This window comes from Acinetobacter sp. 22301 (assembly GCF_052045285.1).
GTDB lineage: Bacteria > Pseudomonadota > Gammaproteobacteria > Pseudomonadales > Moraxellaceae > Acinetobacter > Acinetobacter pittii.
In genome coordinates, this window is record NZ_JBQEOR010000017.1 from 1 (window position 1) to 51,381 (window position 51,381).

Annotated in this window: 47 protein-coding genes and 1 pseudogene; 19 read left to right on the plus strand and 29 right to left on the minus strand. The window is 38.2% G+C overall.

The features are described 5' to 3' along the window. Window positions 1-601: 601 nt before the first annotated feature. The gene (tyrS, locus tag ACTJJH_RS17385; protein ID WP_017481201.1) at window positions 602-1,834 is read right to left on the minus strand and encodes a tyrosine--tRNA ligase; all 1,233 of its coding nucleotides are present in this window, start codon (window positions 1,832-1,834) and stop codon (window positions 602-604) included. 61 nt (window positions 1,835-1,895) lie between these two features. On the opposite strand from tyrS, the gene ACTJJH_RS17390 reads away from it, so the two are divergent. Beyond that, entirely contained in the window at window positions 1,896-3,023 is a 1,128-nt protein-coding gene (locus tag ACTJJH_RS17390) for an anhydro-N-acetylmuramic acid kinase (protein WP_440601513.1), read from the plus strand. A 128-nt stretch (window positions 3,024-3,151) separates the two neighbouring features. Then, window positions 3,152-3,994 (plus strand): alpha/beta fold hydrolase, encoded by an 843-nt coding sequence (locus ACTJJH_RS17395; RefSeq protein WP_440601514.1) that lies wholly within the window; start codon window positions 3,152-3,154, stop codon window positions 3,992-3,994. A 60-nt stretch (window positions 3,995-4,054) separates the two neighbouring features. On the opposite strand, the gene erpA is transcribed toward ACTJJH_RS17395, so the two are convergent. From erpA to ACTJJH_RS17415, 4 genes are all read right to left on the minus strand, one after another. Continuing rightward, entirely contained in the window at window positions 4,055-4,390 is a 336-nt protein-coding gene (erpA, locus tag ACTJJH_RS17400; protein ID WP_002115421.1) for an iron-sulfur cluster insertion protein ErpA, read from the minus strand. 124 nt (window positions 4,391-4,514) lie between these two features. Further along, entirely contained in the window at window positions 4,515-5,519 is a 1,005-nt protein-coding gene (locus ACTJJH_RS17405) for a putative solute-binding protein (RefSeq protein WP_372543880.1), read from the minus strand. Window positions 5,520-5,871: 352 nt separating this feature from the next. Then, complete coding sequence (locus tag ACTJJH_RS17410; protein ID WP_002115480.1) at window positions 5,872-6,879, minus strand: putative solute-binding protein; 1,008 nt, start codon at window positions 6,877-6,879, stop codon at window positions 5,872-5,874. Window positions 6,880-7,134: 255 nt separating this feature from the next. Further along, entirely contained in the window at window positions 7,135-8,139 is a 1,005-nt protein-coding gene (locus ACTJJH_RS17415; protein WP_440601515.1) for a putative solute-binding protein, read from the minus strand. 253 nt (window positions 8,140-8,392) lie between these two features. Here ACTJJH_RS17415 and ACTJJH_RS17420 point away from each other — a divergent pair, with 253 nt between their 5' ends. Beyond that, window positions 8,393-10,321, plus strand: a complete 1,929-nt coding sequence (locus ACTJJH_RS17420; RefSeq protein WP_440601516.1) for an ATP-binding cassette domain-containing protein — start codon at window positions 8,393-8,395, stop codon at window positions 10,319-10,321. A gap of 50 nt (window positions 10,322-10,371) precedes the next feature. On the opposite strand, the gene ACTJJH_RS17425 is transcribed toward ACTJJH_RS17420, so the two are convergent. The 6 genes from ACTJJH_RS17425 to dnaA form a co-directional block, all read right to left on the minus strand. After that, a complete protein-coding gene (locus ACTJJH_RS17425) occupies window positions 10,372-11,298 on the minus strand; it encodes a hypothetical protein (protein ID WP_440601517.1) in 927 nt (308 codons plus the stop codon). 136 nt (window positions 11,299-11,434) lie between these two features. Further along, entirely contained in the window at window positions 11,435-11,827 is a 393-nt protein-coding gene (cybC, locus tag ACTJJH_RS17430; protein WP_023187717.1) for a cytochrome b562, read from the minus strand. A 35-nt stretch (window positions 11,828-11,862) separates the two neighbouring features. Then, entirely contained in the window at window positions 11,863-14,331 is a 2,469-nt protein-coding gene (gene gyrB, locus ACTJJH_RS17435) for a DNA topoisomerase (ATP-hydrolyzing) subunit B (protein WP_440601518.1), read from the minus strand. 52 nt (window positions 14,332-14,383) lie between these two features. After that, window positions 14,384-15,466, minus strand: coding sequence for a DNA replication/repair protein RecF (gene recF / locus ACTJJH_RS17440; RefSeq protein WP_440601519.1), 1,083 nt, complete (start codon window positions 15,464-15,466; stop codon window positions 14,384-14,386). A 14-nt stretch (window positions 15,467-15,480) separates the two neighbouring features. Then, window positions 15,481-16,629, minus strand: a complete 1,149-nt coding sequence (gene dnaN, locus ACTJJH_RS17445; RefSeq protein WP_002115478.1) for a DNA polymerase III subunit beta — start codon at window positions 16,627-16,629, stop codon at window positions 15,481-15,483. 97 nt (window positions 16,630-16,726) lie between these two features. After that, window positions 16,727-18,136 (minus strand): chromosomal replication initiator protein DnaA, encoded by a 1,410-nt coding sequence (dnaA, locus tag ACTJJH_RS17450; protein WP_002115442.1) that lies wholly within the window; start codon window positions 18,134-18,136, stop codon window positions 16,727-16,729. A 681-nt stretch (window positions 18,137-18,817) separates the two neighbouring features. Here dnaA and rpmH point away from each other — a divergent pair. From rpmH to mnmE, 5 genes are all read left to right on the plus strand, one after another. Then, the gene (gene rpmH, locus ACTJJH_RS17455; protein WP_000831329.1) at window positions 18,818-18,952 is read left to right on the plus strand and encodes a 50S ribosomal protein L34; all 135 of its coding nucleotides are present in this window, start codon (window positions 18,818-18,820) and stop codon (window positions 18,950-18,952) included. Window positions 18,953-18,981: 29 nt separating this feature from the next. Continuing rightward, the gene (rnpA, locus tag ACTJJH_RS17460; protein WP_005063921.1) at window positions 18,982-19,374 is read left to right on the plus strand and encodes a ribonuclease P protein component; all 393 of its coding nucleotides are present in this window, start codon (window positions 18,982-18,984) and stop codon (window positions 19,372-19,374) included. A 10-nt stretch (window positions 19,375-19,384) separates the two neighbouring features. Continuing rightward, window positions 19,385-19,705: a membrane protein insertion efficiency factor YidD gene (gene yidD, locus ACTJJH_RS17465; RefSeq protein ID WP_003656027.1), complete on the plus strand. Its 321-nt coding sequence runs from the start codon at window positions 19,385-19,387 to the stop codon at window positions 19,703-19,705. 5 nt (window positions 19,706-19,710) lie between these two features. Continuing rightward, complete coding sequence (yidC, locus tag ACTJJH_RS17470; RefSeq protein WP_002115440.1) at window positions 19,711-21,471, plus strand: membrane protein insertase YidC; 1,761 nt, start codon at window positions 19,711-19,713, stop codon at window positions 21,469-21,471. A 90-nt stretch (window positions 21,472-21,561) separates the two neighbouring features. Further along, entirely contained in the window at window positions 21,562-22,917 is a 1,356-nt protein-coding gene (mnmE, locus tag ACTJJH_RS17475; RefSeq protein WP_009392881.1) for a tRNA uridine-5-carboxymethylaminomethyl(34) synthesis GTPase MnmE, read from the plus strand. Window positions 22,918-22,965: 48 nt separating this feature from the next. Here the strand turns inward: mnmE and ACTJJH_RS17480 are convergent, their stop codons facing one another. Then, window positions 22,966-23,229 (minus strand): metal/formaldehyde-sensitive transcriptional repressor, encoded by a 264-nt coding sequence (locus tag ACTJJH_RS17480; RefSeq protein ID WP_009392876.1) that lies wholly within the window; start codon window positions 23,227-23,229, stop codon window positions 22,966-22,968. Between the two features lie 42 nt (window positions 23,230-23,271). On the opposite strand from ACTJJH_RS17480, the gene dmeF reads away from it, so the two are divergent. Then, on the plus strand, window positions 23,272-24,240 hold the full coding sequence (dmeF, locus tag ACTJJH_RS17485) for a CDF family Co(II)/Ni(II) efflux transporter DmeF (RefSeq protein WP_440601520.1): 969 nt from the start codon (window positions 23,272-23,274) through the stop codon (window positions 24,238-24,240). A gap of 95 nt (window positions 24,241-24,335) precedes the next feature. Next, the gene (locus tag ACTJJH_RS17490; protein WP_069122194.1) at window positions 24,336-25,034 is read left to right on the plus strand and encodes a DsbC family protein; all 699 of its coding nucleotides are present in this window, start codon (window positions 24,336-24,338) and stop codon (window positions 25,032-25,034) included. Between the two features lie 52 nt (window positions 25,035-25,086). Here the strand turns inward: ACTJJH_RS17490 and ACTJJH_RS17495 are convergent, their stop codons facing one another. The 8 genes from ACTJJH_RS17495 to ACTJJH_RS17530 all read right to left on the minus strand — a co-directional run bounded on the left by ACTJJH_RS17495 (window position 25,087) and on the right by ACTJJH_RS17530 (window position 32,590). Further along, window positions 25,087-25,338 carry a GlsB/YeaQ/YmgE family stress response membrane protein gene (locus ACTJJH_RS17495; RefSeq protein WP_002115476.1) on the minus strand — a complete coding sequence of 84 codons (252 nt, stop codon included), beginning with the start codon at window positions 25,336-25,338 and terminating at the stop codon, window positions 25,087-25,089. A 172-nt stretch (window positions 25,339-25,510) separates the two neighbouring features. Next, window positions 25,511-26,038, minus strand: coding sequence for a hypoxanthine phosphoribosyltransferase (hpt, locus tag ACTJJH_RS17500; RefSeq protein ID WP_002115408.1), 528 nt, complete (start codon window positions 26,036-26,038; stop codon window positions 25,511-25,513). A 214-nt stretch (window positions 26,039-26,252) separates the two neighbouring features. Beyond that, window positions 26,253-27,578: a guanine deaminase gene (gene guaD / locus ACTJJH_RS17505; RefSeq protein ID WP_440601521.1), complete on the minus strand. Its 1,326-nt coding sequence runs from the start codon at window positions 27,576-27,578 to the stop codon at window positions 26,253-26,255. A 56-nt stretch (window positions 27,579-27,634) separates the two neighbouring features. Further along, a complete protein-coding gene (locus tag ACTJJH_RS17510; RefSeq protein WP_440601522.1) occupies window positions 27,635-28,690 on the minus strand; it encodes a Rieske 2Fe-2S domain-containing protein in 1,056 nt (351 codons plus the stop codon). A 292-nt stretch (window positions 28,691-28,982) separates the two neighbouring features. Further along, window positions 28,983-30,143, minus strand: a complete 1,161-nt coding sequence (locus tag ACTJJH_RS17515; protein WP_440601523.1) for a glutathionylspermidine synthase family protein — start codon at window positions 30,141-30,143, stop codon at window positions 28,983-28,985. 21 nt (window positions 30,144-30,164) lie between these two features. Then, window positions 30,165-30,530 carry a hypothetical protein gene (locus ACTJJH_RS17520; RefSeq protein ID WP_086393759.1) on the minus strand — a complete coding sequence of 122 codons (366 nt, stop codon included), beginning with the start codon at window positions 30,528-30,530 and terminating at the stop codon, window positions 30,165-30,167. Between the two features lie 188 nt (window positions 30,531-30,718). Then, window positions 30,719-31,675 carry a TerC family protein gene (locus tag ACTJJH_RS17525; RefSeq protein WP_000447689.1) on the minus strand — a complete coding sequence of 319 codons (957 nt, stop codon included), beginning with the start codon at window positions 31,673-31,675 and terminating at the stop codon, window positions 30,719-30,721. 318 nt (window positions 31,676-31,993) lie between these two features. Next, window positions 31,994-32,590: an undecaprenyl-diphosphatase gene (locus tag ACTJJH_RS17530; protein ID WP_017386225.1), complete on the minus strand. Its 597-nt coding sequence runs from the start codon at window positions 32,588-32,590 to the stop codon at window positions 31,994-31,996. 135 nt (window positions 32,591-32,725) lie between these two features. Here ACTJJH_RS17530 and ACTJJH_RS17535 point away from each other — a divergent pair, with 135 nt between their 5' ends. Beyond that, on the plus strand, window positions 32,726-33,976 hold the full coding sequence (locus ACTJJH_RS17535) for a low temperature requirement protein A (RefSeq protein WP_057070386.1): 1,251 nt from the start codon (window positions 32,726-32,728) through the stop codon (window positions 33,974-33,976). Between the two features lie 67 nt (window positions 33,977-34,043). Here ACTJJH_RS17535 and mpl read toward each other — a convergent pair whose 3' ends face one another. After that, window positions 34,044-35,417: a UDP-N-acetylmuramate:L-alanyl-gamma-D-glutamyl-meso-diaminopimelate ligase gene (gene mpl / locus ACTJJH_RS17540; protein WP_057070387.1), complete on the minus strand. Its 1,374-nt coding sequence runs from the start codon at window positions 35,415-35,417 to the stop codon at window positions 34,044-34,046. 240 nt (window positions 35,418-35,657) lie between these two features. Between mpl and ACTJJH_RS17545 the strand changes: the two genes are divergently transcribed. After that, window positions 35,658-36,020 carry a DMT family protein gene (locus ACTJJH_RS17545; protein ID WP_075384089.1) on the plus strand — a complete coding sequence of 121 codons (363 nt, stop codon included), beginning with the start codon at window positions 35,658-35,660 and terminating at the stop codon, window positions 36,018-36,020. A 70-nt stretch (window positions 36,021-36,090) separates the two neighbouring features. Here ACTJJH_RS17545 and ACTJJH_RS17550 read toward each other — a convergent pair whose 3' ends face one another. Then, entirely contained in the window at window positions 36,091-36,549 is a 459-nt protein-coding gene (locus ACTJJH_RS17550) for a hypothetical protein (RefSeq protein ID WP_057106702.1), read from the minus strand. Between the two features lie 228 nt (window positions 36,550-36,777). Here ACTJJH_RS17550 and purE point away from each other — a divergent pair, with 228 nt between their 5' ends. From purE to ACTJJH_RS17565, 3 genes are all read left to right on the plus strand, one after another. Next, a complete protein-coding gene (gene purE, locus ACTJJH_RS17555) occupies window positions 36,778-37,293 on the plus strand; it encodes a 5-(carboxyamino)imidazole ribonucleotide mutase (RefSeq protein WP_002115451.1) in 516 nt (171 codons plus the stop codon). 9 nt (window positions 37,294-37,302) lie between these two features. Then, window positions 37,303-38,424, plus strand: a complete 1,122-nt coding sequence (locus tag ACTJJH_RS17560) for a 5-(carboxyamino)imidazole ribonucleotide synthase (RefSeq protein WP_086260968.1) — start codon at window positions 37,303-37,305, stop codon at window positions 38,422-38,424. A 701-nt stretch (window positions 38,425-39,125) separates the two neighbouring features. Then, window positions 39,126-40,418, plus strand: coding sequence for a lytic murein transglycosylase (locus ACTJJH_RS17565; protein WP_039767285.1), 1,293 nt, complete (start codon window positions 39,126-39,128; stop codon window positions 40,416-40,418). Window positions 40,419-40,480: 62 nt separating this feature from the next. Here ACTJJH_RS17565 and ACTJJH_RS17570 read toward each other — a convergent pair whose 3' ends face one another. The 6 genes and pseudogenes from ACTJJH_RS17570 to ACTJJH_RS17595 all read right to left on the minus strand — a co-directional run bounded on the left by ACTJJH_RS17570 (window position 40,481) and on the right by ACTJJH_RS17595 (window position 46,966). Continuing rightward, complete coding sequence (locus ACTJJH_RS17570; protein ID WP_014207668.1) at window positions 40,481-40,855, minus strand: hypothetical protein; 375 nt, start codon at window positions 40,853-40,855, stop codon at window positions 40,481-40,483. A gap of 101 nt (window positions 40,856-40,956) precedes the next feature. Next, window positions 40,957-41,924 (minus strand): annotated as a pseudogene (locus ACTJJH_RS17575) (M57 family metalloprotease). A gap of 137 nt (window positions 41,925-42,061) precedes the next feature. After that, window positions 42,062-42,967: a matrixin family metalloprotease gene (locus ACTJJH_RS17580; protein ID WP_440601524.1), complete on the minus strand. Its 906-nt coding sequence runs from the start codon at window positions 42,965-42,967 to the stop codon at window positions 42,062-42,064. A gap of 329 nt (window positions 42,968-43,296) precedes the next feature. Further along, on the minus strand, window positions 43,297-45,237 hold the full coding sequence (dnaK, locus tag ACTJJH_RS17585) for a molecular chaperone DnaK (protein WP_017386231.1): 1,941 nt from the start codon (window positions 45,235-45,237) through the stop codon (window positions 43,297-43,299). A gap of 118 nt (window positions 45,238-45,355) precedes the next feature. After that, window positions 45,356-45,910 carry a nucleotide exchange factor GrpE gene (gene grpE, locus ACTJJH_RS17590; RefSeq protein WP_002115470.1) on the minus strand — a complete coding sequence of 185 codons (555 nt, stop codon included), beginning with the start codon at window positions 45,908-45,910 and terminating at the stop codon, window positions 45,356-45,358. 162 nt (window positions 45,911-46,072) lie between these two features. After that, the gene (locus ACTJJH_RS17595; protein ID WP_032006002.1) at window positions 46,073-46,966 is read right to left on the minus strand and encodes a LysR family transcriptional regulator; all 894 of its coding nucleotides are present in this window, start codon (window positions 46,964-46,966) and stop codon (window positions 46,073-46,075) included. A gap of 107 nt (window positions 46,967-47,073) precedes the next feature. Here ACTJJH_RS17595 and ACTJJH_RS17600 point away from each other — a divergent pair, with 107 nt between their 5' ends. Together ACTJJH_RS17600 and ACTJJH_RS17605 are read left to right on the plus strand one after the other, a co-directional pair. Further along, window positions 47,074-47,940 carry an MBL fold metallo-hydrolase gene (locus ACTJJH_RS17600; protein ID WP_440601525.1) on the plus strand — a complete coding sequence of 289 codons (867 nt, stop codon included), beginning with the start codon at window positions 47,074-47,076 and terminating at the stop codon, window positions 47,938-47,940. A 391-nt stretch (window positions 47,941-48,331) separates the two neighbouring features. Next, window positions 48,332-48,562, plus strand: coding sequence for a hypothetical protein (locus ACTJJH_RS17605; RefSeq protein ID WP_000733015.1), 231 nt, complete (start codon window positions 48,332-48,334; stop codon window positions 48,560-48,562). A gap of 169 nt (window positions 48,563-48,731) precedes the next feature. Here ACTJJH_RS17605 and ACTJJH_RS17610 read toward each other — a convergent pair whose 3' ends face one another. Continuing rightward, window positions 48,732-49,049 (minus strand): hypothetical protein, encoded by a 318-nt coding sequence (locus ACTJJH_RS17610; protein ID WP_032006006.1) that lies wholly within the window; start codon window positions 49,047-49,049, stop codon window positions 48,732-48,734. 210 nt (window positions 49,050-49,259) lie between these two features. On the opposite strand from ACTJJH_RS17610, the gene ACTJJH_RS17615 reads away from it, so the two are divergent. Next, window positions 49,260-50,330, plus strand: a complete 1,071-nt coding sequence (locus tag ACTJJH_RS17615) for an alpha/beta hydrolase (RefSeq protein ID WP_440601526.1) — start codon at window positions 49,260-49,262, stop codon at window positions 50,328-50,330. 157 nt (window positions 50,331-50,487) lie between these two features. After that, the gene (locus ACTJJH_RS17620) at window positions 50,488-51,045 is read left to right on the plus strand and encodes a peptidylprolyl isomerase (protein WP_033851383.1); all 558 of its coding nucleotides are present in this window, start codon (window positions 50,488-50,490) and stop codon (window positions 51,043-51,045) included. Window positions 51,046-51,381 lie beyond the last annotated feature (336 nt).

Here is a 51,381-nt window from a genome sequence, read left to right on the forward strand (position 1 = left end):
CCATCAAATTCATCACTTAAAGCAACCAACTCAATTCCAAGTAACTGTTTTTCAACAAGTTTCTATCTGCATCACCGCCGATGGATGTGCATTATAGACCATCTCATTCCCTTTGCAAGGGGTATTTCAGCCTTTTTCACTTGAGTGCCGTTTTTTTCTACTATTTTGCGAAAAAAGTGATATATATGGCTTTTTTTTAGGCATCTTCACTGCCTTTTATTAGTTTTATATTTAAGAATTTGGGACATTTTTAATTTCCTATGTCTTTAATAGAGTTTATAGACATATATACTCCCTTAAGTCCAAAGATTCCAAAGATTCCAAAGATTCCAAAGATTCCAAAGATTCCAAAGATTCCAAAGATTCCAAAGATTCCAAAGATTCCAAAGATTCCAAAGATTCCAAAGATTCCAAAGATTCCAAAGACAGACTAGAGCAAATACTCTATTTATTGATTAATACTTTCTATTCTTTACTTATTCTATTTTTCTACTTATTAAGTTAATTACAAATTGTTCCACGTGGAACGCTTAATTGTTTTTGTGATCAGAAATAAAAAAAGCAGGATTACTCCTGCTTTTTACTCTATAACTTTATTTTATTAGTCAGTGAAAATTACACGTGCAATTGCTTTTTTACCTGATTGAATAATAAAGCTTCCTTTTTCTTTTACAGAGAAGCTTGCATCAACGGCATTCCAGTCAACTTTTACCGCACCACGAGCAACCGCATCTTTTGCCGCAGCTGCATTTGGGTTTAGCCCCGCTACACGTAAAATCGTAGCAATAAAGATTTCTCCTCCAAACTCACCAAGTGAAATAGTCACTTCTGGTGTGTCTTCAGGTACTTCACCTTCTGTAATACGGTTACCAGCACTCTTATGGGCATTAGCAGCAGCTTCTGCATCATGGAAGCGTTCAACTAACTCAAGTGCAAGGATGCGTTTTACTTCTTGTGGATTACGACCAGCAGCAATTTCATCTAATAGAGCTTTGATCTCATCAAGAGATTTGAAGCTTAATAAATCGAAATAGCGTTCAATTAAAGAGTCTGGCATTGATAAAACTTTTTGGTACATGGCCCCTGGTGTATCAAATACACCAATATAGTTACCTAAAGATTTAGACATTTTATTTACGCCATCTAGACCTTCTAGAATCGGCACAGTGATACACACTTGAGATTCTTGGCCATAACGGCTTTGTAAAGTACGACCCATAAGTAAGTTAAAGGTCTGGTCTGTACCGCCTAACTCAACGTCAGCTTCAAGCGCAATTGAGTCATAACCTTGAACTAAAGGATATAAAAACTCATGAATTGCAATCGGCTGATGATTGCTATAACGCTTAGTAAAGTCATCACGCTCTAACATACGTGATACGGTTTGCTGACTTGCTAATTGAATAAGGTCAGCAGCAGACTTTTGATTAAACCATTCTGAGTTAAAACGTACTTTTGTTTTATTCGGGTCTAATATCTTGAATACTTGCTCTTGATAAGTTTTAGCGTTGGCTTCTACTTGTTCACGTGACAATGGTGGACGAGTTGCGCTTTTACCAGTTGGGTCACCAATCATCGCTGTATAGTCACCAATTAAGAAGGTAACTTCATGGCCCAAGTCTTGGAAAGTTTTTAGTTTATTAATAAGAACCGTATGTCCTAAATGTAAATCTGGTGCTGTAGGGTCAAAACCAGCTTTAATTTTAAGAGGACGATTCTCTTTAAGCTTTTTCAGTAAATCTTCTTCTGAAATAATTTCGTGCGTGCCTCGTTGGATGAGGGCAAGCTGTTCTTCGGCGGGCAAGAAATTTGACATCACAAAACCTAAACACATCAGTTATTCAATTTGTGCGATATACTAACATTTTTTCAGCGTCTTGCAGGGGAAGTTGCATATGAGCGCAATCTATATCGGCGTAATGACTGGCACTAGTATGGATGGTGTGGATATTGTTGCGGCTTCATTTGAGCCACTACAGCTTCATGCCACTCTTACAGTTCCATTCGAACCCGAGTTACGTGATGAGCTTATGGCATTAACTTTACCTGATGACAATGAAATTGACCGCATGGGTAAAGCTGATGTTGCTCTAGCCCAAATGATTGGTCATGGCATTAATACTCTCATTGAAAAAAATCAGTTAGATCGTAGTCAAATTAAAGCAATTGGTTCACATGGGCAAACCATTCGTCATCGCCCAGAACATGGATTTACTTTACAAATTGGTGATCCCAACATCATTACTGAAATTACTCAGATTCCGGTTGTTTCAGATTTCCGTCGTAGAGATATGGCAGCAGGTGGTCAAGGCGCACCATTGGTTCCGGCTTTCCATCAAGCATTATTTCAACATCCAAGTATTCATCGTGTGATTTTGAATTTGGGTGGTATTGCTAATGTGAGTATGTTGCCTGCCAATAATGCTGACGGCGTATTTGGTTTTGATACAGGACCTGCAAATATTTTGATGGATGCGTGGTGTCATCGCCATACAGGTCATCCATATGATGAAAATGGTGACTGGGCTGCCTATGGTCATCCTATTCGCTCTTTACTCGACCGCCTTCACGCCCATGAATATTTTTCTAAAGAGCCACCTAAAAGTACAGGTCGTGAAGATTTCAATATTGACTGGCTAGATGATCAGTTAATCGATTGGCGAAATGATTTAACTTATGATGAGTTAGAAGATACCCCTGAAAACATCCAAGCTACCTTATTAAAGCTTACTGTGCGTGCTATTCAAAAAGCGATTTATCGCTCTGAGATGGAAACAGGTGAAGTGTATGTTTGTGGCGGTGGTGCTTATAACTCTTATTTATTAGAGCAATTACGCTGGCGTCTTCGTAAGCACAATTGGTCTGTTCAACCTACAGATGTTTTAGGACTCTCCCCTACTTGGGTCGAAGCTACAGCATTTGCATGGTTAGCAATGCGCTTTGTAAATGGTTTAAGTGGTAATTTGCCCGCAGTAACAGGGGCTTCGGATTTCAGAATTCTAGGTACAATCACCGTAGTATAAAAACTATTTATTGATGTGATTGGTCAGATTCGACCTCATAACACATTTACTGACCCGAAATGCTGTTATTTAAATGAGCATAAAAACTCATGATAAATGCCGATAAAAATAATTTAAGGCATGTTTGTATGGATCTGACTAAACGTATTCATCAATATACACGTGGGGCTTGGACATTCGATGTGATTGATTCAGGCCCTATAGATGGTCCACTCGTTATTTTATTACATGGTTTTCCAGAAACTGCTCATAGTTGGGAGCAAACCTCTGAATTATTGCATCAGCATCAATTTAGAACGCTTGCGATTCATCAACGTGGTTATAGTTTAAATGCTAGGCCTCAAAGCCGATTTCAATATTCATTGAGTGAGCTTGTAGAAGATGTAGCGAGTTTCATTGAGCAACTCGGTCAGCCAGTTTATTTAATTGGGCACGACTGGGGCTCGGCAATTGCCTCAGGCGTTGCGATGAAGTATCCACAATATATTCAGCATCTCACTTTAGTTTCTGTGCCTCACCAAGCTGCTTTTCTAAAAGCCTGTTTAAGCAGCAGACAACTTTTTAAATCTTATTATTTTGCAATTTTTCAGCTACCGATTCTGCCCGAACTTTTATTTAAAAAGATACCTAAATTGGGCCGTAAGTTTCTTAAGTCATCAGGTATGACCGAAGAGCAAATTGCGATATTCGAGGCTGAGTTTATAGAAGAAAATAGATTATCTACGGCGTTGAATTGGTATCGTGGCTTTTTTTGGGACAAGCCTCAAAATCCTTTTAAAGCAATAGATGTTCCTACTCTTTTTATTTGGGGTAAACATGATATTGCCGTTACAGAAAAAAGTGCCGAGCTAAATTCACAGTATTTTAAAAATAGTTATGACGCAGTTTTTATGGATGCATCGCATTGGATTCCATATCAGAATGCGCCTGAACTGGTACAATACTTTTTAGAATCTGTCCGTAAAAAATAATGATTTGATCAATAAAAAAACCTCTCAAAATAGAGAGGTTTTTTAAATTTTAAAATTCTATTAAATCGAGAATGAAGAACCACAACCACATGTTGTTGTTGCATTCGGGTTTTGTACGATAAAACGCGAACCTTCAAGACCTTCTACATAGTCAACTACTGAACCAATGAGGTATTGGTAGCTAAGTGAGTCAACCAGCATTTTCACATCGCCATTTACGAATTCTGCATCATCTTCATTTACGCTTTCAGCAAAATTGAAGCCATACGAAAACCCTGAACACCCGCCTCCTGTTACATATACACGTAACATGAGATCGTCATTCCCTTCACTATCACGGAGTTGGCGTACCTTATTGGCAGCATTATCTGTCAAAACTAGAGCTTGGGCATTCATGATGATTGTTCCTCGGATTTTGCTGTGCCTTTCAAAATAAAAAAGACCCTATATTGAGTATAGCATAATCAATATAGGGTCTGTCTTCGAAGTTTAAAGCGAATCTTGAGTATTTTTATCAAGATTATTTGTAATTCTCGTCTTGTAAGCCACATTCGAAGTTTTTAGCATCTTGCTTACAACGGAATTGCCATAATAGTTTCATCATGCGTTTATCATATACACCACGTTGTGTAAGGTTAATTCGAGACTCACGCATGAGCTTTTGGTAGCCTGGTTTATCGGCTGCTGGGACATCCATCCAGTATTTTTGTGGAATATCAGCTTTCATTTTACCCAAGATGGTAAAAGCACGTGGTAGCTGACCTGAAACCCACTCTCTAGATTTCTGTCCAAAACCAACTGGGAACTTATCAGGTCGGATAATGATATTTCCTGTGACCTGTAAGATTGGATAATTCACGATCGCACCTTTTGTACCTAAACCTTTTTGTAGTTCCAAAGGTTTAAATGCTGCTGCTGGCGCACCAATAATATCAACTTGATGGTTATTAAATTTCGCACCGAAATTTGTTACGTCAGCACTAACCGCCTGTGCCCCGACCTGCTGAACCATAATTTTTTGTGCTTCATCATAATCAAGCACAGCAATTTTCTTACCTGCAGCTTTCGCTACTGTATTGATGCTACGGTCATTTACCAAAAGGTAAGCATCACCAACCGGAATAACACCGACAACCTCATAGCGACCATTAACCATATATTTACTAAAAGTCGGACTCGCTAAACCTTGCATCACTTTTACAGCAAGCTTGAGATCAGGAATGGCCCCAATTGCATCTAATGATCCAGTAAATGAGTTAAATTGGCGACCACGCATCCCTGACACGCTAATACCATCACATTTACCCGCTTTAAAATCTTCAGCAATCACGGCTTCATTCTGGTTTACTTTAAGCTCGATATCAGCTCCCCAGTTTTTAGCGGCAAGTTGATAATCCTTCATCAGCGCATAAACGTCGCCATTTTTTCCAACGAAGTCAAAAACACATACTGTTTGTTTAGCCTCGGCTGCAAAAGAAACTGTGGTAAGTCCCATCGCAAGTAATAGCGTTTTGGAAAATTGCATATTCTTTTTCCTTTCCTTGTGGAGTTTTTGTTTTTCGATACCAAGAAATTTCACACCGATTAGGTATGAATCGGATAGGCTTCACATAAAAATCATGTTGGAATATTTGTATAGACCGTATTTGCTTTTATGATTGTATTTCCATGAAAAATAGATAGCGAATGACCTACCTATTAGCAATTATTTTAATCACTCAAGTCCTTGATCCATTTTTATACCTTCATGTTTCCTTATGAAGTTTTTATCTAAATTTAGCTTAACGTCTTTCTATTTATCCACAATGGCAGAACTGACAGCGCATATAAAACAAAAAGCCTAGAACTCAGTCTAGGCTTTCTGAAAGAAATTAGGATTATTCACCAGGCATTGAACATTCAAAGTTAGCCTTGTCTACAGAACAACGTGCTTTTTTGAGTACAGACATCATTCCAGCATCGTAAACACCGCGTTTAGTTAAGTCCATACGGCCATCACGCAACATTTTTTGATACTTAAGTTTGTCTTCTGCACTTAAGTTCATTTTGTATTTGCCAGGAATTTGCGCTTCTAAACGGTTGATCATTGCAAAGCTCTTCGGTAACTGTTTAACAAACCAGTCACGAGATTTTTGACCAAAACCAGCTGGGAATTTATCAGAACGTAATACTAGATCTGCTGTAACGTGTAATACAGGGAAATTCCACATTACACCGTTTGCGCCTAAACCTTTATTTAATTCTAATGGTTTGTAAGCATAAGCAGGCGCACCTACCATATCTACCTGACCATTGTTGAATTTAGCAGCAAAGTTTGAGATATCAGAAAGAACTGCTTGAGCTCCTACACGTTGCACCATAATTTTTTGTGCATCGTCATAGCCAAGTACAGCGAATTTTTTACCCGCAGCTTTTTCAACAGAGTTGATGTTTTTGTCGCGTACGAAAATGAATGCTGAACCTAGCGGAGAAATACCAGCAACTTCGTATTTTTTACCCCCCATATTTGTGGTCATTTTTGCTGCATTACGCGCATCTAATACATAAGTAATTGCACGTTGAGCGATTTGGTTATTTGGAACACCACCAAGTGAGTCGATAGATCCTGCGAATTTGTTATATTGGCGTGCACGCATTGCTGTCATTGCCACAGCATCACATTTACCCGCTTTAAAATCATTATCAGCAACAGCCTCGTCCTGACGAGGAACTAAGTTAATTTCAGTACCCCAGCCTTTTGCAGCAAGAGCCCATTCTTCCATCATTTTATATGAGTCGCCTGCTTTTCCTAAGAGGTCGAATACACATACGGTACTCGCTGCTTGCGCTGAAGCAGAAAAACCAACAACAGAAGCGGCAGCCATAGCAAGTACGATTTTTTTCATTTTCTTCATCCTTCCACGGAACAGATTTTTTGTTTGAAGTTTCCTTTCAAACACAGATATTAATCATGTTTTTTAGAAAAAAATAGAGCTTTTACTCAAATATTTTTATCTCATTGAACCATTGTTTGTTGGTTTTAAATTATTTATTAAAAGGAAAAATCGCTAATTTTCCGTAAGTTATTTTTTATATTCACAATTTTCATACCCATATTCAGCTTTGAAATATATGTAGCGTTTTTGTGTTTAAAAAATAAACTACTCTCCATTAAGCGTACATTCAAAATTTGTCCGTTCAACTGTACAGCGGGCACGCTTTAGCACACTCATCATTGTTGCATCGTATACACCTTGTTTTGTTAAGCTGAGGCGACCTTCACGTAAAATTTTTTGATATTTGGTTTTATCTTCCGCTGAAAAATTCATTTTAATTTTTGAGGGTACACCCATTTCTAGCCGCTTTATCATAGCAAAATTCTGGGGTAATTTTTGTATAAACCAAGCACGTGACTTTATACCAAAATCTGTGGGGAACTTATCACTTCGGGCAACTAAATCGCCCGTAACGTTAACAACGGGGAAAGTAAACATTGCCCCTTTTACTCCCACCCCTTTACCAATCTCTAAAGGTTTATAAGCATAGGCTGGTGCCGCAATTGCATCGACTTGGCCACTATTAAACTTTTTCACAAAATCGGTAATTTCCGAAGGAATGGGCTGAGCGCCAACACTTTCTACCATAATTTTTTGTGCTGCGTCATATTGCAAAATAGCAAATTTAGTCCCACGTACTTTTTCAATTGAATTAAGATTTTTATCTCTCACAAATAAATAAGCCAATCCAATCTGAACAATACCAACGACCTCGTAATTGGTTCCATTTTGTGCAGTCACCATGCGATGTTTATTACGCTTATCTAAAACATAACTAATGGCTTTTTGAGCAATTGCATTACTGGTTACCCCTCCAATCGCATCAATTGAACCTGCAAATTTATTATAATTTCGCGCCCGCATGGAGGTCATATAAGCGGCGTCACATTTTCCTTCACGCAGTCTACGGTCAACTAAGCCTTCATCTTGAAATGGAATTAAAGTGATATCTGCTTGCCATTCTTTCGCTGCAAGCGCCCACTCTTCCATCATTTTATAGGATTCACCTGACTTTCCTAATAAATCAAACACACAGACACTTTGCCCAGCATGTACTGTCCCCACAGCACAGCAAAATACTGCACCAATTATCCCCAATCTTTTTTTCATTTGACTTTCCTTAGTCTAGTTTTATTAGTAGCTCATTAATCAACCAAATTTCAAACTGTTTTTATTTTAGCCATATTTTTTTAAAAGTATTCTATCTTGTTCAATATTTTGAAAATTTCGGATGAATAGCGAAATTTAGAATGTCTGGATATATCTAATTATTAATACCTGCTCACTAAAATCCGGAAAGTTTTGTTTTCATCGGCAGTTCTCTTTAAAATACAGCATCCCTAACTCACCTCGATACAATAAGATGATTCAATTTGACCAAGTTTCTTTACGCCGCGGTGGACGTGTTCTATTTCAAAAAGCGTCTATGCAATTACACCCAGGTTGGAAGATTGGTCTAACTGGTGTAAATGGCGCAGGTAAATCGACCTTATTTGCTGCATTACTTGGAAGTTTAGGTGCAGATGAAGGTTCACTTACTCGTCCGACAGGCTGGACCGTGGCGCATATGGCGCAAGAAGTAAAAGCCCTAGATATGCCTGCAATTGATTTTGTTCTTTCAGGTGATGAAGAGTTTTGGGATATACAAAATAAGCTTGCTCAACCAGATCAACTGACTGATTTTGAATTGGCTAAATTGCATGGCCGTTTTGATGAAATCCATGGTTATTCAGCGCCCTCTAAAGCTGCGCAGCTCATGGCAGGCCTTGGTTTTCTAGAAAATCAATTACGTTTGAACGTTGAGAGCTTCTCGGGTGGATGGCGTATGCGCTTAAATTTGGCGCGTACCCTCATGAGTCGTTCTGATCTACTCTTACTGGATGAACCAACAAACCACTTAGATTTGGATGCAATTCTGTGGTTAGAAGATTGGCTTAAAGCCTATGAAGGTACACTCATTCTAATTTCGCATGACCGCGACTTTTTAGATGCGATTACAGATCATATTCTTCACATCGAAAATCAAGAACTCACGCTTTACACCGGAAACTACACTACATTTGAAACCACACGTAGTGAACGTCTTGCTCAACAACAACAAGCTTTTGAAAAGCAGCAAGAAACACGTGCTCACTTACAAAAGTTTATTGATCGTTTTAAAGCAAAAGCGACTAAAGCTCGTCAGGCACAAAGTCGTATTAAACAACTTGAGCGCATGCAGCAACTTGCACCAGCCCATGTAGATACGCCTTTTACATTTAGTTTCCGTGAACCGACTAAAATGAGTTCACCATTGCTTACTTTAGATAATGCCAGCATTGGTTATGGTGATAAACAGATAGCCGAAAAAATCAGATTACAAATTACACCAAACTCACGTATTGGTTTGCTTGGGATGAACGGCGCAGGTAAGTCAACATTGATTAAGAGCTTGGTTGGTGATCTACCACTCTTGGCAGGTGAACGTAAAGCTTCCGAGCTGCTTAATATTGGTTACTTTGCGCAGCACCAGATGGATGCTTTAGATGGCAATGCTAGCCCAATGCTACAGCTTGCCCGTATAGCAGATAAACAAATTAGTGAAGCCACTCTACGTTCATTCTTAGGTAGTTTTGGCTTTAGTGGTGAACGCATGGATACACCATGTGAAAGCTTTTCTGGTGGAGAACGCGCTCGTTTAGCCCTAGCACTCATTGTATGGCAGCGTCCAAATGTTTTAATTCTCGATGAACCAACAAACCATTTAGATCTTGATATGCGTCATGCACTGAGCATGGCATTACAAGATTTTGAAGGTGCAGTTGTTCTGGTTTCCCACGAACGTCAACTTATTGCAAGTGTATGTGATGAGCTTCTTTTAGTACACGGCGGTAAATGTACTGAGTTCGAGGGTGATTTACAGGACTATGCTAAATGGCTACGTGAAGCCCGTCAGCAACAAATCAATGCTCAGACTGCTGTCGCACAGAACAACTCTTCCTCTGCCGCTCCAGCGCCTGCTAAAGTTGATAAAGAAGCACAACGTAAAGAAGCAGCTCGCCGTCGTGAACAGACTCGACCTATTCGTAAAAATATTGAAAAGATTGAATCACAAATTGAAAAGCTACAACCGCAGCTCGCCAAAATTGAAGAATCCTTAGCAGACACATCTTTATATGAGGCTGCACGTAAAGACGATTTACTCAAACTTATGAATGAACAGACTGAGCTGAAGGCTAAACTTGAGCAACATGAAGAGCAGCTTTTAGAACTCATGATGGAGTTAGAAGAAATGGAAGCTTCTTTTGATTAATCTGTTTTCTAAAATAAAAAAGCCGATTTCTTAATCGGCTTTTTTATTAATTAGTAAGGGGTATAAAAAGCCCCTAATTCATTTAAATTGCTATTTACAGGTAAAGGCCAAATATTGCTTGATAAGCTGTCAGCAATATATAAATCGTACCCGCCTCGACTCCCTGTTTGTCCTGCAAGAGATACCACCATGTAACGCTGATCTAAAGGAGCTGGATCGGAAGTATCATAATTAATATTGTTAAATGGCAAACGTGTAGTTTGTTTATTAGCCATATCATAAATATAGATCTGGTCATGAGGATTTGTTGGGCTATACCAGCGCACATATAAGAACCGACTTCCTTGCCACCATACTGGATAATATGAAGCGATATTGGTCAGCTGTGTATCATAAGCACCCGACTGATCAATACTAAAAATTCTAGAATTATTTCCAGCACCTTTTGCATACAAAATTTGAGTGGTATTCACCATCGGATAAGGCATCGATTCTTCTATATCCCAACCATTTTGAGTCACAGGAGTCATCGTCCGATCCGTCATTTTAATGATTTTTAGATCACCATTTTGTTTAAAAATAATACGCTGGTTATCTATAAATTTAGGGTCTTCATCGCGCTTATTATTGCCCTGAGTTAGGTTAATGGGTAACTCAGGGCTTCCGACTTTCCAAACATACACATCCCATGCATCGCCATAATGCTGTCCAGAATTCACTCCCATAAACGTTAACCATTTTCCATCTGGAGAGAAATGGCCATTCATCATATGGTCAATTTTCCAATTTGCGCCGAGTAATGTGGTCTGCTGTGTTGTGAAGTTATAAAGATAAAGCTTACTGTCCCATGCCTCATAATCACTATAACGATGAAATACTAATTTTCCATAAAAGGTGGGGGCTATCGCAGCATGCAGTTGAAATAAACAATTAAAAAATATGATTCCAATGCATAAGAGTTTTTGTATTTTTTTCATAATTATATTTCCTATTGTTATTAGTAAGTACCGCATAGAGAATATAACTTCGAATAGTTTACTTGTTAAACAAAATACTTTTTTCGGATACAAAAAAAGGGCTAATGATGATTAGCCCTTTACCATAAAAAATCAATTATCTAAATTTTTTATGATTTTCATTTCGTATTTTGACTAAATTAATTGCTTCAGTTTTGGCTTGATCTAATTGTCCTTGCTCAACTAAAACAGTTACTTTATCAATTTCGGCAACAAGCTGATCTAAACCAGCTTGGTACTCTTTTACCTTTACATTTTCTGATGGCAAACCTTCGAGTTTATGCGGCAAATATTGCTTAGAAGAAACTGCTGCTTCACGCATTACAACAAGCTGTTTTTTCGCGTTATCAGCATCTTTCGCTTCAGCAAATGCTTTCGTACTCTTAGCTAAAGTTTTCATATTCGTTTCTAGGTCTGCCGCCCAAACAGCAGAACTTCCTAAAAACACACATGAAATTAATAGGCTAGCTAATAATTTCTGACTCATCATTCTCTCCCTAGACTGATTTAGAATCATGTTATGAATTAAGCATCAATATCCGCATTTAAAGCATTCTCTTCAATGAATGCACGACGTGGTTCAACATCATCACCCATTAAGCAAGAGAACATACGATCTGCTTCAATCGCATCATCAATTGTCACCTGCAACATATTACGGTTTTCAGGATCCATCGTTGTTTCCCACAGCTGTTCAGCATTCATCTCTCCAAGACCTTTATAGCGTTGGATCATCATACCGCGGCGTGAATCTTGTAAAATATGTTGCCAAACTTGATGGAAGTTAGTCACTTGAATACGGCGATCACCTTTTTGTAAAAAAGCACCCTCTTCAAGTAAAGTGAACCAACTCTTCGAGTTTTTGAGTAAACGTGCATATTCAGCTGAATTCAATAAAGCTGCATCAAGCAAATACGCATGCGGCAGATTATGAACATAGACAGTAATACGCGGCCAATAATGCGCAGATTTTTCACCTTGAGCATTTTCACGCTCAAATGCCTCTAAAGAGATTTCTGGACGTAAACTTGGCTGTAATCTGGTAATGATATCGCGTACCTGATCTGCCCATTGTTGTACATAAGCTTCATCATGGTTTTGATCACTCTTGAATGCTTCTACTTCAAGTAAAGCATCAAGTAAGCTAGCTGGATAACGTAAAGTTAAGCGCTGTAAGCTCTTTTGTGAAACTTGATAGTCTTGAATCACTTTCGCCAGTGCTTCACCAGTAATTGCAGGTGCTTCAGCATTGGTATGTAGAGATAGCTCATCAATTGCATTTGAGATGAGATAAGTTTCCAACGCATCATTATCTTTGATGTATTGTTCTTGCTTACCTTTCTTCAATTTATACAAAGGTGGCTGAGCAATATAAATATGCCCACGCTCAACCAACTCCGGCATTTGACGGAAGAAGAACGTTAACAACAAGGTACGGATGTGAGAACCATCGACGTCGGCATCGGTCATGATAATGATTTTATGATAGCGAAGCTTATCAGGGTTATATTCTTCACGACCAATACCACAGCCAAGTGCAGTGATTAAAGTACCCACTTCCTGACTAGAAATCATTTTGTCAAAGCGTGCACGTTCAACGTTCAGGATTTTACCTTTCAACGGTAAAATAGCCTGCATTTTACGATTACGACCTTGTTTAGCACTACCACCAGCAGAGTCACCCTCGACTAGATATAATTCAGAAAGTGCTGGGTCTTTTTCTTGACAATCTGCCAATTTACCTGGTAAACCTGCAATATCAAGTGCACTTTTACGACGTGTCATTTCACGCGCCTTACGTGCAGCATCACGTGCACGCGCAGCATCAATAATTTTACCGGCAATTGATTTTGCAGCTTGCGGGTTTTCAAGTAAGTAAGCAGAGAACTCTTTGTTCATTGCTTGCTCAACCGCTGGTTTTACTTCACTCGATACTAGTTTTTCTTTAGTTTGAGAAGAGAACTTCGGATCAGGTACCTTTACCGAAATAATCGCGGTTAAACCTTCACGGGCATCATCACCTGTCACATTGACTTTTTCTTTCTTGAGAATATTTTCATTTTCAAGATATTGGTTAAGACCACGTGTTAAAGCCGCACGGAAACCTGCTAAATGCGTACCGCCATCCTTTTGAGGAATATTGTTGGTAAAACAACGCACGTTTTCTTGATAACTTTCATTCCACTGCAATGCAACTTCTACACCGATACCGTTTTCTGTATCCGCGGTGAAATGGAAAATCTCGTTTAGATGAGTTTTACCTTCGTTAATGTATTTTACAAACTCAGATAAACCACCTTCGTAGTCATACACATGCTCAAGGTTAATACGTTCATCACGTAAAACAATACGCACGCCCGCGTTTAAAAATGAAAGCTCTCGTAAACGACGCGCTAAAATTTCAACGTTAAAAATAGTTTGACTAAAAGTTAGTTCACTTGGCCAAAAACGTACAGTTGTACCACTGCTATCCGTTTCACCAATCACACGTAATGGATATTGCGGATCACCGTGGTGATACTCTTGTTCATGCACTTGGCCAGCGCGATTAATAATTAAATGCAATTTACTTGAAAGCGCATTTACAACTGAAACGCCTACGCCGTGCAAACCACCTGAAACTTTATAGCTGTTATCGTCAAACTTACCGCCTGCGTGCAAGATCGTAAGAATTACTTCCGCTGCAGACACCCCTTCTTCAGGGTGGATATCGGTTGGAATACCACGGCCATTATCAGAAACACTTACCGATTCATCTTCGTGAATTGTGACAATAATTTCGTCACAATGCCCAGCTAAAGCTTCATCGATTGCGTTATCGACAACCTCGAAAACCATATGGTGTAAACCGGTACCGTCATCTGTATCCCCAATATACATACCCGGACGTTTACGAACTGCATCTAATCCACGTAATACTTTAATACTAGAGGAATCATAAGCCTTTTCATTGGTTTGTTCTGTTTGAGAGGCTGATTGAGACTCTGAACTCATGGTTTCTCCCTAGCAAATATAGGTTTATTCAAAGATGGGTAACATCAAAAAATTATGGTGAAGCAAGACTAACTTGACCGGATTCAACATTGAATAATTGATATGAAATAGACAGATCATGTAAGTGTTTTTTTACCGATGCATGATCTAAAGTTGTCATAAAAACCTGGCTACCAAGTTGGCTTAATCGTTCAATTAAACGTTGTTGTGCGGTTAAGTCTAATTCTGCTGTCAGATCATCTAATAATACCACAGTTTCCTTATTACTCGCATGTAACATTGCAATTTGTGACAGTTTTAAGGCAATAATCAAGAGTTTTTTCTGACCTCTTGATAAAACTACATCAGCATGTCCAAACGGGGTTTTTAAGCGCAAATCTGCACGATGTGGCCCATATTCGGTATAGCGTCGTTCGATGTCTTTTTGGTGTTGATTCAGCAAGTCTTGCATGAGTCCCTGCTCTGTATGAAAACCGGGACTATATTCCAGTTCAATCTCTAGATCAGGTAGCAATTGACTTAAATCATTTTGAAAAAAGACATTCCATTGTTCCACAATACTTAAACGCTGAGAGTGTAAAATTTCACCATAATCACTCAACATTTTATTCCACGGCTCTAAATCCGCTAGAGAAATATTCCGTCTGGTTTTAAGTAAAGTATTACGCTGCTTTAATGCACGAGAATAATATTGCCAAGCAAAATAAAACTCAGGTTCCACGTGGAACATCAGCCAATCTAAAAGCTGGCGCCGAGGTTTCGCCCCATGGTCAATAATATCTATACTTTGTGGATCAATATGCTGCAAAGGAAGCAGTTTAGCGAGTTGTCCTTGTGTAGCCACTGTATCGCCATTGACCTTCATCAACTGCTCACCAGAGGCCAACTTTTGCATGCCAATTTTTTCAGTTGCAGATTGCGCGAAAACAATCGCATCTTCAGCAGAGTATTGAATATAATTTTTAGGTATGTGGGTGCGGAACGACCGCCCTGTTGCAAGCAAATGGATTGCTTCCAGTATTGAAGTTTTTCCTGAACCGTTAGCGCCATAAAATACATTAAACGGTTGCAACCCTTGGAGTGCAACCGTTTTTAAATTACGCACACGTTCAATATTTAAACGCGTAAGATGCATATTAGATAGCCAGATTATACACGCATCGGCATAACGACATAGGTTTGATCAGGATGTGCCGGATCTTGAACCAATACAGATTGGTTTGCCTCAGTCATGCTCATATTTACATCATCACCATCAAGCACACCTAAAACATCCAGCAAATATTGCGCATTAAATGACATTTCAAGCGGTATATTTTGATACTGAATCGCTAAATCTTCAATCGCTTCGTCTTGTTCAGGGTTATTTGCACGTAGCTGTAAAGAATCTTGATTAAAATTCAAGAAAACACCACGTAACTTCTCATTACTCAAAATTGCGACGCGTTGTAATGATTGTTTAAACACATCATGGCTAATTAATACATGTTTATCGCCACCACGTGGAATTACACGACGATAATCAGGGAATTTTCCATCAATCAACTTTGTAGTAAAGCGAACAGTGATATCGCCCTGCTCTTTGTCACGGCTTGGCGTATTAATTGTGACATTTAACAATTCACGACCAATCAGCAACGTTAATTGTTCATCTTCAATGCTAAGTAAACGCTGTAATTCACCAACAGCTTTACGAGGCACAATTGCTTGGACCAATTGAGATGATGTAGAAGAAGCAGTAATTTCACAAAGTGCTAAACGGTGACCATCTGTTGTTACTGCACGTAATTGATTTTCATCAATTTCTAATAAAGTACCCGTTAAATAGAAACGTACATCTTGTACGGCCATAGCAAAAGCCGTTTTTTCAAATAAACGCTTTAACTCACGTTGAGTGACCTGTACTTGTGTACCTTGACTATTTTCAGTGGTCAATAATGGATAATCTTCTGCCGGTAAAGTACCTAATACAAAACGGCTATTACCAGATTTTAAAATACATCTTTGATCTTCTGTAATTTGTAAGTCAATCAATGCAGCTGTAGGCAATGATTTACAAATTTCCATCAACTTACGAGCAGGAACAGTTGTTTCACCTGCTTCAATGCATGCCCCTTCTGTTAAAACAGTACTGGCAACCAGCTCGACTTCTAAATCAGAACCGGTAATGGTGAGTGCCTGAGCATTAGTCTGAATTTTGACGTTTGAAAGAATATTCAATGTATGACGACGTTCTACCGCACCGACAACATGCGATAAAACATTGAGTAAGCTTTCTTTAGCGATTTTCAAACGCACGATTCATTCCTCTAGCAACTTGGAGCAAATATTTCATTTTTTAGCTGTGTACTATGCTGCACTTACGTAGACTTTGCAACAACGTCTTATCATTTCATTAACTCTGGAGTAGACGTAATAGATTTTTATAATCTTCGTCAAAAATCGGATCTTCTTCACGTAGACTTACTACTTTTTCGCAAGCATGCATGACTGTACTGTGGTCACGTCCACCAAAAGCCATTCCAATTTCGGGAAAACTATCACCAGTCAACTCACGAGCAAGTCCCATTGCTAACTGACGTGGTCGCGCATAGATTCGAGTCCGCTTTGGTCCTACCAATTCTTTTAAAGGAATACGGAAATATTCACTAACCACACGTTGGATATTTTCTACACTAATTGTACGTGCACGGATTGCCAACACATCTTTTAAAGACTCGCGGACAACATCAAGATCAATTGGTGCACCTTTAAAACGAGAAATTGCGACGACTTTATTGAGTGCACCTTCAAGTTCACGTACGTTGGCAACTACTTGTTGTGCAATAAATAATGCACAATTTCGAGGTAAATCAACGCCGCTATTTTCGGCTTTTTTCAATAGAATTTCGATACGAGTTTCAATATCTGGCGGTTCAACGCCTACAGAAAGTCCCCAAGAAAAGCGAGAAACCAAACGCGGATCTAACTCGGTCAATTCTTTTGGATAACGATCTGAAGTTAAAATAATCTGTTTAGATTCATCAAGTAACGCATTGAATGTATAAAAGAATTCAACCAAGCTTGCTTCTTTACCGGCTAAAAGATGAATATCATCGACCAACAATAAATCTAAAGAACGGCAATTTTTCTTAAATTCTTCAACTTTGCCTTTTTGCAAAGAACTTACAAAATCCTGAACAAAGCTCTCAGAGGTCATATACATCACCCGTGCATTAGGCTTGGCTTGCAATAAAGCATTACCAACTGCCTGCATCAAGTGAGTCTTACCCAATCCTGTCGGACCATATAAGAATAAAGGGTTATGCTGTGAAGCACCTAATTGTGTTAATACCTTTCTACATGTTTCAGCAGCCATCTGGTTCGAACGGCCTTCAACAAATAAAGAAAAAGTAAATTGGGGGTTTAATAGTTTCTTTTTCGGTGTTTTTGGGTTCACTACACTATTAGTAGTAGGTGAACTGGAAATAGAATCTGGTTCTTTTTTTACTTTAATACTTTGTTGGGGCGCAGTTTGCAAAGCAGCAGTCGTAGTTGCTGGCTGCTCACCTGATGACAAAATACTACCAGGACGAGAATCAACTAAAATCTCAACCTGACGTACTCGCCCTTCTGATAACTGTTCGGCCAATATAGAAATTAATTCTAAATGGTTCTCTTGAATGTAACGCGTCCAATAAGGATTAGGTGCATAAAGACGCAGTGTCCCTTCTACTTCTTCAGCAACTAATGGGCGAATCCACATCGCAAAGACGTTATCAGAGAGCTCTTGTCGCAAGCGAGTTAAGCAGTCTGTCCAAAGCATGTGTATCCCCTATTTCTGCGTTTTTAAATTCAAATAATCTAAAGATTAACCCTTCCTGATGAGAAGGGGTCGCCATTCTAACCAAGTTATCCACATCTGTCATGACGATTTCAGTTGATTTTGTCTAAAAAGAAATCTCTTGTGAATAAATTTAAATTCAAAATGGCTTGTGTATAACTTTTTGCACAACCTGTGGATAAATTAACACATAAACTTATCCACAATCCATAAATATAGTAAAAACAGAGTTATCAACAACTCAAATATATGTTTTTTAAATTTAAAAGTGCGAAATCCACAGAAAAAGTTATCCCTAATAAGAATAAATTTAAATTTCTAAATTTGAATTTATTTAATAGGGTGGTGATCTTTTGTGGATAACTGCAAAATATGAATTTAAATTCAAATACAGCAAATCCAAACCAAGATGGTATCTTGTTTTGTTGATAAATATGTATATAAGGTGTGTATATATTAAAAGTTCTAATAAAAATAGACAATTACTTTGTGTATAACTTTTAAAGCTATATATTGCACTGAATTATGACCGTGATAAAAAGAAGAGAAGAGATTAAAAATTTGGGTTAAATACAAAACTTTCTTGGTTTTTCATTGACAGCGTAAACATTGCACAATAAAATCGCGGACCTTTATAGAAAGATCATTTTTGGGAGTTTCAATATGAAACGTACTTTCCAACCATCTGAATTAAAGCGTAAACGCGTTCATGGTTTCCGTGCTCGTATGGCAACTAAAGCTGGTCGTCAAGTATTAGCTCGTCGTCGTGCAAAAGGTCGTCATAGCTTAACTGTTTAATACTGTTACGCTGACCAGACTTGGGTGTGATGACACTTTACAGTTTTAGCACAGACGTGCGAATACGCTGTGCTGCAGATTATAAAAGTGTATTTGATGGTGCGCTTTTTAAAGTGCATCAACCCCATTTTTTATTTCTTGCAAAATTAACCGAACAGCCTAAAAGCCGTTTGGGTATTGTTGTTGCTAAGAAAAAAGTGCGCCGAGCGCATGAAAGAAATCGAATAAAACGTCTTGCTCGTGAGAGCTTTCGTCTACATCAGCCGAATTTTGGATCAGACATAGATGTTGTGGTGATGCCGAAAGTTGGTATAGAAACGATTACGAATGCTGAGCTATATCAACAATTAGACTTTGCTTGGCAAAAATTACAACGCTTAGCAAAAAAACATTCTAAAGTTGGCACAACCTCGCAGAATTAAGAGATAGCCAATGGTCCGTTTTCTACGTTGGTTGATTCGACTGTATCAAATTGCGATTAGTCCGCTTCTTGGACCCCGTTGTCGTTATATCCCGACTTGTTCCCAATATGCGATAGAAGCATTACAAACTCATGGTGCGATAAAAGGCGTTTGGTTATCTTCTAAACGGATATGTCGTTGTCATCCGTGGGGAGGATCTGGATATGATCCGGTACCGCCAAAAGCAATTCGTTTTATTTCGTTTCATCAAATAGATTCTCAAACGCATCATGTTGCTGTACCCTTTCGTGATCGTTTACTGAAGCAAAATCTCTCTAACCATTTGGGGTAATAGATATGCAACAATGGGCCAGGTTTGCAATTCTCGGGGCCATGTTTGTCACCGCATATTTGCTCATTTTGGCTTGGCAAAAAGATTATGGAAATGCTGCAACTGCTCCGCAACAACAAGCGGCAGCTGTAAGTTCGCATGAAGTATCTGCTGATTTGCCAAATGCTAAAAATGCAACAGTGGCTTCCGATGTGCCACAAGCAAATATTGCGCAGTCACAAACCACAGATGCAACTGCACCTGTGAATCAACAGCTTATTTCAGTACAAACTGACCTTTACCATATTTGGATTAATCCAAAAGGTGGTGATATTGTTCGTATTGAATTACTCTCACACGACAAAAGCAAAGACAGCGATCAACCTTTTGTTATGCTTGAAAATGATGCCAAGCGTACATATGTTGCTCAATCTGGCTTAATTGGTTTGAATGGACCAGATAGTAGTCGTGGTGGTCGTCCATTATATGCTGTTGAAAAGACATCATATACTTTGGCTGATGCTAAAGGTGTACAGGACCAAAAGGGTCAATCTGAAAAAGTTTTAAACGTTCCAATGGTATTTAAAACACCTGAAGGCGTTGAAATTATTAAAACTTTTACCTTTACTCAAGGTCAATATCCAATTGTTGTAAAACATCAAGTCATTAACCGTAGCCAACAAAGCTGGCAAGGTCAGATGTTTGGACAATTAAAGCGCGATAATTCTGAAGATCCAGGTAAATCTTCTCAAGGTATTTTCACTCTAGGAACTTTCTTAGGTGGAGCTTGGGGAACGCCTGATGCACATTACAACAAGCTTAAATTTGCTAATTTCTCAGAAGAAAAAGTAAATACTGAAGCGAAAGGTGGATGGGTTGCGATTGTTCAGCATTATTTTGTAAGTGCTTGGATTCCTGGAAACCTTAAGCTGACTCAAGCTAATGGTCAGCCTTATGTAGCTAAGCTTGAATCTCGTCAATCTGCTGATCACATGAATATCATTGGTTTTACCTCACCAGTGATTAATGTTCCGGCAGGCACTTCAATGGAAGTGGATGCAAAACTTTATTCAGGTCCGAAAGTACAATCTGAATTAAAAGATTTAGCTGTTGGTTTAAATCAGACTGTTGATTATGGTTGGTTATGGCCGATTGCTAAACTCTTGTTCTTAGGTCTTCAATTCTTCCATAGCATTGTGGGCAACTGGGGATGGTCAATCATCTTGCTTACCATTATGGTGAAGATGATCTTGTGGCCTTTATCTTCAAAAAGTTATCGTTCTATGGCGAAAATGCGTGTGATTGCACCAGAAATGCAACGCATGAAAGAAGAGTTCGGTGAAGACCGTATGCGCTTCTCGCAAGAAATGATGGCTTTATATAAGCGTGAACAAGTAAATCCACTTTCAGGTTGTTTACCATTGTTGCTACAAATGCCAATTTTCCTTGCTTTGTACTGGGTACTCATGGAAAGTGTGGAATTACGTCACGCACCATGGTTAGGTTGGATTCAAGACTTGTCAGCAATGGATCCTTGGTTCATCTTGCCGTTAATCATGGGTGCTACCATGTTTGCACAGCAAATGTTGAACCCGCAACCCGCTGATCCAATGCAGGCAAAAGTGTTCCGCATTATGCCGATTATGTTCACGGTATTTATGTTGTTCTTCCCTGCCGGTCTCGTACTGTACTGGATTGTGAACAACAGTATTACTATTTTACAGCAGTCGTTTATTAATAAGAGCGTTGAGAAAAGTCGTATCAATAAGACTGAATCAGCTTCTTAATCGTTGAACTTTTGCTGAATAAATCCGCTTAAGATGGTAATCTTAAGCGGATTTTTCTTTGGCTGGATTTTAGGTTTTTAGGTGAATAATATGCAAAGTCAAACCACGATTGCCGCAATTGCAACGCCACCTGGGCGTGGTGGTGTGGGCGTGATTCGCCTATCTGGACCTAAGGCTTATGAAATTGCTCAAAACCTGACACAAAAAAACTTGCCTGAAGCGCGTATGGCGGGTTTCCGTAAATTTTATGATGCTGATGGCAGCATTATGGATGAAGGGATTGTTCTATGCTTTCCCAATCCTCACTCGTTTACAGGTGAAGATGTTGTAGAGCTACAAGGCCACGGCGGTCCAGTTATCCAAAATGCCTTGCTTGGGCGTCTATTTGAGCTAGGCGCAATTGCTGCAAAAGCCGGCGAATTTTCCATGCGTGCTTTTGAAAATGGCAAGATGGACTTGGTACAAGCGGAAGCGATTGCCGACTTGATTGATGCGACTTCGCAAGCTGCGGCACGCTCTGCGGTTCGCTCTTTACAAGGCGCTTTTTCAACAAAAATTAATACTGTTTTAGAAAAACTGATTCATTTACGCTTGCATGTTGAAGCAGCAATTGATTTTCCTGAAGAGGAAATCGATTTCTTGGCAGATGGTAAAATTTTAGCTTTACTTGAAGATGTTCAGCAGTCGGTACATGCTGTTCAAACCTCTGCACGACAAGGTCAATTACTCCGTGAAGGTTTGCAAGTCGTTATTGCAGGTAAACCAAATGCGGGTAAGTCGAGCTTGTTGAATGCACTTGCTGGTGTTGAGCGTGCAATTGTGACCGATATTGCAGGTACAACTCGTGATGTTTTACATGAAAAAATTAGTTTAAATGGTCTGCCAATCACCTTAACAGATACTGCGGGTCTTCGTGAAACAGGTGACATCGTTGAAAAAGAAGGGATTCGTCGTGCAATCAAAGAAATTGAACAAGCTGATTTGTTATTGCTGGTTTATGATTTAAATCAAGGTGATGACCCATTAAAACTCGCTCAAGAGTATTTTGCGGAACATATTGAACCACGTCGTTTAATGCTAATTGGTAATAAATGCGATTTAACTGGACAATTAGCTGAAATAAGCGATTTTCAAGGTTTCCGTCATATAACCGTTTCTGCAAAACAAGAGATGGGCGTACAAGGCCTCGTAGATGCGATTACAGCGCATGCAGGCTTCCACCCTGAGGAAGACACCTTTATTGCAAGAACACGTCATTTAGACGCAATGAAGCGCACACAGCTCTATCTTTCAGAAGCACGCGAGCAACTTGTTGTGTTTAACGCAGGTGAACTGGTTGCTGAGTCACTACGTCTTGCCCAAAATGCTTTAGGTGAAATTACTGGTGATTTTAGTGCCGATGACCTATTAGGCAAGATTTTTGGTTCATTCTGTATTGGAAAATAATTACAAAATTCTGAATGATGCACATTGCTGTGTCATTCAGTCACCTTGTTAACCGTATCTTTTTAGAACCTTTAAAAACTCATCTAGCTCATTTTGATCAACTTGTGCATCTTTGAGCACGTGATGATGTAAATGCTGTTCCATTAATTCACTCATCAAACCGTTTATTGCCCCTTTAATTGCAGCAACTTGTTGTAGTATTTCTATACATGAAATATCTGGCTGTTCAACAGCATGCTCAATGCTGTTGATTTGTCCTTTTAGTCGTTTTACACGATTAACTATTTTTTTATCCTGACCAATGTGACTCATCTATGTTCTCTTGTATAATTCAATATACTGGTAGGGAGTATATTGGGTTTAAATATTATGCAGGATCATAGTGTATCACGTCATCATCAACATCAGTTTGATGAAGGAAATCCACTTGCACAAAAACGTATTTTGATTGCAACGATTTTAACAGCATCAATGATGGTGTTAGAAATATTCGGTGGATGGTTTTTTAATTCAATGGCGCTTCTGGCTGATGGTTGGCATATGAGTTCTCATATGTTGGCTCTCGGTTTAGCCTACTTCGCTTATCGTGCAGCTCGTCATTATTCCAAAGATCGTCGGTTTAGTTTCGGAACTTGGAAAATCGAGATTTTAGCGGGTTATAGCAGTGCAATTTTGTTGATGGTTGTCGCCATTTTTATGGCGTTTCAGTCGATACAACGTTTATTTAATCCAGTTGAAATTTTTTATAATGAAGCTATTCCGATTGCAATTTTAGGTTTGGTCATTAACTTGATTTGCGCATGGTTACTTCACGATGATGGGCACCATCACCATCACCATCACCATCACCATCATGGGCATCATCATGATTTAAACCAAAAAGCTGCATTTTTACATGTGGTTGCAGATGCAGTAACTTCTGTTTTTGCAATTATTGCGCTTTTCGCAGGTAAATATTTCGGATGGGTTTTTTTAGATGCACTTTTAGGAATTTTAGGTGCTATTTTGGTTGCAAAATGGTCTTTGGGATTAATGAAAGAGACAGGAAAAACCCTTCTAGATGCAGAAATGGATCATCCGGTAGTTGAAGAGATCCGTGAAGTAATTGCTGAGTTTCCTAAACATATTGAAATTACGGATATTCATGTTTGGAAAGTCGCGAAAGGTAAGTTTTCTTGTATTTTGGCACTCGAAACTGATGATATTTCTTTAACCGCAGATCAGATTCGTCATGCTTTATCCATTCATGATGAAATTGTGCATATATCGGTAGAAATTAATACTCTAAAACCTATTTATGTTCCACGTGAAACATTGGCATAAATGAGTAGAAGTTTGGTTATAACTCGGTAATCAGTTCTGTTTTAAAAAACTGAACTGATTAAAATGATCTCCTCTCCTACCTATGAGTCAGTTTTATGCTTAAAAAATTAGGAATATTGGCGTTATTTAGCCTAACTGCAAGTGTGAGTTTCGCTAATGTAGATACTGTTAGGGAAAATATTAAAAAACAATATCCTAATTTAAAAATTAGCAATATTCAGAAAACTGAAATGCCTGGGCTATATAGTGCTAATCTCGATCAGCAAATCATTTATGTTGGTGAAGATGGGCAACATATGTTTGTAGGCTCTATGATTCGGTTAAAAGACCAAAAGAACTTAACCAAAGATCTGGTTTTAGGGCAGAACTCAATTGATTGGAAACAGCTGCCTTTAAAAGATGCGATTAAAACAGTCAAAGGTAATGGCCAGCATGTTTTAGCAGTATTTTCTGATCCAAATTGTCCTTATTGTAAGCAGCTTGAACCTGAACTCGACAAGCTTAAAGATGTGACTATTTACACGTTCATCTATCCCTTAAAACCTCAGTCTATTGTGGTTTCTAGACAAGTTTGGTGTGCACCAAATCAATCTTACTCATGGAAAAAACTGATTCAGCAAGGTGTTAAACCAATAGCTGCGAGCTGTGCAAACCCAATTGATCGTAATTTGGAATTAGGAAAAAAACTCGGCTTTAACGGCACCCCTACTTTAATTTTTGCAAATGGTTTCAAACTGGTTGGCGCACGCTCTGCTGAAGAAATTCAGGCCGTATGGAAAGAGTTAGGTCTTTAAAATAAATTAAAAAAAGCACCATAAGGTGCTTTTTTTATAAATGAATTAAAGTTTAGCTTTTTCGTGCAATCAAGTTGTAGATAAAAAGAATAACGATGGCACCAATCACGGATGCGATAAAGCCTGCAGCTGAGTTTTCGCCGTAAAGTCCAAGTAAACGACCACCATAAGTAGCTAGAAGTGAACCTGCAATACCAATTAAGGTAGTTACGATGAAACCTGCTTTATCATCCCCTGGATGCAAAGCACGAGCGATTAAGCCAGCAAAGAAACCAACTACAATAGCAACAATAAGTGACCACATATTTGTTCTCCAGTTGTTTTTTTGATGAAGTTAATGATTTTGCTTCATATTCTATCGTGCGGTAGAGCTGTCTATTTTGTCTGTAGCAGATTGCGACTTTTTGTGTCTTTTTTGTTCAAAGCTAAGGTTTTATATAAAAAAATAGCACCTTGCGGTGCTATTTCTCTGAAATTTATAAACCAATTTCACCAATAAATGGCAAGTGGCGATATTTTTGGTCGTAGTCTAAGCCATAGCCCACAATGAATCTGTCTTCTACTTCAAAACCTAAAAATTTCACTTCAAGATCAATTTCACGGCGAGATGGTTTACTCACTAATGTGCACAATTGAATCGAATTTGGCTCGCGAGTTTGTAACATTTCAACGACTTTGCTTAAGGTATTGCCTGAGTCGATAATGTCTTCAACCACCAATACATCTTTACCGCGAATTTCACCGTCAAGATCTTTTAAGATTTTAACATCTCGACTTGAAGTCGTACCGCCGCCGTAGCTAGACACTGTCATGAAGTCGAGTTCATGCGGTTTGGTAATTGTACGGCACAAGTCTGCCATGAAAATAACAGAACCACGAAGTAGTCCAATAAGAACTAATTCTTTATCACTATTTGCATAGTGAGCGTTAATTTGCTCGCCGAGCTCTTTGACTTTTGCTTGAATTTCTTCGGTTGAAATCATGATGCTCATTGCAACAGTCATGGCAGATTCCTACAAGATATAAAAGAAAAAATAAAAAAGGTGTTGACCTGCAACACCTCGAAAATCTGAGTTAATGGTAAAATTTTAAAGCAAAATGACGTTTCATGCACCCTTTGATGGCTGTGAAATTTTATCATTTTGTGGATTATGTCGATCACGCTTTAATGCAAGAGCACATATTCCAAATAATAACAAAAACTTAACAATGCCTTTTTTATTTGGCGGTTTCTTTTTGATAAGCACGGTTTCCATAAATATAAGTCGCCTCAATATTACGGTCATCACCTAAAGTGAATAATGCAAACAGTGAGTCTTCAACAGATTTGGATTTAGACTGGCGAAGTTCCTGTAATGCTGTTGGCTTGAGATTCAGTACCACAAAGTCTGCTTCTTTACCGACATTGAAGTTGCCTAACTGATCTTGTAAATCAAGCGCTTTTGCTCCACCTAAAGTTGCATGATAGAGCGCTTCATAAGCTGAAAGTTTATCACCTTGTAACTGCTGAACCTTATAAGCCTCGTTAACGGTTTGCAGCAAACTAAATGATGTACCAGCACCGATATCTGTCCCTAAGCCTACTTTCACTTGTTTTTCCCAAGTTTTTTTCAGTGGAAATAAACCACTGCCTAAGAACAGGTTTGAAGTTGGGCAAAATGCAATAGCCGATTGTGTATCATGCATACATTGCCATTCTTGATCTTCTAAGTGAACGCAATGAGCAAATACAGAACGTTTACCAGTCAGGCCATAATGTTGATAAACATCTAAATAGCTACCTTGTTGAGGAAATAAAGATTTCACCCAAGCGATTTCATCTTTGTTTTCACTTAAATGGGTATGTACATAAACATCTGGAAATTCTTGTTTTAACTGCCCTGCTCTTTCTAACTGTTCAGGTGTAGACGTTGGTGCAAAACGTGGAGTAATCGCATAGAGAGCACGGCCCTTACCATGCCATTTCTCAATCAGTGCTTTGGTGTCGCTGTAAGCTGTTTCTGGCGTATCACAAAGCGCTTCAGGTGCATGGCGGTCCATGAGTACCTTACCAGCAATTAAACGCATCTGAACGTGTTCTGCGGCTTCAAATAAGGCATCAACAGACTCGGGGTGAACCGTACAGAAAACCAATGCTGTGGTGGTACCGTGTTTCAGTAGCTCTTGAACAAAGAATTGGGCAATTTCACTTGCATATGCTTTATCCTGAAATTGGATTTCAGTTGGGAACGTATAAGTATTAAGCCAGCTTAAAAGTTGTTCGCCGTATGCTCCAACCATTTCAGTTTGCGGGAAATGAATATGGGTATCAATAAAGCCGGGTACAATCAATTGTTCTGGATAATGTTGAATCTCAACCCCAGCAGGTAGATGCGCCTGAGCGTCTTCCCATGCACCAAACCATTTGATTTTTCCATGTTCACTAACCAATACACCATCTTCCAAATAACGCACTTGATTTGGAATATCAGTTGGCTCAGAGACGGTTTGCTGGATATCTAAAAAACGACCACGCACAACGGTGGTATTTGCGATCAATGACATGGAAAGCCTTTATATTTTCACTTTTTTCGATTGATTGTACCCCAGTTAGCCAATATTTAAACGGTATAACGTTTACTTAGTCCCCATTCAGCCAAAATCCGTCGATAAGTCGTTGATGAACGGTCTGCTTCAAAATGTGCTTCCATCATTAAATCAAGTGGCAGGTCTTCCGGCTTTTGTGATTCGACCATATCTTGGTCTTCAGCAAAAATTTGCGCATTGAATGCATATACCTTTTCTAAATCGCCAGTTTGGTCAAAGTTACGGGTGAGTGGAACAAATAAACGGGTTTTATTGCTTGAAATAGGACAGCAGACATTCAAAATTTTTAAGACCCCGCCTTCTGGAAAATCGACCGTAAGCACGGCTGAAAAAGGTGGGTAGACATCAAAGGTGCGCTTCCACAAAAAGCCTTCTGGTTCGAGATGTTTTAGTTCGTGTGGATAGTTACTGACATTGCTGATATAGACTGTTTTTAGGCCGTAGCTGGTACGTTCTGTGTGATATTTGGGTACGACAGGATTCTCTCGATTCGCAAAGGCATTGTGATGTACCCATGCAAAATGAGCGACATCGATAAACCCTTCGAGTTGACGTCCGCTAGAACCGCCAATATCGACAAAAGGCGGTAAAATTGATTGATGCTCTGCATGGTCCCAAGTATCTAATACAGGAATATTAGCTTTAGCAATATTACGACCATGAATACTGGTCCAAATGAGACCATATCTTTGTACAACTGGAAATTTGATCAGAGAAAAACGATCAGAAATTTTAGTCAGTTCGGGCTGAGCTGGTATTTGGGTACATTTCCCTTCGGTGTTATAGCGTAGACCATGATAAGGGCAGACAATCTCCTCACCATCCACCCAACCTTTGGTTAATGGCACCCCACGATGTGGGCAAATATCTCGAACCAGATGAATTTCCCCACTTTCTGTTTTATATAACGCCATATTGACGTCTAGTAGCGTGACGCGTTGAGGCGCTGTAGAGACATCTTGAGTACGTGCGACGGGATACCAGTGAGTAGATAAAATTTCCCAATCTTTTGCTTGAAAACTGCTGTTACACGGCATGGCAAGGGGCGTTAAAGTTGGAATCGCATTCATGGCATCACTCCTTAAAAAATCAGGGCTCTCGCGAGCCCCTAAAATCTAGGCTTTTTTCTTTTTAGAAGATGCAAAGAGCTTGCCAATATTGATTTTTAATTAAAGAAATAAGAATAAAATTATTAAATTACATGAGATTAAGTCATTATATTTTTGAATTTTTGTTCTAATTTAGCTTTAGAAACCAAAAATCATTATTCGCTATATACTTAAAATGCACTGATTGACTGCGTGGAAGGCACAATAAAAAAGCACCTAAAAAGTGCTTTTTAAAAATTCCTCTAGGCACTTATTACTCGACAAAATAATGTGCTGCAAAGTGAGCATCATTACCAATAATGTCATAGCAATCTTCACGAATAGACATGCCTGAACATTGATGTCCAACCATCCATAAACCGAGTGTAGGTAGTTGCCCTGAAAATAATGGAGTATCTACCCATTTCTGTACGATATAACCGTATTTGTCATAGTCATCAAAATAAAAGCTACCAGAAGCCGCGCCTTGGTCATGGCCGTCTTGTAAAACTCGAATATTAGCCCCTTCTCTTGCCAAAATTGGCTTTTTCACCCATTTGCCAGACAAAGCTTGTTGCGGGTCATACGTATGGGTTTCGACCAACAATGGATGGTTTGGATAACGCTTCCAAAGCTCAACCAGAATCGCTTTATTTGAAAGTAACATTTTCCAACAAGGTTCAATCCACTGTGTTCGTGGATGGATATATTGAGAAAAGGCTTCTTCCCAGATCCATTCCCATGGGTAGAGCTTAAATATGTTTTGAATGGGTTGATTATGGAGATCAACAAAATCTTGCCCGTTCCAGCCTATGTTCTCCATAGAAAGCTCGGAAACTTGTAGATGAGCTTGATAAGCGGTATCCATTAAGTACTCTAAATTACCCCAGTCTTCCCTTCCAGCCTCCTGACAAGCAGCAAAATGTACATGGCTACCACGCGGTAAAATTGTTTTCCAGCGTTTAATCAGATCTTCATGAATGCTATTGAATTGATCTCGGTTTGCAATGCCTGAGACTTGTTCTATCCACAGCCACTGCGCGACAGAGGCTTCGAGTAAGCCAGTCGGCGTGTCGGCGTTATATTCCAGCATTTTGATATTTCGCCCATCGTAAGCGAAATCAAAGCGGCCATACAGCATGGGGGAATTTTGTTTCCATGAATGTTCAATATGGTTTATAGCGACTTCAGGAATTTGAAAATAAGCAGGATAGTTACCCCGTTGAATGAGGTCTCCTACTACTGCTAAACACATCTGATGCAGTTCATTTGCCGCATCTTCCAGATGTTCAATCTGTTTAAGGGTAAACTCATAAGCAACTCCTTCAGACCAGTAAATTGAGCCATCAAGAGAAGGTAAATTAAAATAATCAAAACCAATATTTTGATGCTCCACTTGCCAGTCTGGTCGTGGAGTAAATATTTTTCTTTTCATATTAAGTGAATGCCTAAAGACTTAGCCGCCGAAAGAAAAACCGCTACGGCCAAAACCACCACGAATTGGGGATGAAAAAGATGAACTTTTCGCTGTGCTTGAAATAATTGGTCGGCCTACACTCAAATTGCTGTAAGGATGTAAGGTATTGCCGCGAAAAGAAACTTCCCGATTATTTCGATAATACGCAGGACCTAAATAGCGACTACCAACATAGCTAGAACCATGTCCACTGGAGCTATTTTCTTGTTTACATGTTTCATTATTCCAGTCGCGAGCACAGTCATATTGGTTGTTATATACGTCTTGTACTAAAGGACCATCATTATGGCTACATGCCGTGAGTAATAGAGGGACCACTACAAGATTAATTTTTTTAGAACGCATGAGACTCCACACATTTTAATAAGTATGTTCGGCATAAAATACCGAATAGCTGTTATCTATTATGTTTCTGATTAGGAAAGATAAATTTTAAGTTGGCATATAATATTAATCTGTTTTTTTAAAGTACAGTCTATTTTTAAAATTTAGATAACAAGGCATCTCACGTGTAGATGCCTTGTTGTGATGAATTAAGACTGCAATTGCTTTTTGTTGTGTCGTAGAGAAAGGTAAGCAGTGATTGCTAACACTATGACGATAAAGCTTAATGAGATCCAGATTGGCATGTGGAATACATCAAGCAACAACATTTTCGCACCAATGAACAATAAAATAATGCCTAAGCCGTATGGCAAGTAATGCAATTTAGTCGCAGCGCCAGCAAGTAAAAAGAACATTGCGCGTAAACCTAAAATTGCCATTAAGTTCGCCGTTAAAACAATAAACGGGTCGCTAGTTACCGCGAAAATAGCAGGAATAGAGTCTACTGCGAAAATCACGTCTGAAGCTTCAACCAAAATCAAAACTAGAAATAACGGCGTTGCCCATAATAAACCGTTTTGACGTACAAAGAATTTGTCACCTTCAAGCTGTGGTGTAATACGCATATGGTTACGTAACCATTTTAAGAGTTTGATATCTTCAATATTGGTTTCTTCATCTTGGCCTTTTAAGAACTTAAAGCCTGTATATACTAAGAACGCACCGAAAATATAAAGCACCCAAGAGAACTCTTGAACGAACCATGCACCAATAAAAATAAAGAGGGTACGCAGTACGATTGCGCCTAATACGCCGTAGAGCAAAATTTTACGTTGTAGTGCAGCTGGAATAGCAAACGCTGCGAAAATCATTAACCAGACGAAAACGTTGTCAATTGCGAGGGACTTTTCGAGTAAGTAACCCGCAAAGTATTCCATGGTTTTTTGGTTTGCTAAGGTCACCCCAACTGTTTGTTGTAGGTAAAGCCATAAACCACCACCAAATAGGGCTGCGACGCTTACCCACGCTACACTCCAGTAAGCAGCTTGCTTAATTGAGACATCCTGACCTTGCTTTTGCTTAAAGCCTAAAAAGTCAATCAGGAGCATGACAATGACTATGCCAAAGAATGCTATGTACAGCCATAAATTACCGATTGTTTCCATAAATCCTCCATACATCCGGCAATTGGGCATAAAAAAACCTCGACCAGTTGCCAGATGAATTAAACATCTGTTTCAACATGATCAAGGTCTTGCCTACATCATGAATTTCACGATGCTCAGATACCGACTTTTTAATAAAAGTGTATTGACGATATCTGACACATAACATTGCTGTTATGTTTGGAGGAGGCTACTCCCCTTGTCAAACTAAATTCTTTTTTGGATAAAACGTATCCAAGTCCACATAGAATGGCAGATTTTTTTGTATTACGCAACTGAACTTAATGTCGTGGTTTGAATGCCAAAAAGATCTATGGGTTATTTAATCAAACCGCGGTCTAAAAGTGGTTTGCATATAATTTGATAAAGGTGAATACAGAATGCCGTCAAACTTGTACCGTAAGCATTCCAGAAGTAATAACCTGCTGTATTGACTAGTAGTGCGACAATAAAAGCCCCTAACATGTCTAAAGGGAAATGCACACCTAAATAAATACGTGACCATGCCACTACAAATGATAAAAATAAAAGGATAACTCCAATTATTTTGCGCTGAGCAAACAAATAAGATAAAGCAATGGTGCTAAAAATCAGCATATGATTACTTGGAAAAGATGCTGTTGGCGCATGTTCAATAAACGTAGTACCCACACCCATGACAAACGGTCTTGAGTGATGGTAAAACAGAGAAATAACGTAACCGACTAAAAGTGATACGCAGGTTAAAAAGACAGATTTAATGACCCTATTTTTTAAATCTTGATCGCCATAAAACCATAAAAATGTAAGGATGAATAAGAGAATATAGAGGAGATCATTAGCAAAAAAGATAGCAAGACGAATGATAAATTGACTCGCATCCTGAGCCCCATTAATCATATGGAATAAGCTAAGGTTGAGTGTTTCTAAAGACATTCATATTCCAAACAAGAACAAAAACGTGAGCTATGATAAAGAATTAAGCTTAAGGTCTTGATAAAGAATTGTCACAAAAATGAAATATAGTTTGTTTGTGAGTAAAGATTAAACAGCAGGTCTAGATAATTTTTAATGCGTGTTCTGGACGTTAATATTAAAGTGTTAACGTGTTGGCACTTTATTCGAGAACGTTATTTTATGACTACTCAAGAAAAACAGAAAAAATTAAGCTTGAGGCCCCTATCCCCAAGAGATCCTGATCAGCAGCATAGAGCAGCGACTCCACTCGAATTATTGTTCGATTTAATTTTTGTGGTGGCGATTGCAACAGCGGGTCAGCAGTTACATCATGCAATTATTGAAAATCACCTCTGGCATGCATTACCAAGCTACTTGATGGTATTTTTTGCGCTGTGGTGGGCATGGATGAATTTTTCATGGTTTGCTTCTGCTTACGATAACGATGATGCATTGTATCGATGCCTTACCTTTGTACAGATTGTAGGTTCATTGGTGATGGCAGCGGGTATCCCTGATGTATTTCGTAGTCAGGATTTTGATGTAATCATTATCGGTTATGTGATCATGCGCATGGCCTTGGTGACTCAGTGGCTCAGAGCAGCAAAACATGATCCTGAACGGCGAGTTACGGCTTATCGCTATGCAATAGGTATAGTCTTAGTACAAATTGGCTGGCTTGTCGCTAACTTTGCTCATGTACTTTCAATACCTCTATTTTTATTTCTGGTTGTAGTGGAATTATTTGTTCCAATCTATGCAGAAAAATATTCACCAACGCCGTGGCATCCTCATCATATTGTAGAACGTTATGCCCTACTCACAATTATTGTGTTGGGTGAGTCGATTGTCGGTAGTTTTAATGCCATACGTGATGCTTTAGCCGCTCAGTCGATGAATATCCCTGCTGTATTCTTGATGATTGGTGGATTGATGCTGATGTTTGCCATGTGGTGGGCTTATTTCGATCGTAGTGAACAACACCATCATGTTAAAGGTGTGCGTCCGTTTGTTTGGGGTTATGGCCATTATTTTGTTTTTGTCAGTATTGCTGCGGTAGGTGCTGCGCTTGCTGCTGCCGTGGATGTTACAACCCATCATGCGCATATTTCTGATTTATATATGGGAATAGTTGTTGCTGTGAGTGTAGTGCTTTATACCACCTGTATTTGGATACTTTATGAGTTCCAATGCTTATCTGGCATCACGAAATGGTTTTACCCGATCACAGCCCTAATTATTTTATGTATTCCGTTTATTTGTAATAACGTGGGATATAGCGTTTTTGCGATGGGCATTGTCTATAGTTTACGTTTAATGGTTTCTAATAAATTTATGGCCAATATAGAGCCAGAAAAGCTTTAAAAGTCACTGACAAAAAAACGGGTTTTAATTTGAAACCCGTTTTTTATTGAATCATCTAGAGCGAAAGTTAAGCAGCTTTTGCCTTTAATGCGCTCATAAGTTTTTGATGTAAGCCACCGAAGCCACCATTAGACATAATCACAACGGCATCGCCCTCACCTGCTTCATTAACAATACGTTTAATAATTTCATCAAGTGAACGGCTCACTTGAGCATGGTTAGAAGCAGCTTCAATCACAGGTTGTAAATCCCAATCTAAGCCTTCTGGCTGATACCAGATCACTTCGTCTGCTAAGCGTGCTGAATGTGCCAAGCCATCTTTGTGACTGCCCATACGCATCGTGTTTGAACGTGGTTCAATAATGGCCCATAAACGGCGTTCACCTAAGCGTTTGCGTGCGCCATCTAAAGTTGTGTCAATTGCTGTTGGATGGTGCGCGAAGTCGTCATAAACCTCAATGCCATTGACTGTGCCGAGTAACTCCATACGACGTTTCACACCGCCAAAGTTAGACAAAGCTTCACAAGCTTGTTCAAGCGTAACACCTACATGTTGAGCAGCTGCAATTGTTGCCAAAGCATTCGCTACACTATGTTGCCCTGTCATGCTCCATTTCACTTCGCCAACGACATTGCCATTTTCGAGTACTTTAAAATGGCTGCCATCAATTGAAATTAATTCGGCAGAGAGAGCAGCTTTTTCATTTGCTTCTAGACTTGTACGAATTACTGGTGTCCAGCAACCCATTTCAAGCACTTCATCAATATGCGTTTCAGTAATTGGCGCAATAATACGGCCTTCACTTGGAATGGTACGCACAAGATGATGGAACTGCTTTTGAATCGCTGCTAGGTCATCAAAAATATCGGCATGGTCAAATTCAAGGTTATTTAAAATCGCCGTTTTTGGGTGATAATGAACAAACTTAGAACGTTTATCAAAGAAAGCTGAGTCATATTCGTCGGCTTCAACGCAGAAGTATTTTCCACCGCCTAAACGAGCACTTTCACTAAAACCAAGTGGAACACCACCAATTAAAAAGCCCGGATTTAAACCAGCCTGATCAAGTACCCAAGCGAGCATAGTTGTTGTGGTTGTTTTTCCGTGAGTACCTGCTACACCAAGTACATGTTTACCTTGTAAAACATGATCGGCAAGGAACTGTGGACCAGAAATATATGGCAGGCCTTCGTTTAGCATGTATTCGACAGCATCAATACCACGTTTCATGGCATTGCCGACAATAACCAAGTCTGGATGAGGCTGTAAATGACTACGGTCATAGCCTTGCATGAGTGTAATGCCTGCATTTTCTAACTGGGTAGACATCGGTGGGTAAACGTTTAAATCGGAACCGGTTACCTTATGTCCTAAATCACGAGCTAAAAGTGCTAAAGAGCCCATAAAAGTGCCACAAATACCCAAGATATGCAGATGCATTGCTCGCCTTCTCCACTGCTTTTGTACACAACATTAAAATGAATTGCTGTGTGTGCATTATTGATAAATTTGCCAGCAACGATAGCAAGGCTAAACTCGAAAAGATAGTCAAAAATCGTTGTTGTTCTATGTGTTTGAGGCCCTGATAAAACTACAGCTTTATTTTTTAGATTTAAGCTGAATTACAGTTTTATCTTTTATAATGTTTTGTATCGTTAAAATACTTAAATCATCGTGATGATGAAGGATGTGCCTTTGAGCCCAACGGTTTTAGCTTTTACGCTATTAATTATTTCTAACTGCTTTATGACACTTGCATGGTATGGGCATCTTAAATTTTTGCACCATGCCCCACTTTGGCAAGCGATTCTATTCGGTTGGATTATTGCCTTACTTGAATACAGTTTTATGATTCCAGCCACTCGTATGCTAAGTGCACAAGGCTGGTTACTCGGTGAAATGAAGATCACTCAGGAAGTGGTTACATTGGTCGTGTTTGTACCTTTTATGATTTTCTTGTTTAAGCAACCCTTTAAACTCGATTACTTATGGGCGATGTTATGCCTATTTGGTTGTGTTTATTTCGTATTTAGAAGCCAGTAAGCTCCTATGGCTTGTGAATTAAATGATTTATTCTATTTAATAACAAGCCATAGTTAGTAGACATAACTATTTATTTAGCTGAATACTTACATGCTTTTTTTAGAATTTTAGAAAATTGCTGATCTCTTGGCGTTGGGTCTTCATAGTCAAAAGCATAATTACTGTCTGTTGTAGTTAAACTTAAGGCGCCATCAGGCTCAAAATTAGACATGGCAAAACCATAGGTCTGATCGTCACAGTAAATGCGATATTCAGTAATTGAATATAAATTTCCTACCTCAGTTGCTCCAAGATAATAACCAGTCATCAGAACTGGTTCTCTCTCATCAGTAGCAGATGTTCCAGTAACAATAAATTTCTCTTGGACTTTACCAGTTAATGCTCCACTTTTGATTTCTCCGTTATAACCTTTTTCTTTATTTAAAGTTTTAATGGTTTTTTGAAATTCATCGATGTTTAAATTTACTAAAGCCGCGTAACTCGTTGTTGTGCAAAGTGTGAGTGTTAGGACTCCAAGAAATTTTTTCATTATTAAGCTCTTATTGATTTGATTAAGCGCGTTATATTAATAAAAATTGAGAATGTGTCACTATTAAAGCATGACATTTTTCTATCAAATTAAAAATATTCACAGAGCTGGTCAGTTAAATTTTCGTGAGATGAAAAATCAGTCTATAATAATGGGCTTCCGAACCATTTAAAACTTGGCTCTCGTCGAGATTTATCTTCTTTTACTTTTGTCTCTGGAACATTAGCAATGAATGCGGCCGCAGCACAAGACGCTCAACCTCTCGTTGGAATTATTATGGGTTCTCAATCTGATTGGGCAACTCTCGAAAACACAGCCAATATGCTTAAACAGCTTGGTGTCCCATTTGAAGCGGAAGTGGTATCTGCTCATCGTACTCCAGATCGTTTATTTGAATATGCAGAAACTGCACGTGATCGCGGTATTCAAGTGATTATTGCTGGTGCAGGCGGTGCAGCGCATTTACCTGGAATGTGTGCCGCAAAAACTGATTTACCTGTTTTAGGTGTGCCAGTTAAATCATCAATTTTAAATGGCGTAGACTCTTTGCTTTCAATTGTACAAATGCCAGCAGGTATTGCAGTGGGTACTTTAGCAATTGGTCCAGCTGGTGCGACGAATGCTGCAATCATGGCTGCACAAATCTTAGGTTTAACTCGTCCTGAAATCGCAAAAAATGTTGCTGATTTCCGTGCTGCGCAAACTGATAAAGTTGCAAGCAAAAATATTCCGGGTCAGGTGTAAGAGGCTGAGATGGATAAAACTATCGGTATTTTTGGTGGTGGGCAACTGGGCCGTATGATGGCTCAAGCAGCGTTACCATTAAATATTCAATGTACTTTTTTTGAAGCAAATACAGATTGTCCAGCAGGTGTTTTAGGCCAGGTTTTTTCTAGTCAAGATGAGCAAGGCTTAAAGCAGTTTATTGAAAGTGCTGATGTTTTCAGTCTTGAGTTTGAAAATACGCCAGTTGAAGATGTTGATGTTTTGACACAAACTAAAACATTGCACCCTCCCCGTGTTGCTTTAGCAACTGCGCAAAATCGTTTGTCAGAAAAAGCATTGTTTGATGAGCTTACTATTCCTGTTGCGCCGTATCGTGCTGTAGATAGCTTAGAAAGCTTGAAAAAGGCTGTTGTTGAGCTTGGTCTGCCGATCGTGCTTAAGACTGCAACTGGCGGATATGACGGCAAAGGTCAGTTTGTACTTCGTTCAGAAGACCAGATTGATACTGCTTGGGCTGAACTTGGTCCTGCAAAAAGTCTAGTTGCCGAAAGCTTTGTTAAATTCTCTCGCGAAGTTTCAATTATTGCGGTGCGTGGCCAAAATGGTGAAGTAAAAACTTGGCCATTGGCTGAAAACCATCATCATAATGGTATTTTATCGCATTCAATTGTTCCTGCACCGAATAGTGAAGCTTTGCAACCCGTTGCTCAAGACTACATTACTCGTTTGTTGAATCACCTTAACTATGTTGGTGTACTGACTCTCGAGCTATTTGTAACAGAACAAGGTTTGTGTGCAAATGAGATGGCACCGCGTGTGCATAACTCAGGCCACTGGTCAATTGAAGGCGCGGTTTGTTCTCAGTTTGAAAACCATATTCGAGCTGTTGCAGGATTACCATTAGGCTCAACAGAAGTTGTTCGCCCAACGGTTATGATCAATATTATTGGTCAACATCCTAAAACTGAGGATGTACTTGCCTTAAATGGTGCTCATCTTCATCTTTATAATAAGTCTGAACGTGCTGGCCGTAAATTAGGCCATATCACTTTAATGCCTGTGGATAGTAATGAATTGACGAATTTATGCCGTCAATTGGCAGAAATTTTGCCAGAACCACTCGCTTTAACAGCAGATATGACCCTCTAAAAGTATTTTTAATTCTAAAAAAAGCGATCTTCGGATCGCTTTTTTTATCTTTTAAATTTAAAAAATAATAAATCCTGAGTAATTTCTTGTTTGTGGATAACTTTTTATAGGAATTTTTGAATTTAAATATTGATGATATTTTTTAAATTTAAAAAGTGAAGCTTGATTATTTTGAATTTAAAGTTAGTTATCCACAAGAGAGTTTGATTTGTAGCTGATGATAGAGCTCATGTTTTTTGAATTCAAAACTAGTGGTGTTTGCTAAAGTGTTTTAAATTTAAAATAACGCGGTAAGTTTGAATTTAAATTATGCGTGATTTTTGAATTTAAAAATATAGATTGTTTGGTTGATTGGATTTTTCGTGTCATCAAGAATAATGAAATATAGAATGGAATCAATAAATAGTGCTGTTTTTGCTCGGTTGTGGATAAGTTTATCCACAGAAACGCCTGCGTTATAGTTTAAATTTAAAGAAGTACTTTTGAATTTAAACTTGAGTATCGGTTTTGAATTCAAAAACAATAATTTTGATCTAGAGAATTTTAAATTCAAAAATAAAGTAGAAAATTTGAATTTAAAACATGGGAAATGAATTTAAAGTAGAGATTATGAATTCAAATTTACGTTTTCTCTCTGAAATTTTGGACTCATAATGGTATGGTACTTACAAATTTAAATTTAAAAATTGAACTAGGATAATATGCGACGTTTTTCTTGTATTGTTGGCTCTGTATTTTTAGCGATGACTCAGGCTCAAGCAGAGCTCGTAATTAATGGTTCTACAATATCTAGCAGTGCTACTGTTCCAGTAGTGACGAGTGAAGATTATACGCCTAATAATAATTTCCAAAGCTGTTTGGCAAATTTACGTTCTCAAGCAATTGCTGCTGGAGTATCTGGTACAACTTATGATCGTTATACCCAAAACTTGACCCCAGATTATTCAGTTATTGATAAATTAAACTATCAACCAGAATTTTCGACGCCAATTTGGGATTATCTTTCTGGTCTAGTTGATGAAGAGCGCGTTGAGCTTGGTAAACAAAAACTGGCGCAACATCGAGATGTTTTAAACCGTGCTTCTCAAACTTACGGCGTGCCACCGGAAACAATTGTAGCAGTGTGGGGGGTTGAAAGTAATTTTGGTGATATTTCTGGAAAATATCCTTTATTACAAGCACTCGGGACTTTAAGTTGTGAAGGGCGTCGACAAAATTATTTCCGCACTGAGTTTTTTGCCACTATGCGTATTTTACAACGTGGTGATTTAACCGAAGATCAACTGAAAGGTTCATGGGCTGGGGCATTTGGTCATACTCAATTTATGCCATCTACTTATGAACGTTTAGCTGTTGATTTTGATGGAGATGGTCGCCGCGATTTAGTGTCGAGTACAGCTGATGCACTGGCTTCAACTGCCAATTTCTTAAATAAAGCAGGTTGGCAAACAGGAATGCCGTGGGGTTTTGAAGTCAAAGTTCCCCAAGGTATGTCAATTGATGGAGAAGGGCGACGTTCAAAGAAAGCTTTAAGTAGCTGGAGTGCACGAGGGGTAACCCGAATTGATGGTTCTCCACTTGTTCAAGGGGCTTTATCTGGCAATACTTCAGCGGGTTTAATGGCACCTGCAGGTGTAAATGGTCCAGTATTTTTAGTATTTAAGAATTTTGATGCTATCTACAGCTATAACGCTGCGGAAAGCTATGGACTTGCGATTGCACATTTATCTGATCGTTTAAAAGGTGCTGGTCCATTTGTTGCGTCTTGGCCAACTGATGATCCGGGAACTTCACGTGCAGAACGTCGTGAAATCCAACAGTTTTTGATTAATCGTGGCTATGATATTGGTGCAGTTGACGGCCTTATTGGAGATAAAACCCGCGTAGCTATTCGTCAGGAGCAGACTCGTTTAGGTTTAAATCCAACAGGACGGGCAGGGCAACAAATTTTACGTGCATTCCGTCAAGAACAAGCTCAGAAAATGATGCAATAAACTGGAAATAATAAAAAAGGTCTGCTCATGCAGACCTTTTTATAGGTACTTATATAAGATAATCACTCTAATTTAACTGCTTCCAAAATATCAAAAATAACTGACGTAACATCTTGGCTTAAATCACGATCATTAAAGATTTCATACGCAGTGATCGTGACATCAGTATCACTTGGTAATTGCTTTTGCTCTTCTTCAATTAAATGTTCAATCGGTAACAGAGTCTGTTTTACTTCAAGATGGAGAATATCTTTATATTCGATATTTTCATCCTCAAGCTCAATTTCATGCTCATTGAAAAAGGGAATTAAAATAGAATGGAGGTATGGTTTAATTTCAATAATATCAAACAGTTCAATATCTCGTGTCTGTTCAATTGTGCTGATATGATCATTTACTTCAATCAGGATATGATAATAACTCATCTTGATCTCCATTCTATTTTCGTTAGCTCTTATGACCACAATAACATGACTTTGATACCAATTTCGATGTATCTATATAGAAATAGATACATCATTTTATATCAAGCTCTTAATTATTGAGGTAAAGCACTTAATAGATCACGGTCAGCATCCGTAAGTCCAGTGATTTTTTTGTCACCATCTTTACGTACTGAGTACATCAATGCATTTGGTTGATCACTATGTTTTAAACCAAGTGCATGTCCTAACTCATGAGCAATGGTTAAACGTAAGTCATCAATAGATTTAAACTCATAAATTACAATTTGTTTGCCGTTATAGATACCTTTTTTAAAGACATCCGCTTGAGCATTTTGCTTAAATTGGTTCAATGAATTATTAAACTCATTATTAATCTGATTAAAATGAGTCACTTTGACATTTAAGTCTTTAGCTTGCTGATTATATGCAGCAATTTCTTTCTTTAAAGCAACAGTTTGTTTTTGCAAATCTTTCTGAGTTTTAGCCAAAGATTTAGCGCTGTATTCAGGTGCTAATTTGCCTTGGTTAAGCTCCATCATTAGTTGGTCAAGATTTTTCAATTTGCCATTCAAAATCTGCTTCTTATTTTCAAGCTCAGACTGAGTTTGACCAAGGGTTTGCTTCAATTGCTTAATTTGTTGCTGTTCATCAATTACACGTTGCTGTTCTTGTTGGAACTGAGCTGCGATTTTTTGACGCTGTTCAGAACGGCTTTGGCTATTATCGTAAACTAAACGAATTTCTAACTTTGCATTTGGATCATAAGTAAAATAATCCTGTCCAGTACCTTGTTTCCAAATGTCCGCAGCTTGTTGACTAATTTGAATTAATTGGTCTTGGCTTAAACCAAAACGTGGATCAATATCAGCAATTTTATAAGTCAAATGTTGACCTGTTTTTTGCTGGATTTGAGTATGTGCTGGAGTTGCAAGATTAGCATTAGCCTGAAAATTAGAAAAAGCAAAGGCTACGCCTAATAACAAAGATGTTAAACGCATAATCGAAGGGGGAGATTTTAAAAAAAACGTATTATAAGAATATAAAATGAAAAATCAATCAAAAAATGTACAAATCAGGAAAATAAATGAGACTTTAGTCTCATTATTTTTTACCAAATGCCAAATTATTTTTTAGAAAAAATTTAATATATTCCGTTTTATTTAGTTTTTTTAATCATTTAACTTTAACGATTTTTCCTTAATTTGGTCTATAAATTGAACCTAATAAATCTAAATCTGAATCTGTTAATTTAAAGTTATGAATATCTTGCTCTTTTAACCGTGGATACATTAAGGATTTAGGGTCAGTAGTATGTTTTAGGCCTAATGCATGGCCGAACTCATGAGCAAGGGTCAAACGTAAGTCATTTAAAGAAGCATAGTCGTAAATCTGGATTTGGTTTTGACTGAATAAACCTTTATGGAAGGGTTGAATACTAGTTTGCTGCTCTAGTTTGAATTGTGTTTTTAAAGCGCTTAAATCACTTTGCTCTCGATTTATCTCTTTAATTTTTAAGTTAAGTGATTGAATCTTAAGATTTAGAGTGTTGGATTCATTTTGTAAATCTTCCGATTTTTGCTTTAGTTGTTTTTGCCATTCTTTTAAATTATTGGCACTAGAGTAATGCTGTTCTCCTTGATTAAAGCGCGTTACATCTTGTTGATATTGTTCAAACTCCGATTTTAGATTGGTCTTTTTCTTGTTTAAATCACTTGATAGTTGAGCAACTTGCTGTTTGTTTAGAACAATTTCTTCATTTTTAATGCGCCAAGCTTCCTGCTTTTGCAAAAGTGCATCCAAATTGTTTTGTTGTTCATCTTTAAGCATTTGATGATCATCATAGATTAAGTTAATTGACAATTGAGCCTGTGAATCATAAATGAAATAGGTCTTCCCAGTTTCTTTTTGCCAGATTTCAGCAGCTTGCTGACTTACCTCGACTAATTGTTCTTTAGTAAGTTGAAATCGTTGATCAATAAAAGCAATTCGGTATTTTAAAGGCTGATGAGATGAATTAATTGGCAGATTGCTTTGAGCAAAAAGTGTTGTTTGTAAGCCCATGCATAAGCATAAGCTCAATCCCCACCATAGAAATTTTTTCATGGCAAAATAAAAAATATAAATAAATCTTATTGTTAGCTACTTAATTTAATTCGTCAAAACGATAAAAATCTCAATAGATTAGGTGAGGTTTGTGATATTGGTCGAAAAATTAAACAAGATGTTCTCAGACTTGGCAATAATCAAATAATTAATGTAGTAAATAACAGTGGTTTTTTAACAAAAAAATATTATTTAAAATTAAATATTTAGTTTTTATCATTGATCTTTCTGACAGAAATTTTTGAATAATATTATTAAAAAACTTATTGTTACTTTTTGTAAACAATAAAAAACCGCGCCTAAGCGCGGTTTTTTATTAAAGAAACAAATTATTTTTTGTCATCTTTAACTTCAGTGAACTCAGCGTCTACAACACCATCATCTGCTTTTTGTTGACCCGCATCACCACCTTGGAATGCATTTGGATCAAAGCCTTCAGCACCACCAGCTTGTTGCGCTTGTTCATAAGCACGTTGAGTGATAGGCATCAAGATGTTTTGTAAAGCTTCAGTTTTCGCTTTGATATCTTCTACATCATTTTCTTTTGTTGCTGCTTCAAGTTCAGAAACAGCAGTGCTTACAGCTGTTTTTTCATCTTCAGTAATTTTATCACCAAGATCTTTAACAGCTTTGTTCGAGCTTGAAATTAATGCATCAGCTTCGTTACGAGCTTTTGCAAGTTCTTCAAACTTACGATCTTCTTCAGCATTCGCTTCAGCATCTTTAATCATTGCTTCGATTTCAGCATCAGACAAACCTGAGTTCGCTTTAATCTGGATCGATTGCTCTTTACCAGTGCTCTTATCTTTAGCAGATACTTTCAAGATACCATCAGCATTGATGTCGAAAGATACTTCAATTTGTGGCACACCACGTGGAGCAGGTGGAATGTCACCTAATTGGAAGTTACCCAACAATTTGTTTTGTTGAGCCATCTTACGTTCACCTTGGTAAACAGAAATGTCTACAGCAGGCTGGTTGTCAGCAGCAGTAGAGAACACTTGTGATTTCTTCGCAGGAATCGTCGTGTTTTTCTCAATGATTGGTGTTAATACACCACCCATTGTTTCAATACCTAAAGTTAATGGTGTTACGTCTAATAAAAGAACGTCAGTTTTGTCACCAGACAATACCGCACCTTGAATCGCAGCACCGATTGCAACTGCTTCGTCAGGGTTCACGTCTTTACGTGGCTCTTTACCAAAGAATTCTTGTACTTTTTGTTGTACAAGTGGCATACGAGACTGACCACCAACCAAGATCACGTCAGAGATGTCTGAAGTCGAAAGACCAGCATCTTTAAGTGCGATTTTACAAGGCTCAATAGTCCGAGCAACTAAATCAGCAACTAAACCTTCAAGTTTCGCACGTGTTACATTGATCACTAAGTGTTTAGGACCAGTTGCATCTGCAGTGATGTATGGAAGGTTGATTTCAGTTGCATTTGATGAAGAAAGCTCGATTTTTGCTTTTTCAGCAGCTTCTTTCAAACGTTGTAACGCAAGTGGATCATTTTTCAAGTTCACACTTTGTTCTTTCTTAAATTCTTCAACTAAGAATTCAATTAAGGCGTTATCAAAGTCTTCACCACCAAGGAAAGTATCACCGTTTGTTGATAACACTTCGATTTGTTGGTCGCCATCAAGGTCTGCGATTTCAATGATTGATACGTCAAAAGTACCACCACCTAAGTCGTAAACTGCAACTTTACGGTCGCCTTCTTTTTTGTCCATACCGAACGCAAGTGCAGCAGCAGTTGGTTCGTTAATGATACGTTTAACGTCTAAACCAGCGATTTTACCCGCATCTTTAGTTGCTTGACGTTGAGCATCGTTAAAGTAAGCAGGAACAGTAATAACTGCTTCAGTAACTGTTTCACCTAAATAGTCTTCTGCAGTTTTCTTCATCTTTTTCAAGATTTCAGCAGAAACCTGTTGAGGCGCTAATTTTTTATCGTTTACTTCAACCCAAGCATCGCCATTGTCTGCTTTGATGATTTTATAAGGTACAAGACCGATATCTTTTTGTACCGCTTGATCTTCATAACGACGACCGATTAAACGCTTAATAGCGAATAATGTATTTTTCGGGTTAGTTACTGCCTGACGCTTAGCACTTTGACCTACTAAGATCTCGCCATCTTTATAAGCAATGATCGATGGAGTTGTACGTGCGCCTTCAGCGTTTTCGATTACTTTTACTTTATCGCCTTCAAGTACAGCAACGCATGAGTTGGTAGTACCTAAGTCAATACCAATAATTTTTGCCATGTGACGTTTTCCTCAAAAATTCTTTTGCAATGTTTTTGCTTGTTATCCGATATGAGAGTGAATCTATTTTTTTCAAGCGTTTTAGCGAAAAAAAATCTAAAAACTCTCAAAAAATTATTTATTGACCAACCATAACCATAGCAGGGCGCAATAAGCGACCATTTAATGTATAGCCCTTTTGTAAAACGCTACCGATTTCATTTGCTTTAGCATTTGGGTCAATACCTACAGCTTGATGTAAATCCGCATTGAAGCCATTTTTCGTATCAGCTTCTACAACACCAAATTTTTCAAGTGTGGTTAACAGCGACTTCAAGGTCAGTTTAATACCTTCAAGTACTGGCGTTTCTTCATCACCAGCTGCTTGAATTGCACGCTCTAAATTATCAACAGAATCTAGTAACTCTTTTGCAAATTTTTCAAGCACAGTCTCTTTATGCTTGTCAGACTCACGTTGAATACGCTCTACACTTTTTTGTGCTTCGTAAACTGCATTCGCAGTACGTGCCTTTTCAAGTTTTAGGCTTTCTTCTAATTTGGTGATTTGCGCTTGTAAAGATTCAACGGTAACGTCGTTTGCTTGCTCTACACCTTCAGCCTGAGTTTGCTCATTAGATTGCTCTGCTTGCTCGTGTTGAATGTCTTGAGCTTGCTCATTTTGCTCATTAGCCATTGATGATCTCCGTTTAAATGGGTTTTTAAACATGTACAGTCCTTTTGGCATCAGCATTTACTGGGTAAAACCTGAACTGCCATGCATATGCTGTAATTCATTAATAGGGATGAAGTATGGGCATTGCCTAAAAATTCAAGCGTACACGGCAATTTAAAACTTTTAATTTTGCGGTTTTAAGTAAAAATCTAAATTTTCGATCATAAAAGCAATAAATTCCTGAGTTATTTTGGGTAAATGTTGTCTTGAAGCATATACTACCGACAAACTTAATTCGGGAGCCGAATAGTTTTTAAATAAAGGCACCAATCGTTTTTCTTTTAAATCTTTTTTAACTAATAAAGTCGGTAACATTGCCACACCTTGAGCATGTACACACATGTCATAAACAGCATTTACATCATTACTTTTAAAGGTGACGTTTAAAGGATAGTTCTGAGGTTGCTGTTCAGTATCAAAAAGTGTCCAAAATTGATGTTGGCTATGGTGAGCTAAACATTCATGTTGAATCAGTTGCCTTGGATGGGAGAGGGGACTGTGTTGCTTTAAATAATCAGGATGAGCACAGAATACAGACTCGATTTGACAAACTGGTCTCGCAATTAATCCATCTGCAACTTTTTGCGTTATACGTAAGGCTAAATCGACCTGAGCATCAATTAAGTCCATCGTATTTTCAGTCAGATATACATCAAATTGAATATGTGGATGTTGCTGTTTAAATTGGCGAATACATTCCCCAACCCCTAATTGAAATAAAAACAAGCCGCAGGTAAAGCGAATCGTACCGTTATGTTGTTCGGGTGCGGCTAACTCTTGTAAAAGTTGCTGTTGTTGTAAAATATTCTCGCAGTAGAGTAGGGCTTTTTCGCCTGCTGGAGTGAGAGATATTTTTCGTGTATTTCTTTGAAATAGTCGAGTTGAGAAGGTGTGCTCAAGGTGCTCAAGATAGCGAGAAACCATCGCACGGGAATAATTTAGATGTTCGGCGGCTTTGGTTAAATTGCCATGTTGAGCAATAGAAACAAAGACGTGTATGGCTTTTAATGTGTCCATATACTTTATCATTGTTACAATATATGCAACAGTTTATCTTAATTTAGTGCATTTACCTTACAAGAATTGCAATTTAAAGTATTTCTCATGAATTTGGAGAATACATAATGAAATTTTTTAAATTAACTGCTTCAGCCCTAGCAACTGCGACTGCTTTAACGGTAGCTTCCTCAGCTTTTGCGCAAGATTTGAAGATCCAAAGTTTTCTGGCTAAACCCGAACATTTCGGCGTGACTTCTACTTTAATTGAAGGCGATAAAGAAGTTCTGTTGGTGAATGCACAATTCTCAAAATCTGAAGCATTACGTATTGCTGCCGATATTCTCGATAGCGGTAAAACACTAAAGACAATTTTCGTAAGTTATGGCGATCCGGACTATTACTTTGGCTTAGATGTATTTAAACAATACTTCCCAAATGTACAAATCATTGCAACACCAGAAACTGTTAAACATATCCAAGATACTCAAGCGCTTAAAGTAGAATACTGGGGCCCACAAATGGGTGCAAATGCGCCTAGCCAAATTATTGTGCCTCAAGCTTATACCGCTAAAACTTTAAAACTAGAGAATGAGTCAATCGAGATTAAAGGTAAGAAAGAACTTACTTATTTATGGGTTCCTTCTTCAAAAGCAGTTGTAGGCGGTATTCCTGTCTCTTCAGGTATTCATTTATGGATGGCAGATACACCAAAAGTTAAAGATCGCAATGAAGTGATTCAAGCTTTAGAAAGTATTAAATCACTCCAACCTCAAACAGTTGTTCCAGCTCATATGGTTGAGGGAGCTCCACAAGGTTTAGATGCGGTTAACTTTTCTATCGACTATCTCAAGAGCTATGAGAAAGCGGTTAAAGTAAGTAAAAATGCGAGTGAGCTAAGTCAGCTCATGCAGAAACAATATCCAACATTAAAGAGTGTAGATAGCCTAGAGCTAGGTGCAAAAGTTGTAAAAGGCGAGATGCAATGGCCATAATTTGAATCGAAACACTATAAATTTTTAAAAAAGCCGTGGTCTATCCTCGGCTTTTTTTATGAAATAAGGCATTTTCAAGTAAAAAGTCTCTGTAACATTCTACGCACCTTATATAGCGTTTCTATGAAGAGAAAATTTTTAACGAGAGTAAAAGGCTAAGATAAAAATTAGAAATTGATAAAAATAAACAAAAGCTTAAGTTATAGCTTCTATATAAAAGGTAGAGGTGGGGCTAAGGAAGAGGTTTTAATAAAAAATTGCACAATTTGTACTTCTATTACTACAAAAGACAACCAATGATACGCACGCCAGAAAAAAAAATTGTGAATTATAGGCAGCGCGAAGATGAACTTTGCATTTAAATGTTTGTCGTAATGAAAGGAAAGTGATTATGAAAAAATTAGGTCTTATCTCTGTAGTACTTGCTGGTGTTGCTTTTACAGCTGTTGGTTGTGCATCTGAAGCTGGCTTAAATGCATCAGGTTCAGCTCAAACTAGCGCTAGCCCATCTGGCGTACAAGCTGGTGTTGGTGTAGATGCTGGTGTTTCTGGTCAAGCACAACCAGGTCAAGTTGATGCTGGTGCTTCTGGTTCTGTTTCAGGTTCTGCAACTGCTCAGTAATTCTTAGCGATAAGAACAGTTAAAAGATTATAGAGTACATATATTCAAGATGCCGATTTATATATGAAATGAGCTGCTACTCATTATTCTATAGTCAAGAGAATGTGGATTTCTCAACAAAAAAGCCCCAAGAGATTTTTTCTTTGGGGCTTCCATATTCCAATAGATTTTAGTCATCATCATGATAATCTCTATGATTGTGATCACGATCTTCTAATCTTTTCTTCTCCCATTCACGGTGTCTTTTTTCCCACTCACGACGATTTCTATCCTGTTCGCGAGCATCCTTACGTTGTTGTTCGTATATTCTCTTACGCTCTTCCCAACGTTTTCGTTCCCAGTCACTATAGCGACGTCCATCATAGCGGTCATCATCATGATCATGGTAACCATAACCACCGCGGTAATAAGGATCATCTGTATAAGCAACACAACCTACAGTTAAAAGACTGGTTGCTAATAAAGTAACAACTAGTTTTGCTGACATAGCACAATCTCCTTTTGTCTGTTAACAATAATTGGCAAAAAAGTCCTGTTTTAAACGACAGATTTGTTAATGACATTTGCTATAAATCAGATTAGCGTAGATTGGTTTTTACCTTTGTATCTTGATTACATGAGTTGTATGCGAATATAGTCAAACAACAAAGAATTCTGTAGAAAATATGAAGGATAAGAGGAATTCATGGAGATAGGCATGACAGCATTTAATCAAAAAATTCAAACATTGCTAGATAAGGGCCAAGGGCCTGCTGCTCGAGCTCTTGATAAGTTACCTCGATTAGCTCAAGAATCACTTGCCAAAATCCTTGGATATGCCTACCAATACCCGGAGCTCGATTCGTTTACTAAATGTATGATGGCCGTACAAATTAAACAGGGACGTATTGGTTTCATTGGTTCAGATCCTATTGAGTCTAGACGGCAGTTTGATACACAAATGTTGGCTATACGCCAGAAATCAACTGAAATTGAGTCAGTGGAAGACATTCGTTTGCCGCTTCAAAGTGGAACTGTTTTCGCAAGACACTATCATCCGTCACCGAATAAAAAATTACCTCTGATTATTTTTTATCACGGGGGAGGGTTCGTTGTGGGTGGTTTAGATACTCATGATGAGGTTTGTCGTATATTGGCAAAATATGCAAAAGTACAAGTACTCAGTATTGATTATCCACTTGCACCTGAGGTCTCACCTCAACATTTAATCCAATCATGTGAAGATGCATTAGCTTGGGTATATCAAAATCGCAGACAACTAAAAATATTAAAAAATCGTATTGCTGTAGCAGGGGATAGTGCAGGCGGCAATATCAGTACGGTTGTGGCTCAACGATCAGTAAACAAACCTTATGCTCCACAAGCGCAGCTTCTCATTTACCCTACAGTTGATTTTAAAAGCCGACATCCTTCTTTTTATGCTTATAACGAAGGATTAGTTTTGACGGATAGCGATATTAATTATGTCACTCAATATTATGCAACTCAGCATAATGTAGAATTAGACGATCCGATTATTTCTCCAACCTATGGTAATTTGAAAAAGAACCCGCCAGCTTTCGTGATTACGGCTGGTCATGACGTATTGCATGATGAAGCGAAAATTTATAGCTATAAGCTAAGACAAAATGGCGTCAAAATGCATTATGAAGAATATCCAGATCAAACCCATGGTTTTATAAATTTGACACCTATTTCTAAAAAGGCAAAAAGATATACTATCGAGATCAGTAAGAACTTCAGAAAGTTCTGGGATAAAAATAGTTAAATAAAAGTTTAGTCCATGTTTCACGTGGAACGTGGACTAATACTCAAATCTAAAATATAAAGTACTAAATAAAAGATAATAAATACTCACTAGAATTCTTTTATATAGATGATTAAATTTATCCTTCATTAAGTTTTGCATTTTATTGTAGGAAGATATGAAAAAATTATTAATGTTATGTTGTTTGGGTATAAGCAGCCATTCAGTCTGGGCTGACACTTTAGTTGAAATGCAAACAAATTTAGGCAACATTGAAATACAACTTTATGATGATAAAGCACCAAACAGTGTGAAGAATTTTAAAGACTATATAAAGTCAGGCTTTTATAAAGATACGATATTTCACCGCGTAATTCCTGGTTTTATGGTGCAGGGCGGTGGACTTACTGCAAATATGCAGGAAAAGACTACGCGAGCACCTATCAAAAATGAAGCTGGAAATGGAATTGCTAACACACGCGGAACGTTGGCGATGGCTCGTACTGCAAATCCTGACTCAGCTACTAGTCAGTTTTTCATAAACGTTGCAGATAATAATTTTTTAAATCGTTCTGCGGGTAATGCGGGTTACGCAGTTTTTGGAAAAGTAATTAAAGGAATGGAAGTGGTTGATCGTATTGTTCAGGTCCCTACATCAAACTATGGCATGCATCAAAACGTACCAAAACAGGCTATAAAGATAGTAGATATAAAGTTTAAAACTCTTCAAAAATAAATTAACCATATAAATCATACATTTGTTTGTTTTTGAGATTTTTTTTGGCTGAAAAAGAACCGGTCGAACGTGCATATTTATAAAAGTGCTTGCGTACCAGTTTTTTTTCCCTATAATGCACTCATCCCGACGCGATACACGAGAATATCTTAGCTTACAGGGTTAAGATGAAAGCTTAGTATTGCGTTGAATTCTGTCTCTGACGAAGAGCAGAAAAATCATTAAGAGAATTGAAGAACAACTTGTGTGGATTTTTACTGATTGATTAATCGAAATAATTTTCATTGATTGATTGGTTTAAATTACTCGAAGTTTATTTGAGCGAAATTTAAGTCA

Bases quoted from the DNA above. Each gene is read 5' to 3' on its own strand.
- cybC (WP_023187717.1), bottom strand. From the start codon at position 11,827: ATGATGAGTCAGAAATTATTAGCTAGCCTATTAATTTCATGTGTGTTT.
- rpmH (WP_000831329.1), top strand. From the start codon at position 18,818: ATGAAACGTACTTTCCAACCATCTGAATTAAAGCGTAAACGCGTTCAT.
- ACTJJH_RS17415 (WP_440601515.1), bottom strand. From the start codon at position 8,139: ATGAAAAAAAGATTGGGGATAATTGGTGCAGTATTTTGCTGTGCTGTG.
- ACTJJH_RS17610 (WP_032006006.1), bottom strand. From the start codon at position 49,049: ATGTCAGCAAAACTAGTTGTTACTTTATTAGCAACCAGTCTTTTAACT.
- ACTJJH_RS17480 (WP_009392876.1), bottom strand. From the start codon at position 23,229: ATGAGTCACATTGGTCAGGATAAAAAAATAGTTAATCGTGTAAAACGA.
- grpE (WP_002115470.1), bottom strand. From the start codon at position 45,910: ATGGCTAATGAGCAAAATGAGCAAGCTCAAGACATTCAACACGAGCAA.
- purE (WP_002115451.1), top strand. From the start codon at position 36,778: ATGAATGCGGCCGCAGCACAAGACGCTCAACCTCTCGTTGGAATTATT.
- ACTJJH_RS17550 (WP_057106702.1), bottom strand. From the start codon at position 36,549: ATGAAAAAATTTCTTGGAGTCCTAACACTCACACTTTGCACAACAACG.
- ACTJJH_RS17615 (WP_440601526.1), top strand. From the start codon at position 49,260: ATGACAGCATTTAATCAAAAAATTCAAACATTGCTAGATAAGGGCCAA.
- ACTJJH_RS17570 (WP_014207668.1), bottom strand. From the start codon at position 40,855: ATGGAGATCAAGATGAGTTATTATCATATCCTGATTGAAGTAAATGAT.
- ACTJJH_RS17600 (WP_440601525.1), top strand. From the start codon at position 47,074: ATGAAATTTTTTAAATTAACTGCTTCAGCCCTAGCAACTGCGACTGCT.
- rnpA (WP_005063921.1), top strand. From the start codon at position 18,982: ATGACACTTTACAGTTTTAGCACAGACGTGCGAATACGCTGTGCTGCA.
- ACTJJH_RS17390 (WP_440601513.1), top strand. From the start codon at position 1,896: ATGAGCGCAATCTATATCGGCGTAATGACTGGCACTAGTATGGATGGT.
- ACTJJH_RS17545 (WP_075384089.1), top strand. From the start codon at position 35,658: ATGAAGGATGTGCCTTTGAGCCCAACGGTTTTAGCTTTTACGCTATTA.
- ACTJJH_RS17525 (WP_000447689.1), bottom strand. From the start codon at position 31,675: ATGGAAACAATCGGTAATTTATGGCTGTACATAGCATTCTTTGGCATA.
- mpl (WP_057070387.1), bottom strand. From the start codon at position 35,417: ATGCATCTGCATATCTTGGGTATTTGTGGCACTTTTATGGGCTCTTTA.
- ACTJJH_RS17395 (WP_440601514.1), top strand. From the start codon at position 3,152: ATGGATCTGACTAAACGTATTCATCAATATACACGTGGGGCTTGGACA.
- gyrB (WP_440601518.1), bottom strand. From the start codon at position 14,331: ATGAGTTCAGAGTCTCAATCAGCCTCTCAAACAGAACAAACCAATGAA.
- ACTJJH_RS17405 (WP_372543880.1), bottom strand. From the start codon at position 5,519: ATGCAATTTTCCAAAACGCTATTACTTGCGATGGGACTTACCACAGTT.
- ACTJJH_RS17560 (WP_086260968.1), top strand. From the start codon at position 37,303: ATGGATAAAACTATCGGTATTTTTGGTGGTGGGCAACTGGGCCGTATG.
- ACTJJH_RS17425 (WP_440601517.1), bottom strand. From the start codon at position 11,298: ATGAAAAAAATACAAAAACTCTTATGCATTGGAATCATATTTTTTAAT.
- dnaA (WP_002115442.1), bottom strand. From the start codon at position 18,136: ATGCTTTGGACAGACTGCTTAACTCGCTTGCGACAAGAGCTCTCTGAT.
- ACTJJH_RS17530 (WP_017386225.1), bottom strand. From the start codon at position 32,590: ATGTCTTTAGAAACACTCAACCTTAGCTTATTCCATATGATTAATGGG.
- ACTJJH_RS17410 (WP_002115480.1), bottom strand. From the start codon at position 6,879: ATGAAAAAAATCGTACTTGCTATGGCTGCCGCTTCTGTTGTTGGTTTT.
- ACTJJH_RS17535 (WP_057070386.1), top strand. From the start codon at position 32,726: ATGCGTGTTCTGGACGTTAATATTAAAGTGTTAACGTGTTGGCACTTT.
- ACTJJH_RS17595 (WP_032006002.1), bottom strand. From the start codon at position 46,966: ATGGACACATTAAAAGCCATACACGTCTTTGTTTCTATTGCTCAACAT.
- ACTJJH_RS17495 (WP_002115476.1), bottom strand. From the start codon at position 25,338: ATGTGGTCACTTATTGTTGCTATTGTAGTTGGTTTCTTTGCTGGCTTA.
- ACTJJH_RS17565 (WP_039767285.1), top strand. From the start codon at position 39,126: ATGCGACGTTTTTCTTGTATTGTTGGCTCTGTATTTTTAGCGATGACT.
- ACTJJH_RS17510 (WP_440601522.1), bottom strand. From the start codon at position 28,690: ATGAATGCGATTCCAACTTTAACGCCCCTTGCCATGCCGTGTAACAGC.
- ACTJJH_RS17520 (WP_086393759.1), bottom strand. From the start codon at position 30,530: ATGCGTTCTAAAAAAATTAATCTTGTAGTGGTCCCTCTATTACTCACG.
- ACTJJH_RS17605 (WP_000733015.1), top strand. From the start codon at position 48,332: ATGAAAAAATTAGGTCTTATCTCTGTAGTACTTGCTGGTGTTGCTTTT.
- ACTJJH_RS17420 (WP_440601516.1), top strand. From the start codon at position 8,393: ATGATTCAATTTGACCAAGTTTCTTTACGCCGCGGTGGACGTGTTCTA.
- mnmE (WP_009392881.1), top strand. From the start codon at position 21,562: ATGCAAAGTCAAACCACGATTGCCGCAATTGCAACGCCACCTGGGCGT.
- hpt (WP_002115408.1), bottom strand. From the start codon at position 26,038: ATGACTGTTGCAATGAGCATCATGATTTCAACCGAAGAAATTCAAGCA.
- recF (WP_440601519.1), bottom strand. From the start codon at position 15,466: ATGCATCTTACGCGTTTAAATATTGAACGTGTGCGTAATTTAAAAACG.
- dnaK (WP_017386231.1), bottom strand. From the start codon at position 45,237: ATGGCAAAAATTATTGGTATTGACTTAGGTACTACCAACTCATGCGTT.
- ACTJJH_RS17580 (WP_440601524.1), bottom strand. From the start codon at position 42,967: ATGAAAAAATTTCTATGGTGGGGATTGAGCTTATGCTTATGCATGGGC.
- erpA (WP_002115421.1), bottom strand. From the start codon at position 4,390: ATGAATGCCCAAGCTCTAGTTTTGACAGATAATGCTGCCAATAAGGTA.
- ACTJJH_RS17490 (WP_069122194.1), top strand. From the start codon at position 24,336: ATGCTTAAAAAATTAGGAATATTGGCGTTATTTAGCCTAACTGCAAGT.
- tyrS (WP_017481201.1), bottom strand. From the start codon at position 1,834: ATGTGTTTAGGTTTTGTGATGTCAAATTTCTTGCCCGCCGAAGAACAG.
- ACTJJH_RS17620 (WP_033851383.1), top strand. From the start codon at position 50,488: ATGAAAAAATTATTAATGTTATGTTGTTTGGGTATAAGCAGCCATTCA.
- guaD (WP_440601521.1), bottom strand. From the start codon at position 27,578: ATGTCATTGATCGCAAATACCACCGTTGTGCGTGGTCGTTTTTTAGAT.
- yidC (WP_002115440.1), top strand. From the start codon at position 19,711: ATGCAACAATGGGCCAGGTTTGCAATTCTCGGGGCCATGTTTGTCACC.
- yidD (WP_003656027.1), top strand. From the start codon at position 19,385: ATGGTCCGTTTTCTACGTTGGTTGATTCGACTGTATCAAATTGCGATT.
- ACTJJH_RS17515 (WP_440601523.1), bottom strand. From the start codon at position 30,143: ATGAAAAGAAAAATATTTACTCCACGACCAGACTGGCAAGTGGAGCAT.